At 55.2% G+C, this 57,671-nt stretch carries 51 protein-coding genes and 1 other annotated feature (2 of these 52 running past the window's edge); of the genes, 11 read left to right on the top strand and 40 right to left on the bottom strand.

Features of this window, described 5'->3' with window-relative positions; all coding sequences use genetic code 11:
* The 3 genes from BCV73_RS07400 to BCV73_RS07390 form a co-directional block, all read right to left on the bottom strand.
* Window positions 1–71 carry the 5' portion of an acyltransferase gene (locus BCV73_RS07400; protein ID WP_179231920.1) on the bottom strand. Its footprint begins 1,093 nt before the window's first position, so only the first 71 of its 1,164 coding nucleotides appear in the window; the start codon lies at window positions 69–71; the stop codon falls past the left edge of the window.
* Between the two features lie 166 nt (window positions 72–237).
* Window positions 238–1,020, bottom strand: coding sequence for a pirin family protein (locus tag BCV73_RS07395; RefSeq protein WP_412973950.1), 783 nt, complete (start codon window positions 1,018–1,020; stop codon window positions 238–240).
* 144 nt (window positions 1,021–1,164) lie between these two features.
* Window positions 1,165–1,554: a DoxX family protein gene (locus tag BCV73_RS07390; RefSeq protein WP_089546606.1), complete on the bottom strand. Its 390-nt coding sequence runs from the start codon at window positions 1,552–1,554 to the stop codon at window positions 1,165–1,167.
* 331 nt (window positions 1,555–1,885) lie between these two features.
* On the opposite strand from BCV73_RS07390, the gene BCV73_RS07385 reads away from it, so the two are divergent.
* Together BCV73_RS07385 and BCV73_RS07380 are read left to right on the top strand one after the other, a co-directional pair.
* Window positions 1,886–2,176, top strand: coding sequence for a hypothetical protein (locus BCV73_RS07385; protein ID WP_089546605.1), 291 nt, complete (start codon window positions 1,886–1,888; stop codon window positions 2,174–2,176).
* On the top strand, window positions 2,130–2,417 hold the full coding sequence (locus tag BCV73_RS07380) for a hypothetical protein (protein ID WP_076167850.1): 288 nt from the start codon (window positions 2,130–2,132) through the stop codon (window positions 2,415–2,417). Before BCV73_RS07385 ends, BCV73_RS07380 begins: the two co-directional genes overlap by 47 nt.
* 44 nt (window positions 2,418–2,461) lie before the next feature.
* Here BCV73_RS07380 and BCV73_RS07375 read toward each other — a convergent pair whose 3' ends face one another.
* Entirely contained in the window at window positions 2,462–3,028 is a 567-nt protein-coding gene (locus tag BCV73_RS07375) for a general stress protein (protein WP_076169521.1), read from the bottom strand.
* Between the two features lie 92 nt (window positions 3,029–3,120).
* Window positions 3,121–5,628, bottom strand: a complete 2,508-nt coding sequence (hrpB, locus tag BCV73_RS07370) for an ATP-dependent helicase HrpB (protein WP_089546604.1) — start codon at window positions 5,626–5,628, stop codon at window positions 3,121–3,123.
* A gap of 178 nt (window positions 5,629–5,806) precedes the next feature.
* Here hrpB and gluQRS point away from each other — a divergent pair, with 178 nt between their 5' ends.
* Window positions 5,807–6,787, top strand: coding sequence for a tRNA glutamyl-Q(34) synthetase GluQRS (gluQRS, locus tag BCV73_RS07365; protein WP_089546603.1), 981 nt, complete (start codon window positions 5,807–5,809; stop codon window positions 6,785–6,787).
* A 151-nt stretch (window positions 6,788–6,938) separates the two neighbouring features.
* Here gluQRS and BCV73_RS07360 read toward each other — a convergent pair whose 3' ends face one another.
* The 10 genes from BCV73_RS07360 to BCV73_RS07315 form a co-directional block, all read right to left on the bottom strand.
* The gene (locus BCV73_RS07360) at window positions 6,939–7,745 is read right to left on the bottom strand and encodes an SDR family oxidoreductase (RefSeq protein ID WP_076167858.1); all 807 of its coding nucleotides are present in this window, start codon (window positions 7,743–7,745) and stop codon (window positions 6,939–6,941) included.
* Between the two features lie 134 nt (window positions 7,746–7,879).
* Entirely contained in the window at window positions 7,880–8,689 is an 810-nt protein-coding gene (locus tag BCV73_RS07355; RefSeq protein WP_240913011.1) for a hypothetical protein, read from the bottom strand.
* A gap of 13 nt (window positions 8,690–8,702) precedes the next feature.
* Window positions 8,703–9,458, bottom strand: a complete 756-nt coding sequence (locus BCV73_RS07350; protein WP_076167860.1) for a vWA domain-containing protein — start codon at window positions 9,456–9,458, stop codon at window positions 8,703–8,705.
* A gap of 47 nt (window positions 9,459–9,505) precedes the next feature.
* Complete coding sequence (locus BCV73_RS07345; RefSeq protein WP_089546602.1) at window positions 9,506–11,647, bottom strand: hypothetical protein; 2,142 nt, start codon at window positions 11,645–11,647, stop codon at window positions 9,506–9,508.
* Between the two features lie 120 nt (window positions 11,648–11,767).
* Entirely contained in the window at window positions 11,768–12,043 is a 276-nt protein-coding gene (locus BCV73_RS07340) for a WXG100 family type VII secretion target (RefSeq protein ID WP_076167864.1), read from the bottom strand.
* An 83-nt stretch (window positions 12,044–12,126) separates the two neighbouring features.
* Complete coding sequence (locus BCV73_RS07335) at window positions 12,127–12,411, bottom strand: DUF4176 domain-containing protein (RefSeq protein WP_076167866.1); 285 nt, start codon at window positions 12,409–12,411, stop codon at window positions 12,127–12,129.
* A gap of 127 nt (window positions 12,412–12,538) precedes the next feature.
* Window positions 12,539–13,450 (bottom strand): hypothetical protein, encoded by a 912-nt coding sequence (locus BCV73_RS07330; RefSeq protein ID WP_089546601.1) that lies wholly within the window; start codon window positions 13,448–13,450, stop codon window positions 12,539–12,541.
* Between the two features lie 150 nt (window positions 13,451–13,600).
* Window positions 13,601–14,428, bottom strand: a complete 828-nt coding sequence (locus BCV73_RS07325) for a hypothetical protein (protein WP_089546600.1) — start codon at window positions 14,426–14,428, stop codon at window positions 13,601–13,603.
* Between the two features lie 16 nt (window positions 14,429–14,444).
* Window positions 14,445–18,434 carry a type VII secretion protein EssC gene (essC, locus tag BCV73_RS07320; RefSeq protein ID WP_089546599.1) on the bottom strand — a complete coding sequence of 1,330 codons (3,990 nt, stop codon included), beginning with the start codon at window positions 18,432–18,434 and terminating at the stop codon, window positions 14,445–14,447.
* A gap of 88 nt (window positions 18,435–18,522) precedes the next feature.
* Window positions 18,523–18,855 (bottom strand): hypothetical protein, encoded by a 333-nt coding sequence (locus BCV73_RS07315; protein WP_076167874.1) that lies wholly within the window; start codon window positions 18,853–18,855, stop codon window positions 18,523–18,525.
* Window positions 18,856–19,379: 524 nt separating this feature from the next.
* On the opposite strand from BCV73_RS07315, the gene BCV73_RS07310 reads away from it, so the two are divergent.
* Complete coding sequence (locus tag BCV73_RS07310) at window positions 19,380–19,619, top strand: hypothetical protein (protein ID WP_076167876.1); 240 nt, start codon at window positions 19,380–19,382, stop codon at window positions 19,617–19,619.
* Window positions 19,620–19,640: 21 nt separating this feature from the next.
* Here BCV73_RS07310 and BCV73_RS07305 read toward each other — a convergent pair whose 3' ends face one another.
* The 3 genes from BCV73_RS07305 to BCV73_RS07300 all read right to left on the bottom strand — a co-directional run bounded on the left by BCV73_RS07305 (window position 19,641) and on the right by BCV73_RS07300 (window position 21,285).
* The gene (locus tag BCV73_RS07305; protein WP_244879218.1) at window positions 19,641–20,306 is read right to left on the bottom strand and encodes an S-layer homology domain-containing protein; all 666 of its coding nucleotides are present in this window, start codon (window positions 20,304–20,306) and stop codon (window positions 19,641–19,643) included.
* A gap of 216 nt (window positions 20,307–20,522) precedes the next feature.
* Window positions 20,523–20,660: a hypothetical protein gene (locus BCV73_RS34970; RefSeq protein ID WP_163872756.1), complete on the bottom strand. Its 138-nt coding sequence runs from the start codon at window positions 20,658–20,660 to the stop codon at window positions 20,523–20,525.
* Between the two features lie 97 nt (window positions 20,661–20,757).
* Window positions 20,758–21,285: a hypothetical protein gene (locus BCV73_RS07300; RefSeq protein WP_076167878.1), complete on the bottom strand. Its 528-nt coding sequence runs from the start codon at window positions 21,283–21,285 to the stop codon at window positions 20,758–20,760.
* Between the two features lie 211 nt (window positions 21,286–21,496).
* Here BCV73_RS07300 and BCV73_RS07295 point away from each other — a divergent pair, with 211 nt between their 5' ends.
* Window positions 21,497–22,123: an FMN-dependent NADH-azoreductase gene (locus BCV73_RS07295; RefSeq protein ID WP_089546598.1), complete on the top strand. Its 627-nt coding sequence runs from the start codon at window positions 21,497–21,499 to the stop codon at window positions 22,121–22,123.
* 89 nt (window positions 22,124–22,212) lie between these two features.
* Here the strand turns inward: BCV73_RS07295 and rsgA are convergent, their stop codons facing one another.
* Both rsgA and BCV73_RS07280 read right to left on the bottom strand, forming a co-directional pair.
* Window positions 22,213–23,301 carry a ribosome small subunit-dependent GTPase A gene (gene rsgA / locus BCV73_RS07290; RefSeq protein WP_256992765.1) on the bottom strand — a complete coding sequence of 363 codons (1,089 nt, stop codon included), beginning with the start codon at window positions 23,299–23,301 and terminating at the stop codon, window positions 22,213–22,215.
* 436 nt (window positions 23,302–23,737) lie between these two features.
* Window positions 23,738–24,073, bottom strand: coding sequence for a DUF2087 domain-containing protein (locus tag BCV73_RS07280; protein ID WP_244867301.1), 336 nt, complete (start codon window positions 24,071–24,073; stop codon window positions 23,738–23,740).
* A gap of 388 nt (window positions 24,074–24,461) precedes the next feature.
* Here BCV73_RS07280 and BCV73_RS07275 point away from each other — a divergent pair, with 388 nt between their 5' ends.
* Both BCV73_RS07275 and BCV73_RS07270 read left to right on the top strand, forming a co-directional pair.
* A complete protein-coding gene (locus BCV73_RS07275) occupies window positions 24,462–25,451 on the top strand; it encodes a YpdA family putative bacillithiol disulfide reductase (RefSeq protein ID WP_076167886.1) in 990 nt (329 codons plus the stop codon).
* A 75-nt stretch (window positions 25,452–25,526) separates the two neighbouring features.
* Entirely contained in the window at window positions 25,527–25,979 is a 453-nt protein-coding gene (locus BCV73_RS07270) for a DUF441 domain-containing protein (RefSeq protein ID WP_076167888.1), read from the top strand.
* 82 nt (window positions 25,980–26,061) lie between these two features.
* Here the strand turns inward: BCV73_RS07270 and BCV73_RS07265 are convergent, their stop codons facing one another.
* On the bottom strand, window positions 26,062–27,810 hold the full coding sequence (locus BCV73_RS07265; RefSeq protein WP_089546596.1) for an ABC transporter ATP-binding protein: 1,749 nt from the start codon (window positions 27,808–27,810) through the stop codon (window positions 26,062–26,064).
* 89 nt (window positions 27,811–27,899) lie between these two features.
* Entirely contained in the window at window positions 27,900–28,058 is a 159-nt protein-coding gene (locus BCV73_RS34965) for a hypothetical protein (RefSeq protein ID WP_179231919.1), read from the bottom strand.
* Window positions 28,059–28,191: 133 nt separating this feature from the next.
* Here BCV73_RS34965 and BCV73_RS07260 point away from each other — a divergent pair, with 133 nt between their 5' ends.
* Window positions 28,192–28,707, top strand: a complete 516-nt coding sequence (locus BCV73_RS07260) for an ADP-heptose synthase (protein ID WP_076167894.1) — start codon at window positions 28,192–28,194, stop codon at window positions 28,705–28,707.
* 149 nt (window positions 28,708–28,856) lie between these two features.
* Here BCV73_RS07260 and BCV73_RS07255 read toward each other — a convergent pair whose 3' ends face one another.
* The 6 genes from BCV73_RS07255 to BCV73_RS07230 form a co-directional block, all read right to left on the bottom strand.
* Complete coding sequence (locus BCV73_RS07255; RefSeq protein ID WP_084203763.1) at window positions 28,857–29,591, bottom strand: DUF1961 family protein; 735 nt, start codon at window positions 29,589–29,591, stop codon at window positions 28,857–28,859.
* A 54-nt stretch (window positions 29,592–29,645) separates the two neighbouring features.
* Window positions 29,646–32,249, bottom strand: coding sequence for an exo-rhamnogalacturonan lyase family protein (locus BCV73_RS07250; protein ID WP_089550136.1), 2,604 nt, complete (start codon window positions 32,247–32,249; stop codon window positions 29,646–29,648).
* 289 nt (window positions 32,250–32,538) lie between these two features.
* Complete coding sequence (locus tag BCV73_RS07245; protein WP_256993126.1) at window positions 32,539–34,884, bottom strand: helix-turn-helix domain-containing protein; 2,346 nt, start codon at window positions 34,882–34,884, stop codon at window positions 32,539–32,541.
* 297 nt (window positions 34,885–35,181) lie between these two features.
* Window positions 35,182–36,780 carry an extracellular solute-binding protein gene (locus BCV73_RS07240; protein ID WP_256992764.1) on the bottom strand — a complete coding sequence of 533 codons (1,599 nt, stop codon included), beginning with the start codon at window positions 36,778–36,780 and terminating at the stop codon, window positions 35,182–35,184.
* Between the two features lie 132 nt (window positions 36,781–36,912).
* Window positions 36,913–37,797, bottom strand: a complete 885-nt coding sequence (locus BCV73_RS07235) for a carbohydrate ABC transporter permease (protein ID WP_076167901.1) — start codon at window positions 37,795–37,797, stop codon at window positions 36,913–36,915.
* 25 nt (window positions 37,798–37,822) lie between these two features.
* Window positions 37,823–38,785, bottom strand: coding sequence for an ABC transporter permease (locus tag BCV73_RS07230; protein WP_076167903.1), 963 nt, complete (start codon window positions 38,783–38,785; stop codon window positions 37,823–37,825).
* Window positions 38,786–38,998: 213 nt separating this feature from the next.
* On the opposite strand from BCV73_RS07230, the gene BCV73_RS07225 reads away from it, so the two are divergent.
* Window positions 38,999–39,586, top strand: coding sequence for a Beta-galactosidase C-terminal domain (locus tag BCV73_RS07225; RefSeq protein WP_089546595.1), 588 nt, complete (start codon window positions 38,999–39,001; stop codon window positions 39,584–39,586).
* Here BCV73_RS07225 and BCV73_RS07220 read toward each other — a convergent pair.
* The gene (locus BCV73_RS07220) at window positions 39,507–39,827 is read right to left on the bottom strand and encodes a HesB/YadR/YfhF family protein (RefSeq protein WP_089546594.1); all 321 of its coding nucleotides are present in this window, start codon (window positions 39,825–39,827) and stop codon (window positions 39,507–39,509) included. The genes BCV73_RS07225 and BCV73_RS07220 overlap by 80 nt on opposite strands.
* 525 nt (window positions 39,828–40,352) lie before the next feature.
* Between BCV73_RS07220 and BCV73_RS07210 the strand changes: the two genes are divergently transcribed.
* Window positions 40,353–42,098 carry an ABC transporter ATP-binding protein gene (locus BCV73_RS07210; RefSeq protein WP_089546593.1) on the top strand — a complete coding sequence of 582 codons (1,746 nt, stop codon included), beginning with the start codon at window positions 40,353–40,355 and terminating at the stop codon, window positions 42,096–42,098.
* Between the two features lie 17 nt (window positions 42,099–42,115).
* Window positions 42,116–44,200 carry an ABC transporter ATP-binding protein gene (locus BCV73_RS07205; RefSeq protein WP_179231918.1) on the top strand — a complete coding sequence of 695 codons (2,085 nt, stop codon included), beginning with the start codon at window positions 42,116–42,118 and terminating at the stop codon, window positions 44,198–44,200.
* Between the two features lie 256 nt (window positions 44,201–44,456).
* On the opposite strand, the gene BCV73_RS07200 is transcribed toward BCV73_RS07205, so the two are convergent.
* The 11 genes from BCV73_RS07200 to BCV73_RS07150 all read right to left on the bottom strand — a co-directional run.
* A complete protein-coding gene (locus tag BCV73_RS07200; protein ID WP_256992763.1) occupies window positions 44,457–46,325 on the bottom strand; it encodes a sensor histidine kinase in 1,869 nt (622 codons plus the stop codon).
* On the bottom strand, window positions 46,325–47,890 hold the full coding sequence (locus tag BCV73_RS07195) for a response regulator (RefSeq protein WP_089546591.1): 1,566 nt from the start codon (window positions 47,888–47,890) through the stop codon (window positions 46,325–46,327). Before BCV73_RS07195 ends, BCV73_RS07200 begins: the two co-directional genes overlap by 1 nt.
* A gap of 204 nt (window positions 47,891–48,094) precedes the next feature.
* On the bottom strand, window positions 48,095–49,774 hold the full coding sequence (locus BCV73_RS07190; protein WP_089546590.1) for an extracellular solute-binding protein: 1,680 nt from the start codon (window positions 49,772–49,774) through the stop codon (window positions 48,095–48,097).
* Between the two features lie 61 nt (window positions 49,775–49,835).
* The gene (locus BCV73_RS07185; RefSeq protein ID WP_089550132.1) at window positions 49,836–50,702 is read right to left on the bottom strand and encodes a carbohydrate ABC transporter permease; all 867 of its coding nucleotides are present in this window, start codon (window positions 50,700–50,702) and stop codon (window positions 49,836–49,838) included.
* 70 nt (window positions 50,703–50,772) lie between these two features.
* Window positions 50,773–51,663 carry an ABC transporter permease gene (locus BCV73_RS07180; protein WP_244169236.1) on the bottom strand — a complete coding sequence of 297 codons (891 nt, stop codon included), beginning with the start codon at window positions 51,661–51,663 and terminating at the stop codon, window positions 50,773–50,775.
* Between the two features lie 262 nt (window positions 51,664–51,925).
* Entirely contained in the window at window positions 51,926–52,882 is a 957-nt protein-coding gene (locus BCV73_RS07175; protein WP_089546589.1) for a protease complex subunit PrcB family protein, read from the bottom strand.
* 88 nt (window positions 52,883–52,970) lie between these two features.
* Window positions 52,971–53,453, bottom strand: a complete 483-nt coding sequence (locus tag BCV73_RS07170; RefSeq protein WP_089546588.1) for a hypothetical protein — start codon at window positions 53,451–53,453, stop codon at window positions 52,971–52,973.
* Window positions 53,454–53,615: 162 nt separating this feature from the next.
* On the bottom strand, window positions 53,616–54,326 hold the full coding sequence (locus BCV73_RS07165; RefSeq protein WP_089546587.1) for a hypothetical protein: 711 nt from the start codon (window positions 54,324–54,326) through the stop codon (window positions 53,616–53,618).
* Window positions 54,323–55,276 carry an ABC transporter ATP-binding protein gene (locus tag BCV73_RS07160; protein ID WP_089546586.1) on the bottom strand — a complete coding sequence of 318 codons (954 nt, stop codon included), beginning with the start codon at window positions 55,274–55,276 and terminating at the stop codon, window positions 54,323–54,325. The genes BCV73_RS07165 and BCV73_RS07160 overlap by 4 nt, the downstream gene beginning before the upstream one ends.
* 29 nt (window positions 55,277–55,305) lie before the next feature.
* Window positions 55,306–57,006 carry an arginine--tRNA ligase gene (gene argS / locus BCV73_RS07155; RefSeq protein ID WP_089546585.1) on the bottom strand — a complete coding sequence of 567 codons (1,701 nt, stop codon included), beginning with the start codon at window positions 57,004–57,006 and terminating at the stop codon, window positions 55,306–55,308.
* Between the two features lie 59 nt (window positions 57,007–57,065).
* Window positions 57,066–57,316 (bottom strand) — a binding site (T-box leader).
* Window positions 57,317–57,398: 82 nt separating this feature from the next.
* Window positions 57,399–57,671, bottom strand: partial view of a PqqD family protein gene (locus BCV73_RS07150; RefSeq protein ID WP_089546584.1) — the 3' portion only. The gene runs 126 nt beyond the window's last position; only the last 273 of its 399 coding nucleotides appear in the window; its start codon lies off the right edge, out of view; it ends in the stop codon at window positions 57,399–57,401.

Raw genomic sequence — 57,671 nt, 5'->3', positions numbered from 1 at the left:
TGCATGGCCACAGCCAAGAAGGCCAGCCCCCGCAGCAGTTCTATTTCCTGTATTCTCGCTTTCTTTGACATACTTTCCTCCTGGTGCTTAAAAAGATCACTTTCCTGACCACAACTCATTTTCTTTACTTTACCCTTTTCCATCCTAAACGAAAAAAAGAACGCCTGCCAGAAAGAATTGGCAAAGCGTTCTTTGGAACTTACAGCCTGGCTGATAATACGTACCGAGGCCGCATCGTTAATAGCGTTTAGGAAGCAGCGCGTAATCCACGCGTTCCGGAACTTCAATCAGCAGCATCCGAAGCGGGCCTTCCTGGGCCTGAACCGTGATTTCTTCGTCATGATCTGTGCTCAGCAGCATAAAGTCGCGCGGATCAAACGTTTCGTCATGTACGCCCGGAAGCTCACCGCTCCAGCGGCCGCCGCCCCGAAGCGCGAGCGCAGCCAGCGCCCGCCCCTTATGAAGGATCTGGCTGTAGGTGCCGCCGGCTTCCAGCTGAACGTCCCACATTCCGGCATCCACGCTGAGCTTAAGCGGAGCGTCTCCCCCTACGATCTGCTTCACGGTGCCGCCGGCGGTTTCCGTTACCGGAAACTGTTCGTGCTCCCATTGCTCGTAAGACGGTTCCCGCTTGTTCGATACTTTCAGATCCGGCTCAAACCAAATTTGAAAGCTCTCCATGTCCGGACCGATCAGACGCTCTTCATGGCTGACTCCGGACCCCGCCCGGATGAGCTGGGCTCCGCCGGAACCAACCGTGCTGCGGGTACCAAGGGAATCCCCGTGTTCAGCCTTCCCTTGGATGACGTACGTCATAATTTCAAATCCAAAATGGGGATGAAGAGGAATATGTCCTTCCTCCGGAGTGTGGGCCCATGCCCAATAAAACAGCGGGCCGATCCGGTTTATGACCGATCCCTCCCCAGAGAAACCGATTGGCTTCTGCTCTGTGATCTTTCCTCCGTCAAATGCTCCGCGTCCCTGCATCGAGGGCAAATAGCGCCGTACATGCATGCTCATCCCATCCTTTCCTACCTTGTGTTAAATTTACATCCATCACGATTCATCTAAATGATTGACTTGCATATCCGTTACTAACGAAACATCCAATTCAATGGAGTACACACCCGACCACCACACTTATATATTTTACGATAGCTGTCCTTACTGGAACAGGCTGTATGCACCCGGACCGATCAATGCCACGCCGATGACCGCGGCGATCAGGATCAGATTATACTCAAACCCGTTCGAGGTCGCCCAAAATCCGTTTTTGCCATGGACGGTGACGATGGCGCCGATCATCGTTACAGCAATCATGATCGCCGCAAGCGGAGTCCAGATCCCCGCAGCAAACAGCAATCCACCTGCAAATTCAAAGATCCCCGTAATCAGCGCCAGCAAGAAAGCCGGCTTCAAGTTCATCGATGCGAGCCACCCGGCTGTCCCTTTTAAGCCGCCTCCGCCAAACCAGCCGAACAGCTTCTGCGCGCCATGCCCGGCAAACGTAAGTCCAATCACCAAACGAATAATCAACAATCCCCATGCAACCATGTTTAACAGCCTCCATTTTTTAAATTTAATTTTCTTAATATTGAGATAATAGTTTAAAAAAAAGCATCGTCCTCTCCAAACAACCCTCCGCTGTATCTTCTAACAAACTTCCTTCATTCAACCCGCTAATATCGGCATAACCGCTGCATTAGATCAGCCTCATTTCTGTTTGGTAAATATCTTAAAATTAAGATAATTCATAATTCGTTTTTTGTCAACACCTGATTTACAAGTTTCTTTGCGCCTTAGAGTCTATACTAAGTGAACCTATCCGATGCATAGCATCTTAAGATCCAGACAACAATATTCCAAAAAGACAGGGGGTGTAATGATGGACAGCAGCCGTAAGATGGCCGGAAGTCCCACTCCGAACGCCTCCTTGCAAAAACTGATCAGGCATGAGACGCTGGGCATCATCAAGTCCGAGACCTTGGCGCAGCTCGTTTCCGACTCCGCTCTCATCGATCTGCTGAAAATCAGCGCCCAAATGCGCAAATCGGTGCTCGAACAACTTCACGACGTTTTTTACGGGCAATCCCAAGCGATTTCATCCTCATTCCAAGCAGGTGACGACCATGAATCCCCTCCTGGAGAGCCTGACCGGCCTAAAGGCGCTCAATGACCAATATATTGCAGCCGACCTGATGCAGGATACACAAGTCCGGATTTCTCTACTTGCCCAGTGCCTGTTGGAAAATCCGCCGCTTATTCAGGACAGTATAGCCAACGAGCTGCAAACGGCTATTGAATTTTTGCAGCGGCTTACGGAGTACTGCGTCCGTAAAGCCTGGATTCTGCCGGACGCTTCGGCACAGTGGGAGCAGGACCTGAAGTGGGCTTATAAGGCCGTTAAAATGGTCTGAACGTAAAAAAACGGCCCCCTGAAGGAGCCGTCTTTTTTATGCCATTACGGGCGAAGGTGATCGTTATCGGTCAAGGAAGCGGTATCGTCGGTCACGAGTCCGAGATCCCTATTATAGCGCTCGGCATTCAGCGAACGGTTTCGGTTGAATACATCGTAGATGTCACGGTCGCGGCCTCTGGCATCGACGATAACCAAAATTTTACCCTTATCCACATAAGTTTCATACTCTTTGGCCTCGTCCTCCGGAATACCAAGGCCGATCAAGCCGCCGACGAGTCCGCCGGCACCGGCACCTACTGCAGCACCGGCCAGCGTCGCGGCAATCGGGCCTGCCGCAAGAATCGGCCCGATTCCCGGGATGGCCAGTGCGCCGATCCCCGCCAGCAGCCCGGCCACGCCGCCAAGCATACCGCCCGTGGCTGCACCGGCGGCCACGCCTTCCGGCGCCTTCGTACCGGTATCTTCCGTAATCGTCTGCAAATCTTCCCGGTCCCTCGTTACGACGGAAATATCCTCAGGCGGGAAACCGAAATCCTGCAGTTCGGTGATCGCCCGGGACGCTTCCTGCTCACTCTCAAAAACACCAACAATTTTTTTGCCATGATCCATCATGTTCACCCTCCATTCATTGTTGTTATGCCTTCTATTACCCCTGCCCAGAGGTTTGCAAACAACAATGAACCGATTGTGAGACCATAACATTATTGGGGCCTGGTTCTCCTTGTCGGTACGGCCTCGAGCGGGTCGTCCGGCCAGTAATGCTTGGGATAGCGGCCCTTGAGATCCTTTTTGACGTCAAAATACCCCTGCTTCCAAAAGCTGGCCAGGTCCGAAGTCACCTGCACCGGCCGCTGAGCCGGGGACAGCAGGTGCAGGGTTAGTGGCGTCTTCCCTTTGCCGATGCGCGGCGTTTCATGCCATCCGAACATTTCCTGAAGCTTCACGGCAAGCACCGGCTTGGCCGGGTCGCTGTAGTCCACCGGGATTCGCGAACCGCTCGGTACGGTGATGTGCGTCGGCGCCTCCTCATCCAGCTGCTTCCGCTGCTCCCACGTCAGGCTCTGTTCAAGGACGGCGGACATATGCAGCCGCTGCAGATCGCTCTTTTTCTTCATCCCGTGCAGGTATGGCTGAAGCCACTCCCGCAGGGTCCCGGAGAGGGTCTCTCCGGAAAAATCCGGCCAGTCGGCATGCATCAGATGCATGAATTGCAGACGCTGCCGAAGCTGTGTTGACGACTTGTTCCACGGCAGGATATCCAGACCCTCGACGGCAATGCCGTCCAGGAGCGCTTCGGTCACGGCCTCTGACGGCGGCGCGGGGTCCGGCGATTCACGGAGGATGACTGCTCCCAGTCTCGTCACCTGCCTTGCTTTGACCCCCTGGATTTGCCGGTCCCAGGCGATCGCTCCTTCCCGGATGATGCCGTCCTGATGAAGAGCGAACAGCTCCGCCTCCGGAAGAGGTGCGGCCAGAAGCACCCGGGCCTCCGCCCCTTTGACGTCATCCACGCTGGCTGCCACAATATACGGCGCACGGCTCAGCAGTTGAACCTGCCCGATCTCTACACCCCTTCCCGAAGTCAGCAGAAACCTGCCGTTACCCCGGTTCTGTCCGATCCGGTCGGGATAGGCCAAGGAGAGCAGCGGACCCGCGTATTCTTCGTTGATCACCGCATCGGCATCCAGATCCATTGAAGCGCGGATACCGCGGATTTCCTGCTCAATACGGCGGATTCGCCCTTCGTCCGCAAGGCCGGACAGCGTACCCCGGCCGCCGCGCATCCACGCAGCTACGGCTTCGGCCCGCTTTCGGATATCGACGTCCCGGTCCATACTTTGTCCCTGGAACAGGTCCCGTTCCTGCAAAAGGGCTGCCAATATGGCCGCCAGCAACCCATGTCCCTGCGCGGCACCCAGCAGCACCATCCGCGACAGACGGGGATGCATCCCGGCTGCGGACATCTTTTTCCCCAGTCCGGTGATCCCGCCTCCGCTATCAAGAGCTCCCAGGCGCTTCAACAGCTCTACCGCCTGCCCATACGCCGCTGCGGGCGGCGGATCAAGCCACTGCAGGCTGAGCGGGTCTTTCACCCCCCAGGCTGCAAGCTCAAGCGCCAACGGGGCGAGATCGGTCAGCAGAATCTCCGGCGTACTCCGCTCTGGGAGAAAGTCCTGCTCTTCCCGGCTCCACAGCCGGTAGGCGATCCCCCGCATCGTGCGCCCGGCGCGGCCTCTCCGCTGATCCGCCGATGCCTTGGACACCTTGACCGTCGTGAGTCCGGACATGCCGGTCCGCGGAGAAAACATCTGCGTCCGCATCAGCCCGGCGTCGACCACGATCGTGACCCCTTGGATCGTCAAACTCGTTTCCGCGATCGAGGTGCTGAGGATGATCTTGCGGCGCCCCTGCCTGTCCGGAGCTACGGCTTCATCCTGCTCCTGCTGCGGGAGCTGGCCGTGCAGCGGACGGATCACACAGCCCGCGGGCAGCCCCCTCTGCTCGAGTTCCCTGCGAACCTGGCCGATCTCCCTTGCGCCGGGAAGGAACACGAGCATGTCCCCGTCATGGACGGACAAGGCCCTCGAAACGACCGCAGCCACGGCCTGATGAAGCGGGGTTCCCGCCGCCGGCGGGGCATAGACAGTCTCGACGGGATACTGCCTGCCTGCGCAGTGAACGACCGGCGCTCCGCCCAGCAGCGCGGCTACCGGCTCCGCTTCCAGCGTGGCCGACATGATCAGCAGGCGCAGGTCCTCCCGCAGGACCGACTGGGATTCCAGCGCAAGCGCCAGCCCCAGGTCGCCATGAATGTTTCGCTCATGGAACTCGTCAAAGATGATCATGCCGACACCGCCAAGCTCCGGATCGCGCTGCAGCATGCGCGTCAATATTCCTTCCGTCACGACTTCGATCCGTGTGGACGCGCTGGTCTTGCTGTCCATCCGGACCCGGTAGCCGACGGTCTGGCCGACCTTCTCCCCCAGCTGCGAGGCCATATAGGCAGCAGCCGACCGGGCCGCAAGCCTGCGCGGCTCCAGCATGACGATTTTTTGGCCGTCCAGCCAGCTTTCATGGAGGAAGGCGAGCGGGGTTTGGGTCGTTTTGCCTGCTCCCGGCTCGGCAATAAGCAGCGCCGACGTGCGGCGGTTCAATATTTCTTTCAGCTCCGGCATGACCTGAAGTACCGGCAGCTCCAATTCTGTCATAATTCCACCCGTTTTCTCTTTATGTAAGGTAAGGATCGGGCCCAGACGATCACCCGACTAACGCTGTATCCCTCTATTATAAAGCCTGCATGCGCTGGATATCTATTCAGGTTTGCTATAAAATGTATCCATTCGGATTGACCGACCTGACTGATGATTGGGAAAAGGAGACAGCATCATGAACCCAACCAACCCGAAGCTGCGCGGACGGTTTGCCCCGACCCCCTCCGGGGAAATGCATATCGGCAATGCCTGGACAGCCCTGCTGGCCTGGCTGCAAATCCGCTCCGGGCACGGAAGCTTCATCCTCCGCATGGAGGACATCGACAAGCCCCGGTCCAAGCCGCATTTGGCCCGGCAGATCCTGGACGATCTGCGCTGGCTTGGCATCGACTGGGACGAGGGCCCCGACGTAGGCGGTCCCTATGCTCCCTATACGCAAAGCGAACGGCTTCAGCAATACGAGGATGCCTTAGGCAAGCTGCAGAAGCAGGGCGCCTTGTACACCTGCTTCTGCAGCCGGGCCGATCTCCTGTCCGCGGCCAGCGCACCGCACGGACTCGCCGCGGAAGGGCCGGCCTATCCCGGCACCTGCCGGAATCTCAGCCCGGAAGAGAGGGAGGCCAAGGCCAAGCTGAAGCAGCCGTCCATCCGGTACCGGGTCGGGGAGGAGCCGGTGGCGTTCATCGACGGCGTCAGCGGACGGCACAGCTTTGATCCGGCAGCCACCGGCGACTTTATCGTTAAGCGGGCGGACGGCATGTTTTCCTACCAGCTGGCCGTCGTCGTGGACGACGCCATGATGCAGGTCACGCACGTTCTGCGGGGCGCCGACCTGCTGGATTCAACGCCGCGGCAGATCCAGCTCTACCAGGCGCTGGGCTGGGAGATTCCTGCCTTTGCCCACGTTCCCCTGTTTATGGGAACGGATGGCAAACGCCTGGCGAAGCGGCACGGGAACACGAGCCTGACGGCGCTTCGGGAGCAGGGGGTATCCCCGGCCAAGCTCACCGGCTGGCTGGCCTGGATCGGCGGACTCGTGCCCACCCCGGGCCCGGCCGCTCCCCAGGAGCTGATCGGCCGGTTTGATTTGAGCCTCATTCCAGCCGAGCCGATCGTCATTACGGAAGACCTCCTTGCCCGATTGTACGAAAGTTAAAGGGATGCCTGTCCTGTTAAGCAATGCTCCCCGCGGCCGCAGCGCCCGCTTGCTTTCGCTTTCGCACAGATCGCACGATACGGGCGCAACAAAAACGGCAGCTCAATGGCATTCACCGCTTGAGCTGCCGTTTTATATATCCGAAAAGCTGTTAAACCAACAGCGATTCCGCACCGTCGATAATGATTTGCGCCCCCGTAATATGCTTGGACTCGTCTGAAGCCAGGAAGGCCACCAGATCCGCCACGTCTTCCGGCTGACCCGGCCCGTCGGCGAGCGGTTGGCTTCCTTCCGGAAACTTGACCGGGATGACGATTTCCTTCAGCTCTTCCGTTTTCTCCGTGCTTTGATCGATGTTGGTCGAGATCGCACCGGGGCAAATAACGTTGACGCGGATTTTGAACTTGGCCAGCTCCAGCGCCGCCATTTTGGCGAATGCGACCTGCCCGGCTTTGGACGTGCTGTAAGCCGACATGCCGAAGTTGGAAAAGGTGCGGTTACCGTTAATCGAGCTGGTGATAATGACGCTTCCGCCATTTTTTTTCAGATGCGGAATCGCGTATTTTACCGTCAAAAACGTACCGTTCAGATTGACGCTCAGCGTCTGCTGCCAGTCTTCCAGCTGCATTTCCTCAATCGGGGCCAGCACGCCGTTGATGCCAGCGTTCGCGAACACCACATCCACGGAGCCGAACAGCTCGGCGGTTTCCAGCACCGCCTTCTCCACGCGTGCCGCATCCGAAGTATCTACGTCAAAAGCGCGGGCCGCTCCTTCGCGGATCGCGTTGATTTCCGCTTCCGTCTTGGAAGTCCGTTCATTAATCAGATCAAATAAGGCCACGTTAGCGCCTTCCTGCGCCAGTTTGATCGCTGCCGCTTTCCCGATGCCGGAGCCTGCGCCGGTAACAATCGCCGTTTTCCCTTCGAATCGCTGTCTGTTGTATTGCTGCTGACTCATCGCTATCTCTCCTTTTTCATCCTCATCAAATATAGTTATCTGTCTCAAGATTACCCATAAAGGAGGTCAGCTTAATCATCGCGCAGCAAACAAATTTTATACCCGCAAAGGGTCAACCGGCAGCAAGCCGTTCATTACGACCACTGCAATTCAAGAAAAGCGGCATCATCCTGAAGCCCTTCGGTGTGGGGCGCATCGAGCAAAATCTGGATCAGCTCGTCCGGCAGCACCTGATGGATCGGGTCCAGATCGGCGAGCCCGTCGGTATAAAGCTGCAGGCGCATCGGCATGCCGTAATCCAGACGGGTTTGGTACACATGCGGTTTGCCGCCGACCGGACCGGTTAGCGTGGACCACCGCTCATTGGTCCGAAAGGTGTCATCAAAGTGCTCGCTGACTTCCAGACCGTCCTTCCAAAAGCGCAGCCGCGAGTCTCCCTGCCACGCCATCCACAGTCTCCCCTGCTTCTTTCTGCTTATAGGCAGTTCAATCCGCCCGCAAATATACATGGATTGGCTGCCCATACGCTGCTTGTCCTCCAGCACCTCCCGCAGTAAGGAGGGGACCCCGCCCGGTGGAGCTAGCCGCCGAAGCTGCGCCGAAGCCGATTCGGTGATGGACGTCATGAAATCCGTAAATCCGGCCGAAGACCAGTCCCGCGTATGGTCCAGCCAATCCAGCAGCGTGTTGCCGAGAAAACGGGCGGCAAAATCACCTTGATAGCTCATACTGACGCCGTCACACAGCACAAAGTTGCACACGTCACCGTACGTCTGCACACCGACGAAATCCTGTCCGTTCTCTCCCTGCAGCAGCGTCTCCATCGCCCGTCCGTAAGCGTACCTGCACAGTACCCGTCCCGAATGAGAGGCGAGCGGCTGCTCCTGGGCCTGGGAGCTGATAAACGTAAACATGTCACCGGTTGCTGCCGAGTTTATTTTCACAGGCGGATCCCTCCTAAGCTCTTACCGGCGTGGCCGCCGACATTTGAAAACCGATGGATACCAGCTCCGCACAACTTCCCGGAAGCATCATCAGCGCCCCCGGGGCAAGCAGATAATCGGCTTCGACCAGCATGTCCCGATAGCTCTCCGGAAGCGGAGATGACATGTTTCTCAGCTTCACCGCATGCTCATCGTGAAGGAGGGTATCCGGCAGGATGCCTCTCCAGCGGCGCGGCTGGGCAATCGGCTGATCGAGCATGTGATCGGAAATGAAGATGTTCTCCACAAGCACGTTTCCGTCAGGCACGCTCATGCTCATGATGCGCCTTGCGATCGGCTCGGGATCCTCTCCGGTCGTCACCCCGTCCGTCATGTGGCAGACGAGTGGAGCTGGACAGTCCTGCATGCGCGGCAGCTCGGCCTGCAATATTTTCTCTGCCTGCTGAAAAGCTTTGGCCGAATCCGAAAACCGCTTCGGGGTCAAGTCCGGCAGGGAACCGACCGCTGCAATTTCGTCGATCCCTTTGATCCCGTTCAGCAGATCGTATACGTCGTCACTGTAAGCCAGGATGGCAATCCGGTACCGGGGCGTCAGCCGGTTCCCTTTCGTGGACCGGTACACCATTTGGCGGATTGCAAGCGACAGTGCTTCGTACACCACGTCGATGCGCCGTTTGCCGTCCATGAGCATATTCATGGATGCGCTGATGTCGATCAGATAGATGATCAGCGCCGGAGTCCGCTGGGAAGCCTGGATCGTATAGTTCATCAGTAAACAACTCCCCTTTGTAAATAATCCTTGGTCATTTTCTATGTCTAAACGTCAGGCAGCGAGTAAGAGCCATTGGACAGGAATTTGTAGATAGCCGACGCCCGGGTTCCCACCTTGCCGACGGACTTGAAATACGCCGCATCCTGTTCATACAGGCGGGCGAAATCCTTGGCATAGGAGCGCGCCCGTTCAATGTTGCCGCCCCGCTGGGCGTTAAAGGCCTGATTATAGTAAGCGATTAGCTGGACGACCTGGCCGGAGCGCTTCTGCTTCAGCTGCTGCGCCTTCGCCTCGGCTGCTTTACGGGCCGCTTCCGCTTCCGCCCTCGCCTTCGCTTCCTTCTGCTGCTGATAAGCAAGATAGGCTTCGTACTGAGCCTGCTTCTGGTACATTTCCTGCAGCTTTTTCCGCTCGGCAGCCTTTTTCTTTGCTTTTTCCTTCTGCTGCTGCAAATAGGCGTCATATTTCGCTTGGACCGCGTACTGATCCTGCAGTTTCTTGCGCTCTTCGGCTTTGCGCGCCTCCTCAAGCTTTTTCTGCTCGGCCTCGGCCAGCAGGCGCTGTGCTTCCGCCTGTTTCCGGGCTTCTTCCTGTTTTCGGGCTTCTTCCTCTTTCCGCGCGGCTTCCTGCTTCTGCAGCTCGGCCTGCCGGTCCGCTTCCTCCTGCTTTTGATCCGTTTGCGCTGTATCCGGGACCGCAGGAGCTTTCTCTCCGCCTGGCTTCGTGCCGGCTCCCGCCTCCATGTGCTTCCCTGGCGAATGGTCGGCAACGATTTGGTTAACGGCAAACGCCGTCCCGGCGAGAAGCAGGATAACAACCACCGCCGAAGTCAGCCATTTACGCGACTGGTAAAAAGGGACCTTGGCTTGTTTACGATCGGGGCCTGGCGGATTCAGCTCGGATTCCAGTCCGCGTATCGCAGCTTCCAGCTCGATCTCCATCGGTGAGCCATCGCTGACAAAATGGTGGGCGGATTTGTACACCTCCAGAGCACCGCTTAGATTTCCACTCGATTCGAGCTCTCTGGCCTGGTGAAACAGCCTGTTGACGACATCCTGATCACCGGACGCGGCTTCATCCCCCTTCGTCAGGGCAGCCGCCCGCTCAGCGGCCGCTGCCACGAATCTTCTCGCAGTGGGCGCCGCCGGCGGCCGCAAAGCTGGGGAGGAAGCGGAAACCAACGGCTCCGGAGACTGCGCCGGTTGAACCGCATCCTGTTTCTCCGTAACGCTTTCATCCGCATTTTCGCTGTTCTCCGTCATCGTCGACAGCAGCACCAGCCACTCGCCGAACGTCGGGCAGCTGCTCAAATCCTGGCTTTCCCAGGCCCGCGCAAACAGCTCCGCCGTCTTCGCTCCCCAGTTCCGTTCCAGGGAATTTTTCAGAATAAAGTACCGCTCGCACGGATTTTGCAGTTCAGGCTGATCAAAATAACTTTCCCCCCAGGCCTTCTCCACGACTTGGGGATCGCACCAACCCAGCATTTCCGCAATGATGACCGCACCGGCGAACCGGTCGGCATAACCGCTCCACAACCCGCTTTGCACCGTCCGGTGCGCGGCATACCCCGGTGAACCCGCCAGCAGCACATCAGGCCTGTCCAGCTTCGGGCTGTACATCTGCTCAATGTCCACCAGTTCGACCACGCTTCGCGGTTCCGGCAATTCCACTTCAGAAAAAAACGGAAGCATGACATTGGGTGCCGACAAATCGCAGTGCGCCAAGCCGCGCTGCTCCATCCCCGATCCGATGGCCGCCAGCCCTTTGGCCAGCGCGAGGCTCTCCCCGCGAAGCAGCCGGCGCTGGTCGGTCATAATATCGAACCAGGTATGCCCGTATATCCAGGGCATGAGCACCGCATACAGCAGGTCCGGATGCTCGGCAATCAGGCTTTCGTTTCTTTCGGGAGTGAGCACGTCTCGTCTGCAGACCTGCAAGCCCGGACTTTCGCTGTACATTTCCATCATTTCGGACTGGTACACCATCGCAGGAATACGATACTTCGGAAAAAACACTTTTAATGCTTTGGCTTCATGAAGCTGCCCGCTGGCAGGAATCAGCTGATAGACGATTCCCTGCCTTCCTGCCTGCGCATAAGCTAACCCGGGAGCGGCAGGATGCTGGCCAACGCGGTACAGCACCCCGTTAATAACCATCTCATCTCCCGCATTCGGTTGAAAAGACATGGACACCCCCCTTTCACTTAAACTTTGTGGACTGCAAGAAAACCGGGAGTAAATACACCCGGTTGATGATTCCTACGATCTCATTCTACTGTAAACGAACCGTAACTTGAATGGCTAAAATTATCTCGTTTCATCGATAGAGCGGAATTTCTGGGCAATGGCCCCAAGCTCATGGCTGATGCTGTTCAGAATCTGGACGAATGACTGCATCTGTCTGCCGGCTTCTTGAAACTCCTGGAAAAACCGCTGCTTCGTCAGGCCTTCCCATTGCCCCTCCATCCCCTGGATCGCTTGGGACAAGCTCGCTACGAGCTGCTGGCTCTGCTCTCCGCTCTGCTTAAATTGATTGGCGACCGCCTCCACCTGTTCCGGTGAAATCAAAATACGTCCTGACATGATGGTCCCTCCCCTTTTATCGGTTTCCTATGCTTTCCTCGGGTATCTTAAACTCTGGCTGCACATCACAAATGCCACTTGGCTTAGCTTGTCGCGGATACCTCCGAGAGTATTTTTTGAAACTTTTCCTCTTCGCTGTTAAAAAAGCCTTTGAATTCAATACTGTCGATATCTTCATGATTAAACAAAAATGTATAATTCGGATCAATATATCCTTCCGGGTATACGACCCCCAAATAATCATACATCTGATTGTTTTCCTGATGAATCTGCTTACGTCCATAAATCATCAGCTTCTTCTGTGCTCCTCTGAGAAGAACCACAGATCCGAGCGGAAGTAAAGCTTGTGAAGGAGTCCCATTATCCATCGCTTGTCCGTCCTCTCATTTAAGTATGTATTCTTCATGGGTAAGCAGCCGGTCATCACGATCCGGTGATAGAATCAGATGCAGATAGAAATCACTGGGTACTTCACGTCTACTGCTGGATCCGGTTTCAGGCAAAACGCATGCCCAGCGATTTCAGCTTATCCTTCACCTGGTCCGCCAGTTTGCTCGCCCCATGGGTAACCGCCTTGACGGAGTCGGACACCAAGTCCATCCCGCCTGAGGCATGCGTTCTCAGCGTTTTACCGGCGACTTCGATGTCGGTTACAGCCGAAATGACGAGACTCGAGGCCAGACCGACAAATGCCCCCACAGCAGTGCCGGCTGCCGGAACGACGGATCCGACCGCAGCCCCGATGGCCGTACTTCCAGCTATCGCACCCAGACCTATACCGTTATTGATCATGAGATGGCCGGGGGCCCTGTCCTCTTCCCCGCTCGCCTGCTGCAGCTCACGCTTTGTTCCGGTTCCCGGAGGGCCTTCATTTCCCGAATGGCCGCCCGGTCCTTGTCCCAGGGTTCGAATTTTGCCCGCTGCCTTGGGGTCGATGAACCTCCAGGCTGTAGGATTGTTAGCGGCCCGCTCCAGCAAAAACTTGGCACTCCCGGCGTGCTCATTTTTGTTTAAACCCAAGCGCGCGTCTTTAGCAGCAGGAAGTACAACTCCAGCCATCAAAGTCGCTAACCCAGCCGCCGCTCCGGCGGCAGCCGTCCCGTGGCTGTTCCAACCCGAGTAACTGCCCCCCGCTTCGGCATGGACGGCCTGAACAGCGGATAACGGATTGGAAGCCGTCCCGTCTGTCAGCCCATATCCAGGCAGAATCGGTTCTCTCCCGGAGACGGCCGCCGACTGGAACATGAGTGCGGGGCTTGAGTACATCAAGGTATCGTTCAGAATGGAATGATGCTGCTCGTCTGCGGTTTGAAATTCGGATGCCTTGGATTCGATCCATTTGCCGATATCCTTCAGCATGGCATAGATCTGTTCTCCCTGCCGGTGTGCGGACTGCCATTCGTCCATTACGGATTGCGGGAAAGCCGCTTCTCCCCTAAAGTTCCCAAGTGCCTGATTCAAGGCGAGCGTCATTTCCCGAATTTGTTCACTGCCTCTATCTAACTGACGGCTTAAAGACCGGAGTGACTCCGGTTCAACAGAAATACGCACGGACTCTCACCTTCCATTTAATTCTGCAGGCTGCTTCAGCCACTGAAGCAGCATTTCCTCAAATTGCTCCCTGCTCGCCGGAATGGCCGTCAGCCAGTCCTGATCCCCTTTGATGCTCATACGTACGAGCCAGTTCATCGTGTCATTTACCATAAACGCTGCATTTTGCGACTCCCAGCCGCTGCCGGTCCAAGTCGACAATTGCAGCTCACCTTCACCCGTGCGGTATTTCATGCATTTGGCAAGCGCGATAGAACCTTCCACATCGTTTGTTGCCTTTACCAGCTGGTCGCCGAGCTCTTCGAACGGAATTTCCGAGGTATGGCTGAAGAGATGGGCAAACTTCTTTTTAGAGAGAAGCAAAGCCGGCGCTTCCATCGGCGCGAAGTTTTTCAAGTCCATTTCCTCCACCAGCGTGCGGCAGGCCTCCTCGACGGTCCCGAGCTCATCCAGTTTGTACTGGCAGTCCTCTGCGGATTTGCATACTTGTACGACACGCTCGTTGGTCACATGAAGATAGCCTTCGAACGTTTCGTCGTTTTGAACATATTTAAGCCAGCAGGACCGCTGCGCCAAGCCGGCAATCGCCACTCTGGAAAAGATTTTGGGCGGCATAGACAATTCTATGCCGTTCTCTTCCTCAATGAGGTAACCCTTTTCCAGCAACGAGGCTTTCACAATATCCCATTCTTCCGAGATCTCTTCGGCCAGATATCCTTGAAATGGGTCTTCCACGCCGAGAAGCCGGTCCGAACCGAGAATCCCGGCAAGAAAAAAGAATTCTTTATTATCAAGTGTAATGGTGTCCTGTCTGGAAGCATGAATCGTCAACATTATGAGCCACCTCCCCTCAAACGACAACATGCCATCGGTCGCGAATTTCGGCAACCCAGCGATGGCTGTTCCAATAGTCATCAAACGGAATTGCGGCCTTAACCCTGAAATATTTCCGTTTAATATAGTACCCTTGTCCCGGCGGAAGGATTTTCAAGCTCCCCTGGGTATGACTCGCTTCCGAAAACGGAATACGAAAGAACGATAAATCGTTAGGGTCTAAAGTCCCGAACAAAAATCCGCTTTGGCAGGATTTAATATCGTTAAACCAGTCTGCTCCGAACGTCGGTAAATCAGCGGGCACGCCTGAAACGATCACATGCACATTTCGGTCGCGACCCTGGCGGACGATCGCCGTCAGCTGCTCTTTCACTGTAAAATCCTGGAGCTGTTTCGCCAACAGGTCCGCATCATCGATCACAAGCACGGCAGCCGGCGCTTCCTGGCCTGGACTCCGGGCTTGGACCTGTTCATACAGCCGCTGAATCAGCGGTCCAAGCTCTTCCTCGCGGCTGGCGCTAGCCTGAATATGCGGAAGTTCCGCCAATTGGCTCAGCCCGCGGTTCCCATAACGGGTATCGATGGTATACATCTGCAGCATTTCCGGCGGATAGCGGTGTGCGAGGGACAGCATCCAGCTCAGCAGGAAGGAGGTTTTTCCCCCTTCCATTGGGCTTGCTACGATAAAGTGCGGACCTTCCTGCAGGTCGACCCCGAAAGGGTCCAGGTCATCGGTTGCCAGCCCGAGCGGCACCTTGAGGCTGCCGCCGTTCAATAGATCCCGGTCGTAACCGGCTGCCGGCGGGAGCAGCTCCCTGAGCGTGACACGGTCAGGCAGCTTCCCGATCTCCGGAGCCTGCTGCTCGGGGTACAGGGAGCGGATCAGCTGGATCCGGTTTCGGAGCGCTTCCGTACGCTGTACCTCATCTTTTCCAACGGCCGGCAAAGCCGCCTGAAATTCCAGCGGCGGCTGGTACCCCTTCACCAAACCTCTTCCCGGCGGCAGACTGCCCGGTAAACGTCCCGGTCTGCCGACAGCATAATAATAATCGGCGGAGTCGGCCAGCTCGAAGGTCAAAGCGTTCGTCAGACTGCTCCGCACTTTCTCGAATATATCAGAAATCCGGTTGGCCGTAACGACAAATGTCATGCCTAGAGCCGCTCCTTCACGAAGAAGAAACTCCAGCGTTTCGTTTTCCTCAGGGTAGATGTTGCGGAAGTTCAAATAGCCGTCAATGACGATGACCAGTTGAGGCAGCAAACCAGGACGGAACGGTCTGTAAGCGGCTGCCGTCTTTACGCCTGCTTCGGCGAACAATTCTTTCCTATGGGCTGCCGTCTTCATCAGAAACCGGAAGAGCCTCTTGATCCGGTCCTCCTCTTCGGCCGTCATGACCGCCCCGATGTGGGGAAGCCCCGCAAAATCGCGCATGACCCGGCCCATGTCCACAACGTAACCGTTCCAATCCGCCGGCGAGTACAATGTTGCCAGCGACATCAGAAGGGACTGGACAACGGTCGATTTGCCGAGGCCCGGCATCCCGTACACAGCCCAATGTCCTTGCTGCATCGGGATGGTCAGAAGCCTCTGGCTTTGGTTCGGCAGATCGTCCATCAGGCCGGCTATGCCGGTGATGTCATCAATTTTGTCCGCATCCGTCCCTTGCATGACGGCGTCCAGCTCCAAATGCTCCGGAAGCGGCGGAAGCCACGGGCCCTGCAGGCGGATAATTCCCTCTTCTTCCGCAGTCCGGGTGAGCTGATCTATAAATACCTGCAGCTGTCGCTTCGGCTGCTGCATCAGCATTTCGGCCGCGTTCATGCCTCCGGACAACAGGCATTCCCGCTTGCCATTAAGCCCGACTTCGCTTACCGCCCGTTTCTCAAGGGAGGCCTCAGGGTCCAAATAAGGCGCCCCGCTCCATGCAAACTGCATTTCCTCGAACACTTCGTCACTGCCTACCTGAAGGTAGCCCCTGCCCGGTTTGGTGATCCAGGCGGCATTGGGAATTTTCAGCATATCCCGGCTGTCACTTTCATCCTGAACGCGGAGGCAGATGCGGAACCTCGCATTGCTCCATATTTTCTCGTCAACGACTCCCGCCGGCTTCTGGGTGGCCAGAATCAGGTGAACGCCCAGCGTGCGGCCGATTGCCGCTATGCTGATCAATTCATCCATAAACTCGGGCTGGTCCCGCTTCAGCTCGGCGAATTCATCTATAATAATGACCAGATGCGGTAGGGGTTGTCCCTGCCGCTGTCTAAGCAGCTTATAATATTCATCGATATGCTGCAGATTGCCCGATTCGTTAAGTATTTTCTGGCGTCTGACCAGCTCGGCCTTCAGCGAGACCTTGGCTCTTTCGATCAGGCTGCTGTTCAAATTCGTGATCGTTCCGACAACATGCGGAAGATGATTAAACGTGTTGGACATGCCGCCGCCCTTATAGTCGATCAGCATGAAAGCCAGGTCATGCGGGTGGTATTCCGAAGCCAGGGAAGCGACGATCGATTGAATCACTTCGCTTTTGCCGGATCCCGTCGTGCCTGCGATCAGGCCGTGAGGGCCGTGACCGTTCCGTTCGATCTTATCGTGAATGTTGAGCATGACTTTTTTGCCTCCGGCCCGGACGCCGATCGGAACGGGAAAGCTCTCCGGATAACGGTTGTGCCTCCACCTGCTGCGTACATCCCACGCCCGGATGTCTTCCAGGCCAAGCATGTCGAACAAGGACAGCAGGGATGGAATCTCCGAAGCCGACGAACGCTTAAGCCGGATCGGGGCCATATAGCGGGCGAGCGCGTCCGCCTTTTCCAGCGTAATCGTATCGGCTTCAAAGCTTTGCAATTCAAAAGAACCGTCTTCCCGTTTCAGCGAATACTGGCCGCTCCCCTGGGACATATCAACGATCAGCTGGCACTGCATCGGCAGCTTCTCCTTGCGGTCCGATATAATGATCGTGCAGGCATCGACGTCGGCAGCGTCCTCCAGCAGCAGCGGCAGGAGCGGTTCTTCTTCGATCAGCCCGCCCCCCGCCAGAACGACAACGTAGGCCGGCAGCTGGGCTGCGGTCTTCCGGCTGGAAAAAGCACGGGACGTCTTGCGCCTTACCAGCCGCTGAAACAATTCATCCGCCAGCTGGTGGGCGCTGCTGCGGCGATCCGCCATATAACGCGATGATCTGTCCTCATCCCAAACATGGGGCAGCCATCTCATCCAATCCCAGTCTCCGGCATCCTTTTCCTCATAAAACGCCGCCAGTTTCACCTCATCCGGCGAATGCCGTACGGCCAGCTGGACGGCGACCACCCGAAGCGCGTTCATGACGGACTCGCGATCGCCGACGATCCCGACGACTTTAGCCTGAAACAGCGGCAATACGATAGAGGATCCCGGCACAGTCTGAAACTCTTCTTCGAGCGACTGCGCCGCTTCGAGAAGCGGATCCTTGACGTAGCCTTCGGGCTTCGGCGCCTTTACCTTTGTATGAAACGGCAGGCTGCCGGTACCAATCCGCGTATGCAGAAAGTCGTCATCTTCCGGTGAACGTTCCCACAAGGAACTGTTCCGGTTTTTTACGATATGAAAGCAGACATCGGGGTCTCCATGGATATCGTACAGCACGTCCACTTGTTCCTTCTGCCCTGCGGCAAGCTCCTTCCTGAGCTTGTCCAGTTCCGCATAATACATGCTGATGCGTTCGTTCAGCTGTTCTTTATATTTCCTTTTGTTTCCCAGATAAGCGATGAAAGGGATCGTATATGATGTAAGCATCATAACAACAGAAACCATTTGAAACATGACATACGTGTTGTTCGCTATATTCCCTGTAAGGTTCATGTAGATAAACAAACCGATGCTGAAGATGGTCATCACTGCCGGGAGGATGATCGAAACCAAAGAAAATGATGGTTTACTCGGCTCGCCCGGCGGCCTCAGGATGTCCAGCCGCTGTTCCTTGATCGTCGGTTTGATTCTGGGCGAACGTTGATATAACACATTCATAATGCGTCAACCCCTCTTTTGGCATCCAAAATCCTTCAGGTTACCCATGCAATAAGTACTAGTGTTCAGGAATCCAAAAAAAACATTTTTAACTTTCCATTACCCGATTCCATTCATATTGAAACAAATTTCTTCTGCCGAAGCTCGGCGCCTCTTCCGTCGTGGTCGAAAAGGCCCGCTGGATTCGGACCATACAGCCTTCCCTAAGTCCTGCTTCAGCTACATCCTGGGCATCCTTTACCGGGAACCAGAGCCCCTCGGGAAATTTGCCTTCTAATATATATTGCGAGCCTTCAGGCGGAGCCTCCCCATAGATTCGAACGCCCAGCATGTCCTTTAGGTGGGCCGCCGGGCAGTCATCCGGCACTTCGACATCAAACCAGTCTCTTTCCTGGCCGCTGATCATCACGGTTAGAATCAAAGGTGTCCACTCCTTCTTGCCATAGTAGAAATAGCTTATTTATTGTAGTTGAAGTAACATTCAGCAGACCCAAGCGAAAATATGAAAACTTTGTAACCTTATGATAATGTAACATCAGTGCATAATCCTGTCAATTTGTGACATTTTAACTAGTTTAATTCTCGGTGTTCCATAGTTTTATAGTTCTTATGTACTATTTCTAGATGGATTTATCTGTATGTAACTGATTTTATATCCATTTTTAAGGAGATACTGGTCCTATTTTATCACTCCGAAAATAATACCTGATACCCAGTTTCACAGGCAGATGCAAGAAAGGCAAGTTCCCTCTTAAAAGATTTATAGCCTTAGGCGTATTTTTAGGGCCGCAGGTTTTGAAAACACACAAAAAATCGGAAGCCTCTAATTATATTCACTTCCGAAAAATTGTGTGCAATTTAACTATTTATAAGTTTTCTTTAAGGTTTTTTTAATATTTGGCAGGTAGAATACAGGTATGGAATAACACGAATGAGGTGATTTCTATGAGAATACTAATTAACTTCCAAAACAAAGTAGTTCCCGTATACTTTACAACCGACTGCAAACAACCTGTTTCGAAAATAATGAAGCTGCTGAGTGGCACCTTGGAAAATAAAATTCAAAACGGAAAAAGAGCACTTCAGAAATGCTTGAATTCGCTGATCAGCATTGAAATTGAAGGTTCCGAAGCCATTCTTCACAGCAAGAGCGAAAATGACACCCTAGCACTGTCCCTCTATTAAGAGGGATGGTGTTTTTTTATATTAAGGCTGGGACTTCACCTGCTGATGGGACTCCACAAAAGCAACCGCCTCGTAGATCATGGCTGCCGCCTCGGCACGGGTTATCGTTGTCTTCGGATGGATGTTTCCCTCGGGATCCAAAGCCGCAACCTTATACACCAGGGCCCGCTCGATCGTCCCCTGATAAGCTCCGGTAATGCTCGCCTCGTCTTTAATTTGAATGTATATTTTCGGCAAAGGATATGCCCCGGTGCGCTCGATGCCCTGAACCAGATAGTGAATAAACTCTTCACGGGTCAGCGTCCGGCCGGGTTCGATGCTAGTCGGGATATCCAGTTCATTATAATGGGCGACGATAAAAGGCTGCGCGTACCAGGCGTCATTGGCGACGCGGGTGAACACGTCTTTTGCCTCCGGCTTCTTAATAAATGCGATGCCATCCAGATTCAGCTTCAGCGACTTGACGATCATCGTCACACCTTGCGACGCGGTCAGACCGGCTTGCGGCTGGAATTCGTCGCCAGTCATCCCCTGTACCAATCCACGGGCATGAAGGCTCTCAATTTTTTCTTTCTCCTGGACTCCGGTTAAATCCTTAAAGGAATCGTCCGCGTAGGTTTGCGACGGTGAAGCGGCCAGGCCGATCAGCGCCGCGATCACAACGGCTCCCTGCAGCAATTTGTTCACGATGCATCCACTCCATGCGTAATATTTTCCAATCTGATCTGTTTGACGGCTTGGTGGATAGAAAGGTTGCATAGACGGGTAAAAGGGCACAAAATAACCCCACAACGTGGGGCTCCTTCATTAAAGGTATTTCGGCATTTTCGGGGGACCTTGCAAAAGGATAAAGATCGATATCGTAAACCAGTATTCCGTGAAGGCTCCCCTGATCGTCATGAACTAGTGTCTGCCCATATGGAAACCGGTTGCTCTTTCTGCTTTCTGGATGCGGATTTTGAACAGCTGCACTAGATTGGCGCGCGTATGTTCTTCTTGGCAGGAGTCCAATTTTTTTAAAATAAAGCGGTCAATGGACATGCCCATCCTCTCCTTGTCATTGAATTTTCCTTATAAACCCAGGAAGTTTCTTCCTGTTTTGAATATATACCCAGCCGTTTCCGCATTTAATCAGCGCCTAGCGGCGCAGGTGATGCTCGGCTTCCCTCATCAGCAGCATCATTAGAACATTTATGACAAAAGACGCCACAATCAGCACGAGCCCGAGAATGAGCGCCGCAGCAGGCAGCAGGGCAGCGATGAGCAGGACGACGAACATCGCGGGCACGAGCAGCAAATACCACCGCCAGCGCTGGAGAGCCATGCTTTGAAACTGATACAGACCTCTCCTTCCAGCCAAAGCGCCGATTCCCTGACAAATATGAAACACCATGTACAAATTCAGAAGGAGGATGACCAGGCCCAGCGGAATTCCGATCGCAGCGGAAGCCCGGGGCAAGACCGACAAAACAAGGGCAAGAGCGGACACACCAAGCAGGACAGCCGCCGTGTTCCCGGCTTTGCGAAAATGCTCGGAGCGCCGGTTCAGCTTGGCCAGCCCGACATAGAACAGCAGATAGCCGATCACGTCGGGTAAAATGTCAAAACCGTTGATTTGGAAATCAAACAAAAACAAAAATCCCCAAAACAGATGATAAAAGCCCATCCTTCCCCCACCTCCCTGTTCCTTACTATTATATATTGGAATGACTAGTCCCATTATAACCAGGAAAGAAAGCGCTTTTACATAAAAATATTTTCGTCATCATTCGACATCTGTTTCTGCTCAAAAAAATATTTTTTTGACTTTTTAAACATTTTGATCTACTATATTTATCATAGTTAGTGACTATTTTATACTTAAAGGAGTTTACATCATGTCTACTGTACTTTTTATCAAAGCAAATAACCGTCCCATTGACCAGGCGATCAGCGTGAAGCTGTATCATGCTTTCAAGGATTCCTACACGGCAGCTCATCCGGAGGACGAAATCGTGGAGCTGGACCTGTTCGCCGAGCAGCCGCGCTATTACGACCATACGACGATTACCGGCCTGTATAACACCGCTAACGGCATCGAAACGACACCGGAGGAACGTGAAGCGGCAGCGATCGCCGACCGCTACCTCGATCAGTTCCTAGCCGCCGACAAAATCGTCTTCGGCTTCCCGCTGTGGAACATGACCGTTCCGGCTGTGCTTCATTCGTACCTGGACTACCTGAACCGTGCAGGCAAAACCTTTAAATATACGCCGGAAGGCCCTGTAGGTCTGGCTGGCGACAAGAAGGTCGCTATCCTCAATGCGAGAGGCGGTATCTATTCCGAAGGCCCTGCCGCTGCCAGCGAAATGGCCGTCAACTTCGTTTCGCGCAGCATGGGCCTGTTCGGGGTCAAAGATGTAACGACCATTATCGTTGAAGGCCATAACCAACTTCCGGATCAGGCTGCCGCATTGGTTGAAGCCGGTGTAGCCAAAGCTGCCGAAGCCGCCAAGAACTTCTAATCCTGCTTATAAAATGATTTGCACTGAAGCTGGACAACGATCTCCAGCCCAAAAAACCACGATGGTATCCATCGTGGTTTTTTGCTGACTTATTCATCCATCAACTGCTTCGTCCAATAGGATGAGGATTTGCGCGGGGCCCCACTTTTGGATCCCCGCCCCTTCGGATCAGCCTTGCGCCTGCTTCGTGCTTCTTTTACCGCTTGAAACTTCAGCTCCCGCTGCGTCTTGTGGTAATTGGACAGCCGCCGCTCCTCCAGTACGCCTGCTTCCACCGCTTCCCGGACGGCGCATCCCGCCTCGCCTTCATGCTTGCAGTCCGCAAAGCGGCACCGGCCGCCGATCTCCTCGATGTCGGAAAACGCTTGGGCCAGGCCTCCTTCGTCTTCGAACAGCCGCAGTTCCCGCATGCCGGGCGTATCGGCCATGATGCCCCCTTGGGGCAGCAGGAACAGCTGGCGGTGCGTCGTCGTATGGCGCCCGCGGCTGTCATCTTCGCGGATCCCTTGAGTCTTCTGCACGCCGGCCTCGGACAACCAGTTGACGATGGTCGATTTCCCGCAGCCGGACGAGCCGGTCAGCGCCACGGTGATCCCTTCGCCCAAGTAAGCGGAGACGATGTCCCGTCCCATATCTTCCAGCGCGCTGATGGCGTGAACCGGCACCCCCGGCGCCGCCCCTTCCATCTCAGCGACCTTCAGCTCCGCGTCCGGGCATAGATCGGCCTTGCTGAGCAGTATAACCGGGGTCACGCCGCTGTTCCAGGCCATGATCAAATACCTTTCCATGCGCCTGACGTTAAAATCGTCATTGAGCGAGCTGACCAGGAACAGCGTATCGACGTTGGAGGCGATGACCTGCTCATTCACGGTGGCGACTCCTGCGGCCTGCCTAGAGATACAGGTTTTACGTTCCAAGACGCTGTGAATGATCACCCGCTCCTCCTGCTCCAGCACCTGAATTTCCACCCAGTCGCCCACAGCCGGCAGCTCACTCCGGTCCTGATGCTCATGCTTCAGCTTACCCGATACTTCTCCCCATACTTCCCCGGCTGAGGTCCAGACCCGGTACATTTGACCGAAGTCGCTGACGATGCGGCCGGGAACGTGCTGTTTGCGATCTCGCTGCAGCCATTTCTGCTGCCAATCCGTATTCCATCCATAATGCTCTAAATTCAAGTAAAAATCCCTCCAATTTGTGAATGAATGACAAAAAGCCCCCGAAGCTTTGGCTCCGGGGGCATGACTTCTGAATCAATCAGAGAGCATTTCCCTTTGATGCGCAAACCGAAACGTCCGGAAAAAGGCATACCAAATCTGTGATGCCATACCGAAACGTTACCGAGCGCAAAAAAGCCGCGGCAACCCATGTAGGTCTCCGCGGCTTATTCGGCAAACATGAAACCATGCCTGCTGATGAAATGCCGTATGATCAGACGTGAGTCCTCAAATCTGATCGATTATCCAGCCGTCAAAGGAGACCATATATAAAATGTTAAAGGGGTCCAGTTCCATACAATGCTCTTCATCATTTTATATCGTCTCCTTTCCTGTCATTTGCTGCCATCATATACGGAATGCTTGTTTCATGTCAAGCCTTAATTTCCGGACGGGATCAAACCTGCTCCCACTTCGTCCATTGGTCCCGGGGGTTCATTTCATAAATGTCGTTATCCCGAGACATGTACCGGTGAATGATAAACTCGCGACGGATCGTTGCGTAATCATCATGAAACTGCTGTATAAACGCGTTGATTTCTTTCTCAGTGTAACGGCGCCCCGGCTCAAGCTTCTCCACCAGATGCTGCATGGCGATCAATTTCTTCTTGTACTGGGCTGGAATTTGCGCCAGCCTCCCGTCCGCCGCAAAAAAGTTTCTCAACACCGCCGCCTTCATGGCCTCGTTCACCGGATCGGAGGTTCCCTTCTGCATTTCGTCTGCTTTACTCATATACATGTCATCTCCCTTCATTGCTCATTCGATGTTCGGCCGGACCTCCTTTGATAAATCCCGTGAAAGGTTGGGTAAAATATACCGAGCGCTTTCCGGAAGGAACCGGGCTGCAAATGATCTCCTCCTATCTAGCCGGATAGCCCGCCGAAATACCGAAATTATAATTTTAATAAACATCTAATTTAATATGTATCTAATATTATGTCGCTCAAACGAATTTGTCAACGGCACATGTAAAAAACACTATCTTTGCAGCATGTTCACGTAAAAAGATCAGCCATGTGCCGCCTTTTGCGGATCTCTATTGGCTGTCCATGGTGGTTTTTACCGAAAATTTGCGATACGATTAAACGTGAGTGGTTTATAGACAGAGGAGGAGAAATTCATGCAAGACGTCATTATTATCGGAGCCGGTCCATGCGGACTATCGGCCGCCATCGAATGCGGACGCCGCGGACTATCGACACATATTATTGAAAAGCACTGCTTGGTCCACTCCATTTACCTGTATCCGACCCACATGCAGTTTTTCAGTACGGCGGAGCTGCTGGAGATCGGTGATGTGCCGTTCCCTTCCCCGAACGAGAAGCCTTTTCGGTACGAGGCCCTGTCCTACTACCGCAAGGTAGCGGATCATTATGACTTGTCCATCTCCCAGTACGAAGAAGCGCTGTCCGTGGAGCGGCAGCCGGATCATTCCTTTGTGGTACATACCGTTGACCGCAGCGGACAAAAACATCAATATGAAGCCAGAAACGTCGTGATTTCCACCGGTTATTTCGACCACCCGAATTATATTGGCATACCGGGGGAAGATCTGGATAAAGTTACGCATTACTTCCGTGAAGCCCATCCCTATACCGGGATGAACGTGGCGATCATCGGCGGCAGCAACTCGGCGGTTGACGCAGCCATGGAACTGATTCGCGTTGGGGCGAACATCCATATGGTCTACCGGGGCGAGGAGGTTTCCGAGAACATCAAGCCGTGGGTGCGCCCGGTGTTTGAAGCGATGGTGAAAAAGGGAAAAATAGAGGTCCACGTGCAATCCAAGGTCACCGAAATTCGGGAGTCGTCCATCACTATCCAGGATAAAGACGGGCATACGACCGAAATCGATAACGATTTTGTGCTTGCCTTAACCGGATTCCGGCCGGACCGGAAGCTGCTTGCTTCCTGCGGCGTCGAGCTGGACGGGGATATGGAGAAGCCGCTGTTTAACCCGGAAACGATGGAGAGCAATGTGCCCGGACTCTACGTGGCAGGCGTCATCGCGTCCGGCCGCAATGCGAACGAGGTCTTTATTGAAACCGGCCGAAAGCACGGCGGGCTGATTGCCGAGCATATCGCCGCTGTTCGGGCTTCTCATCAATAACAATTTTCACAGCAGACAGTCCGCGTCGTCATATACATCAAAAAAAGGCGTACTTTCGGCTGCCAATGAAAGGAGATGTTCCGTACGGATTTTACATCACTGATCCTGCTGATTCTCGCTGCCCTCGGCATAATCAGCAGCAACACGACCATTACCGTGGCGATGACCATCCTGCTGCTGTTGCGGGTGCTGCATTTACAGCAGGCGTTTCCCTGGCTGGAGAAGTACGGGCTGACACTGGGCATCATTATCCTGACCATCGGCGTCATGACTCCGGTGGCCAGCGGAAAAATGAGCCTGCAAATGCTCGGAAGCTCCTTTCTGAACTGGAAGTCCCTGCTGGCGATCGCCATCGGGATGCTGGTCGCTTATCTTGGCGGCCGCGGTGCCTCCCTGATGTCGGCCAATCCGACCATCGTCGCCGGCCTGCTCGTCGGAACGGTACTTGGCGTCGCCTTGTTCAAGGGTGTTCCGGTAGGGCCTTTGATTGCGGCCGGGCTGCTGTCCCTGCTGATCGGCAAAAGTTAAAAAAGAGGCGCCCGCTATGGACGCCTCTTCCGAATGTTAAGAGACCCGGTCTTTTGAAGACATGGGTTTCTTCTTTTTTTGTTTACACCTCCAGGTGCTGCACATTATACAGCCGTGCATAACTTCCGTCCAAAGCCATCAGTTCGGCATGCGTTCCCTGCTCCGTAATCATCCCGTGCTCCATCACGACAATTTGGTCCGCGTGGGTGATCGTGGAGAGCCGGTGGGCGACGATCAGCGTCGTCCGGTTTGAAGCCAGCGATTGCAGCGCCTGCTGAATGAGATGCTCGGACTCCAGGTCCAGTGCGGAGGTTGCCTCGTCCAGCACTAGAATTTCCGGATTTTTCAAAAAAACGCGGGCGATGGCCAGGCGCTGCTTCTGCCCCCCGGACAGCTTGACGCCCCGTTCCCCGACTTCCGTCTCATACCCATCCGGCAGATTCATGATAAAGTCATGGGCGTTGGCCGAAACCGCAGCCGCTTGAATCTCGTCCATGCTCGCCTCGGGGTTGCCGATCAGAATGTTGTCCTTTACCGACCCGCTGAACAGGAAGTTATCCTGCAGCACCATACCGATTGAACCCCGCAGGCTTTCAAGGGTCAGCTTCCGGATATCCTGCCCGTTAATGGACACGCTGCCCTGCTGAATGTCATAAAATCTCGGGATCAGCGAAATGAGGCTCGATTTGCCGCCTCCGCTCATACCGACGAAAGCGACGGTCTGCCCGTGCTTGATATCGAGGCTGATATCCTTGAGCACCCAGTCGCTGCCCTCATTGTATTTAAACCACACCTCGTCAAACGAAATATGCTGAACCGGCCCCTGAAGGGTTTTCGCGTCCGGCGCATCGACAATGTCGTACGGCTCCTTCAGCAATTCCATCACTCTTTCCAGCGAGGCGGAGGCCTGCGTCAGCACCGAGGAGGAGTTGATCAAGCGCTTGAGAGGCGCATACAGCCTGTCCAGATAGCCGAAAAAGGCGACAAACGTGCCCAGGGTCAAATCATGATGGATCACCCGGTAGCCGCCGTACCCGATCACAAGCAGCGGGGCGATATCCGTCAGTGTGTTGATGATCGAGAACGTCAGCGCGTTCCATCTCGTCTGCGCCAGCGCTTTGTTCAGGAAATTCTGGTTGATGCCCGTAAACTGCTTATGATCGAAGCGCTCAAGGGTAAAGCTGCGGATTACGGAAATCCCCTGAATCCGTTCATGCAAATACGCCTGAATGCCGGCAAGCGCCTGAGAACGGTCCTTGGTGAGCTTCTTGAGACGCTTATACAGCACATTGACCGCGATCCCGTAAAGCGGAAGAATGGCGATGGACACCAGGGTCAGCACCGGGTTCAGGTACAGCATCACCCCCAGCACAATCAGCAGCGTGAACATGTCCAGCCAAATGTTCATCATGCCGACCTCAACGATATTTTTCGTCTGCTCCACGTCGTTGATAAAACGAGAGATGGCCTCGCCTACCTTTGTATTTTGGTAGTAGCGGAGCGACAGGCGCTGCAGGTGCGCATACAGGCGGTTCCGCATGTCGAACAAAATCCGGCTCGTGATCAGTTGGGCAAAATACTGCCGTAAATATTCGACCGGCCCCCGCACGATAATAAACAGGACGAGTGCGCCCCCTAAAATGAGAAACAACCGGGTAACTTGCTCCGATACCGTCATTTTCGGGTTAAGCAGCAGGTCATCCACTACATATTTGAGAATCATCGGCAGCGTCAAAGGGATGCCGAATTTGATCATGCCGATGATCAGCGTACAAATAATCCATTTTGTATAAGGTTTAACAAACCGGTAATAAGCTTTCCAGTATTCCAAAAAACATTCCCTCTCCTTTCTGGCTGTCAATCAGGCTAAATGGCGTGGGTAGAGGCGAATATGCGCCGGCAATCCGGACGCCTCTTATATCATACCTTGTTCAGGTCAGCCGCATCCGCTGCTTGGCACCAGGACCCCATCCGCCCGGCCGCGGCATGCGGCAAACCGAAGCGCTCCTCTCCCTCGGCGGGAAAGCAGCGGCCATAATCGGTCCGATCCGGGCTGAATTGCCTTTTCCTGACGCTCATGAGTTGACATTTCCCCCCTTCAATGATTAGATATCCTTAAATGTAAGATCGGACTTTGTTCCTGTATCGATCATTATACATTATCCCGGCAAGGTCAGCTTGGGTTAGATACTTAGGATTCAGGAGGTTCTTGATGTCTAGACAATTCGTTACAGAAGCGGTCATGGTGGCGATCTATGGAGAATTGCTCCAGACGAGCGTCCCGGTTGAATATATCGTGCCTTATACCAGCCTGCTGGAGCTGTATGAGCTTCAGGACAGCGACGAGCCGCTGATGAGCTCTGCGGAGGATGACAGGTACGTAAAGGCCAGAATCAAGGAGCTGACCGCCTATTTCGAGGAACCGCTGAACAAGAAAAAAATTCAGAAAGCGCTCCATATGCCTTGGGCCAAGAGTCCTTCGATCCTCCTTGGCGAATCGGCGCGGATTACGGTCATCAACGCGATGGACACCGCTCCCTATGGCGAGCTGTTCGACCCGGTTGAGACGGAGCTGCTGCTGTCCTCGCAGCGGGAGGAAGCCCCGGTGCTCACCGATCAGATCGAGCTGATCCAGCGGATCGTCGAGGCTGCTGTGCCTGTGCATGTTTTTGATATCGAGGATTTTCAGTTTGCGGTGGAAACCGATAACTATACGCAGCACATTTAATAAAGTCTCGATCAGCAGCAAAAACTCCTTTCCAGGCGGAAAGGAGTTTTTGTTTTGTTTGGATTTGCGCCGCTCCATTTTTTACGGACAGCCCTCCACAAAGCCGAATCCATAGGCATCCAGCGGCCTGATCTATCAGGAAGCGCCGGTTAAGGATCGCTTTTGGCATATACGGTTAAATTGGCATACTCGGCAATCAGCGGCGCCATCTGGCGGAAGCCAAGCTTGCCTCCTCCAAGCGGCGGTCCGTAGGACACTCCGTCGTCTTCCCACACGAACAAGGGGAGATCGTTGACGGCAAAGGTAATGCGCCTCCCCTCCTTGACGATCAGCATCCGGTAAGGGCCGGCCGCATCCATCACGCCTGGAATGGGGTCGGCCCCTTGCGCGACTAGATGAAAGCCGTAGCTTTTGCGCAAATTGCATGTCTGAAACCTTCGCTCCTCCGTCCATTTCCTCCGGAAGTAAGACACGTGAAAGGCGTTCAGATCGCCATGATGATACTGATCGTATTCTCCCGTTCGCGGCTTGAACGAAGGGTCGAACAAATCCATGCCCTCCCTGCCGCTTGCGCTGAAAAACATGATCGCGAGGCCCGGCTCGCGCACCGGCCAAAAATCCCAGGACATGGCGGCCTCTGCCGGAAAATCCTCCGGGCACCACAGCACAAAATTGGCGCGCTGCCCCTCGGCCTCGTCCAGCACACTCTCGAGCCGCATCCGGCCCAACGGAAACGTGACGGCAGCCTCTCCCTCCATGCGAAACCCGGCAGCATGCTCTGGCTTCGCGAGCGGATTGTTGTAAATCCTGTCCCACCCTTCAGGAATAAGCGGGCTGCGGGTGTCCTGTGTGTTCCCGCTCCCGGTCGATGGATCCGTATGCATCGAATGTGCTTACCTCCTTCCAAGGGAGGCCGGAGTGGCCTCCTCATTGAGCCGTCATACCTGCGCTTTCTGCCCGGCCGATACCGCCTCCTCCGGGAGAGCGTCAGGGATCAGCGCCAGGCTGATGATCGTATTCAGCGACCACTGCGACGCCTCGTTTGTGTTCATCCAGTCAAACTCGCGCAGCTCGTAAACGTAAGTGACGGCAGCGGCGTCTTTCTCAAGGTCCGTACAGGCAAACCGGTGCGCCAAGAGCGTCGACCAGGCAAAATCAGCCGTCCGTTGATCCTTCCGGTACCAAGCCCCATACGCAACGAGCGCCAATGTCAGCACCGGATGCTCAAACCGCTGCGTGCTGATGGCCCCGCCTGTGATCTGGTCCTTTTCATCCTGTGAGAGATTATAAAAAATGCCGAAATCGGCCATCATTTCGTTCCACTCTTCATCCTTCAGCATGGCGGACAGTTCGAACCACACCTGCGGCGCTCCCATGCAGAGGGCCAGATGACGGCCCCAGTTGTCGTCGCCCATCGGCGTCAGCACGCCGGTTTGCGGATCGTAGCCGTAGGTCGGGCCGGAAATCAGGCCGTAATTGGCCTGCTTGATGCATGCAATGCCGGTCAGCAGCTTATCGCGGTAGAATGAATCCTCCTGCCGCTCCCAGCGGGTCATCCAGTTTGAACTGAAGGCAGCCCAGTCCGGGCCGACCCGGATATGCGTCTTGTGCTCGTCTTTCGGAAAATAGGCCCGCATCGGGTCGATGTTAACGGTCGTATAATCGGCGTCCCTCGCCTCGTCCATCATGTCTCCGATCCGCTCGTCCCCCGTCAAATAATAGTAGTACCTGTGAAGGCCGGCCATGCCGATCCGGGCTTCCTTGCAGCCGCAGCCCCAATGGACGACGTTGTGCCGGGAGCCGAGCCCGGCGTATTCGCCAAAATGGTATACGTCGACCTCGCTCGTATGCCGCGTCATCGCTTCCGCCATCCGGAAAATATCTTCGCGTCCCGATCGTAAAAACATCAGCCACAGCCACATGTTCGGAACCAGCTCCGTATTCTGCCACGCGCAGCCGCCCAGGTCGTAGTTCCAGACGTGGCGGGCCGGATCGTAGCTGTGCATGAAATCGCCGTAATCCCAGAATCCGTACCAGCGCCGCTGTTCCACCTCCCTTTGGTAGAAAGCGATGATGCCGTCCAGCCTCTCTTCAAGACGTGCTTTGACCGGTGTCCCCCGGTCCGGCAGGCTCCAGATGCCGAATGCACCCTGGCTGTGCAGGTAGTCGGGATCGCACGCAAGCTGCGGAGGTGATTCGTTATACGCTGCGTAAGCCTCCAGTTCCGCCGGCGAAGGAGTCGATTCGCGGCACCAGATCGTCAGCTCACTCGTGTTCGCGACGCCGTAAGGGGTCGCCCTCATCTCCTCCGCGCCTTCGTACGACGATTCGACATGCGTCTTCGTATCGTAATGGCGCATGTCCATGGAGGGAGCTTCCGGCGACCAGAACCAGGCGGTCAGCTGCGCCTCGTCTCCCGTCAGCCCGTGCGCTTCCATGCCGGCGGGGTGCTTTTGCCAAAAATGGCGCATGGCCAGCGCCAGCCCCCCGCCTGGACCGCCGACGTAGGCGACGCCTCGCGCTCTGCGGCCTTCCGCGGCTTTGACCCAGCTGCAGCCGGGCTGCGTCCGCTTGGCCATCCGGTAATGATCGACCGAGAGCTGTGCCAGCTTAAAGCCGTCCCAGCAAGCCGATTCGTCCAGCAGGTTCATAAAATAATCGTCGTCCATTTGTTCACCGGTCAGCGGATGGCCATCCAGCTGTCGCTTGAACAGCTCCATGTATTTGCCTTTCGTCCGGCGCGTATGCAGCGTCTTCGGCGATTCGCTCAAAAAGCCGGTATCGCCGGCGAACCGGACATGGCGGTTATAGAGCTTCTCCCGCATCGGCAGCGCGAAACGGATGCCGAGCCCCTTCACGAAGTCTTCGTTCGGATTGCCGTCGTAAAAAAACGTGTGCACGATCCGGATGGACTCCAGCCCCGCGTAAGCGTATAGCCGCAGCGAAAACGGCAGCCACTCCCCGGTCCCGTTGACGGCGCGGTGCCGGCCCGTCAGCTTGACGACCGCTCTCACCGGACCAGCCTGCTCTACCTTGGCTGAATAAATCCGGGATTGATACCGCTCCTCCCGGATCGTGCGAACGCCGGTCAGCTCGCTCACGCTTTCCTTGATGGCGACCAGTTCGCCGCCGGAGCAGACGAGAATCCCACCCCGGTGTATGCTGCCTATAATCCGGCTGCCGCTCTTCGGAATATGAAAAGAAAACGCCACCGTGTCCACATGGATGCCTTCATCCGTCTCGCTAACGGACAACGAAGGTGCTAATGCCGCTTGTCCGGCTCCCCCTTTCACGACGGCATAGCTAGAGCGTACTCCCGCGGGAAAAACGGCCGCATGCGCCGTCCATTTGACACTGCCGTCCGGCCAATACGCGGCCGGCCAGCTCTGCAGGGTGGGAGCTTCACCACCCTCTTGAGCCTGCAGCGCCAGCGGCTCGTCTCTCTGCAGCTGTCCTTCCTTCCACGGCATCCCCCAGGTTACCCCGGCCGGAACCGTCGGGCTGTCCTTCAGCCAACGTACGTTTACTCGGGTTTCGTTCATGGACTCATCTCCTTTTGGCAATTCGTTTGCTTCCGCTTTTGTCATCACGCCTTCAGTGTAGAGAACGGCCGTTTTCCCGGCAATGACACTTTCTTGGCGGGCCCGATGCGGCAGCATTGCACGTTTTCACCCGGCTTGCACATTCTTGCAGGAAGGCGGGCAACCGGGGAATACATCCTGAATAGTGTGCTTGGCGGGGTTCCGCGAACTGTCAGCAGCAGCATAAAAAGCCGGCAGCGGTTTCCTGTTGAACCGCTGCCGGCTTCTTCCCGTACTGCATCGCTGACGCCTATTCCGCCCGGCTCAGCTCACGGTAGCGGGTTGGCGTCATCCCTTCTAGCTTTTTAAAGATCCGATTAAAATAGCTGTGCTGGTAGCCGACCTGCTCGGCGACGGTGTTGATCTTCAGCTCCGATTCCCGCAGCAGCTCCTTCGCTTTTTCCAGGCGCAGCTCGGTCAGATAATCGATAAAGTTTTTGCCGGTAACCCGCTTAAACGACTTGCTCAGAAAAAAAGGATTCGTGCCGATATGGTCGGCGCAGTTATCGAGCGAAATATCGAGCATGTAGTTCTGCTGCATGTAGATCATCGCCTGCTCCATCAGCTGTTTGACCTGGCAGTCCGACCGGTTCGTCAACTCCTGCATGAACGGAGCGATGACCTTCGCCTCGAACCAGTCCCGGAAGGCGGCCGGCTCTTTCATCTGTGAGAGCTGCTCATACAAGTTGGCGCCTTTGAACAGCCGGTTCGGCTGGATGCCGGATACAAGGATCGCGTGCTGTACGGATCCAAGCAGATGGAGCATTCCCTGCTGGACATCGATCGCCTTCGCTCCTTGTACGGACAGCGCACCCTGAAAGTCGGCGAGCAGAGCCCGTGCATCCGCTTCCTGTCCGGTGCGAAGCGCCTGCAGGAACTCCCGCTCCAGCGTAAATGGATACGGAGGCTCGGCCCCGTCTTCGTAGTTCAGCCGTTCCATCTCGATGATCTGATTGTCATGCTCGAAGTTGCGGAAGCTTGCGGCATGCTTCACCCCTTCAAAGGCGAGCGGAATGTCGCTGATGCGGTTCATGGTCCGGCTGACGGCGATGGTGACGCGCATGTTGAGCAGCCGGTTGACCGCTTGCGTCAGCTCCTCGCTGAACACCTTGATCGGCTCTGTACACGGCTCGCCTTCCGGCAGGATCAGCAGCACGCCCGATCCGAGATCGTGGAAATTGATCGTACTGCTCTGCTCGAAATGCGCGGCTGCCAGCTCTTCAATCATGTTGACTGACGCAAAAGTGACCAGTCCCTCGTCCCCGAACTTGAATTTCCCCTCCATGGCAGCAATGCCCGTCAAATGAACGTACAGCACGACGAACTGCTTGCCGTGCACCTGCCATCTGTATCGTTCCATACGCGAGCGCAGATCCTCCTCCGAATAGGCGTACAAATACCCCTGCAGCAGCTGATGGAGAAAGCTTTCCTTCACGTGGGGCAGCTGCTCCAGCAGCTTGGCGTTCAGCTCCCGGCTCTCCCGGCTTAAGTGCTGCCACTGCCGCTCGATGATGGCAAATTCGTCGACGCCGCCCATTCCCGCTAAGGAAGCGTGCGGCTGCAAATTCGCCATCAGCCGTTTGACCGGCGAATACATCCGCTTCGAGGCGAGCCACGCCAGCAGCACCGCCAACAGGAGAGCACTTGCGCTGACGGCCAGAATGACTTTGGATATCAGCACGACCGGGGCCGTAATGTTCGTAATCGGCGAGGCCGACACATACAGCCAGTTGTCCATGATGCGTGCGAAATAACCGTACGTGACCGCATAGGTTTTGCCGTTCCATTCAAAGAGAAAGGACCCCCGGGCCTTCCCCTCGGATTCCACTTCACCGCGGACCGCCTTGACAAAAGGCGAATCCATCCGGTTGCCGTTAGCGGAAACGTAGAGGCCGCCGCCCGCTTCCATCAGAAAGTTCTCCCCGTCAGCATAAGGAGTCAACGTCCTCAGCACCTCCGCCACTTGATCGTTGTCCAGCCTGACGATCAAAGCCCCGAGCGGATTTGAGCTGCCCCCCGGGATGAGATGCACAAACGTCAATTCCCGCTTTTCCTGCTGATCAGGGTCAAGCGCCTGCTGTGTCCAATACGTCGTCTTTCCTGCGTCCATCAGACGTTCGTACCGGGAGATGAGCTTCCGGTCATTCAAGGCGGAGTATTCCGGATAAAACAATATCGGCTGGTCTCCGCGCAAATAAAGGCTGACGTTATGGATCATCGTATTGGAGCCCTGCATCACCAGCAGCGTGTTCGTGATGTCCCGCGTTTTTTCAAAGTCTCGCACGAAGTCGTGGCCCCTCAGCGATTCATCAAAGCGCGAGTCGAACGCCCAGTGCGCCAGCATCATCTCCAGGTTGGACAGCTGCTTATCCATGTTCAGCGACCGCTGCTCGATCTGGTCATTATGGAGCTTCAGCAGTTCCTTCTCCAGCCTCCCGCCAGCCATGGAGTACACAAGAATCCCGGTGATGATCCCGGGGATGCCAGCCACAACCAAGAACATAATCAGGCTCCTTCTGTAAAAGCTGCCCGATCCGCCGCCAGATAAGCGGGCCATTAGCGACTTCCATCCAATCATCGTCAGCTCACCAACCATATCCAAAATTTGTTGTCCCCGCCTTTATGGCGAGCCTTATGCCCTTCAAATATGTAAGCGTATACAATTAACCATACATAAAAACCCTTTAGAAAACAGTACCCTCTGCACCACGGGTATGTCCAGCATGAAATCCGAGAAATTCGTTCAAATAACCGGGGATACGGAAATAACCCCACGACGTGGGGCTTTCTGCTTGTTGCTGTGAAATCAGCCTCCGCCGACCACTGCTCGACCTATGTATCCCAGGCGGCCGTCTCTTAGGACAGCCGCACTGGTCTCTTACGCTGGGGCCGGTCAGGACTTCGAGGCGGCGTACAGCTCGTTGATTTCCTTCACATAATCGTCGCCGCCCGATTTTTTCCACAGCTCGATCGCATCGCGCCAGCCCTTCTCGTCGATCTGGCCGACGATAAATTTGATCCGGGCATCGTTAATGATGTTGCCAAGCTGCTGCCCTTTTTGCGCGTACACTTCGGAAATGAACGGCTCCGCCGGATTGGCGACGATCGTGTCCCGGTTTTTCAATTGAACCTCCGTCTGCTTTAAGCGAAGCGGCGTTTGGGCCACCTGGAGCCCTTTGCCTTCCGGAATGTACGGCACCATCTGATTCAGCCCTTCGACTTCCGACTCGAGCAGCACCGAGTCCGAGCTTCTCTCCAGCGTCTTGTCGTCGATCTTCTTGTAATGTTTGCCTTCAAGCCCGAAGCTGGTCAGCGTCTGCAGGTCCGGTTCGTTCAGCTGGTCGAGAAACTTCAGGATGCGGTCGACCTCTTCTTCGCTCTTAACGCTCGATTTCGGGATGGCCAGCAGGCCGGCAAAACCGGAAGTCGGCAGCGTATGAATTTGTCCGTCCGGACCGGTGACGGCCCCGAACACATCCACGTACTGCTCCCTGGAATCCTCTTTGCCCGCGTCTTTAAGCGTGGCATGAATCTTGTCGTCGGCGCGGGCCGCTCCGTCCACGACGTCGATAATGGCGCCGGCTTGGCCATTCACCAGCGGATCCGTCCACTTGGCCGAATCCATCACGGCGAAATCCTGATTGACGAGCTTCTCGTCGTACAGCTTCTTCATAAACTTGAGCGCTTCGAAATATTCGTCGTATTCGAATTCCGGCACCAGCTTGCCGTCCTTTTCGCCCCACACGTTTGGCGCGCCGAACCACAGCTTGATCTGGTCGAAACCGGCTCCCCAGCCTGCCGTCCATTTGACCATCACCAGACCGTACGTGTCGTCCTTGCCGTTGCCGTCCGGATCTTTCTCCTTAAACGCCTTCAGCATGTTATAGAAATCGTCAATCGTTTTCGGCTGCTGCAGGCCCACCTTCTCCAGCCAATCCTGGCGGTAATATACGCCGTTGCGGCCAAGCTCACGCCCGCGGTAAATACCGTACGTTTTGCCGTTAATCGAGGAGTTATTCAGAATGACTTCATTGGCCTGACTGAGGTTCGGATAATTTTTCAGCTTGTCGGTCAGGTCCCAAAAAGCCCCTGATTTCACGGCGCTCACGAAGCTCGGACCTTTCGAATCGGGCACGTAAATGATTTTCGGCAGATTTCCGGAAGCAAGCGTAATGTTGAATTTATCGCCGTATGAAGCGTTCGGAACCCATTCGAAATGGATGTCCGTGTTCGTCAGCTTCTCGAGCTCTGCGGCGACGGGGCTGTCATCCTTCGGATAATTCGTTTTAAAAATCGGGAGCATAATGTTCAGCTTAAGCGGCTTCTCCGCCTCCGCGGAAGCGTTTGCAGAAGGAGCTGCGGACGAGCCGCCCGAGGCGCCCTCGCTGCTGGTGCCGCTGCCGGATGAGCAGCCTGCGAGCGCTGCGGCGCAAACCGTGCTTAAAATGAGAAATGTGGACATGCGTTTCGCTTGCTTTTTCTTTTTCTTCACGAAAATAGCCTCCCTTTAACGTTAGATCATATTGCAAAACCGCCCGGGCTCCAAGCGAAAAATCAGTGCTGATGTGTATAAATTCCGGAGCATTTCGGCGGGATCACACGGTGGACAGCCTGACTTTTACCTTTAACCTTTGACCGAGCCCAGCAGAACCCCTTTGGCGAAGTGCTTTTGCAGGAACGGATACACGCACAGAATCGGAATCGTGCCAACAACGATGACGGCCATTTTGATCGATTGGTCCGGCGGTTTCACAAAATTCGGGTCCATCGAGTTCAAATCGCCCGCAGCCGCCTGTGACAGCAGAACGATCTGGCGCAGCATGACCTGCAGCGGCCATTTTTCCGGATCGTTAATATACAGCAGCGCTGCAAAGAAATCGTTCCAATGCCCCACGGCGTAAAACAGGGTGAAGGTGGCGAGAACGGGCATCGAAAGCGGCAGTACGATCCGCCATAACAGGCCCAGCTCGGAGCAGCCGTCGATGCGGCCCGCTTCCTCAATTTCCTTCGGAATTTCCTGAAAAAAGTTTTTGACGATGATCAGGTTAAACGCGCTGATTGCACCAGGCAGCATGAGCGCCCACAGCGAATCGAGCAGGTGCAGCTCCTTGACGACCAGGTACGTCGGAATCATCCCTCCGCCGAACAGCATGGAGAAGATGACAAGATTCAGCACCAGATTGCGGCCGTAAAGTCCTCTCTTGGCCAAGGAATAGGCCATCGTGACCGTAAAAAACAGATTGACGAGCGTACCGATGACGGTAACGTAAATGGAAACGCCGATGCTCTTGACGATCGTGCCCGTCGAAAAAATAAACTCATACGCTGCTAAGGTGAAGGTTTTCGGGATAAAAAACACCGCCCTCTGCGTCAGCTCCGCATCCGAGGCGAAGGAACCCGCGATCACATAAACGAAAGGAAGCACGGCGGCCAGCCCGAACAGCGTCAGGACGATATAGTTAGCCACGTCGAACGTGACGCCGGCCGCGGTCCTGTATTGCTTGGCCATGGATGGATTTCCCCTTTCTGAATGGTTAGTACAGTCCGGACTCGCCGAATTTTTTTGCCAGCCAGTTTGTGCCGAGTACGAGCGTGACGCCGACGATCGATTTGAACAGTCCGACGGCCGTACTGTAGCTGAACGCGCCCTGCGTAATGCCCATCGCGTACACGTAAGTGTCGAACACTTCGCCCACCGTGCGGTTGAGCGGATTCAGCATCAAATAGATTTGCTCAAAGCCGTTATCCAGCACGCTGCCCATCCGCAGGATCAGCAGGATCACGATCGTGCTGCGGATCGCCGGCAGCGTCACATGCCAAATTTGCCGCCAGCGGTTCGCTCCGTCGATCGTCGCGGCCTCATACTGCTCCACGTCGACGGCCGCCAGCGCCGCCAGGAAAATAATCGTTCCCCAGCCGCATTCCTTCCAGATCGTTTGCAGGATGATCATCGGCCTGAACCATGACGGATCGGACAGAAACTGGATTTTGTTGCCCGTATATTGGAAGAGCAGCTCATTGACGGTGCCGCCCTCCGTCGTCAGAAACACGTAAGTCAAGCTCGCCACGATAACCATCGAAATAAAATGCGGAACGTAGATCATCGTTTGAATGGTCCGCTTGAAGAACGCAAGCCTGACTTCGTTCAGCAGGAGCGCCAATATGATCGGAGCCGGGAAGAAGAAAACCAGATTGTAAAACGACAGCAGCAGTGTATTGCGCAGCAGCATAAAAAACTCGGGGTTTTCAAAGAAAAGGCGGAAATGCTCGAAGCCCACCCATTCGCTTTTCCAGAACCCGGTGAATGGCTGATAGTTTTGAAAGGCCAGCAGCACGCCCCACATGGGCACATATTTGAAAATCAAAAAATAAAGCAAGCCGGGGAGCATTAACAGGTATAACCATTTGTCCCTGCGCAGCCTGGCCGCGATGCTCGTGCGGTAAACCGCCGGCTTGGACGCTTGCGGAAGATTCCCTTGAGCCGTCGCCTGCTCCATCGCTTTCCACCTCCATAAGTGTTCATCGCCTCGCGAGCGTTGTGGCCTAATTATGAGTCGGCACTTTCTTTTCCGGCAATGAGACATTTTTGAAGACTCCCGGAGCGCGGGTTTACGGCATGTTTTAAAAAAGTGCAAAGCCGGCAAAAGAGTGTTATACCGCCATATTCGCGCTTCAAAAATATCCGATTGCCTTCACTCAGGCCCCCTTCTATGTGGAGCTCCGTATATGCGCCGGCGGAGGCGAAAAGCGTCGGTACGCTCATCGGCGGTCCATCGCCGGGCTTGTCCTTCCTGACGGAAATGAAGCGGGGGCAAGGCAGAATCGTGCTGCTTGGCACGCTGCCTGCAGGAGACGAAGGCAGCGAGATGCTGGAGCGGATGCTGATCCATTACGGGAAAGAAACCAACGTAACGCGGATGGCGGAAGTGACGACCGGCACGATCGTGGCGCCGCGCGAATCGGAGACGGAGGAGTTATGGGTCATCGTCAACATGAACGGAGAAGGCGGGAGCGTGACGCTGCCTCGCGAAGGATTTGACAAGCTGAGCGGCGAGCGTGTCGCCGCAGGCCGGATGGAAGTGGGCCGCTATGAATACCGCATGATCGCCTTCCCTCCGGCTTCACCAAGAAGTGACGTAAATGGCCCCATGCCTTGCAGCCTTCAAATAGAAAAAGCCGCATTCGCTTGGTTTAGCGGATGCGGCCGGTTCAGCATCATTATGAAGTGGCGGAAGTGTTATGTTCCCGCTCCGCTTCATATACATATTCAATGTCATCGTAAGCTGCCAAATAATTGACGACCAGATCGTATCCTTGCAGATACCAGGTGTCCTGTTCCTCTATAAAAAAGGCGACGCCCTCAAGCTCTTCCTTCAGCACCGGATGCTCCGGGTTCTCCACGGAAATGCCGAGCGAAAATCCGGGATGCAGTCCGCCGCCCGAGCTGTAGCGGGGAAAAAAGCGAAGCGCCGCGCCCTCTGCCAAATTCAATTCTCGTTTGTACCAGCGTGCAGCGTCTGGGCTGATCCGCAGTTCCATCTGGTTTCACTCCCTCTCTCTAATCTGTATGTTCATAAGTACATCATAACATTTTTTTGCTGATTCCTGAAAATATAAATTGACAGCTCTCTTGACGCGATGATAAAATTTTCTGCATACGAGATCCGTTTTCAATTTATTCCCAAATGAACCCGGCAAGGTCGTGTCCTTGATACGCAAGTGCTCCCTGTTCGGGCTCAAGACCAACATCAACAAGAAAGGGTGAGTTCTGTGTTCAATATGATAAATTTTCATCCACGCAACCATCATCAAGATCTTTATCAATTGAATACTGGAGCAGCCCTGCTGGTGAGGCCTTCTTAAGGAGCGCGATGAAGTCGTGCCTCTTGGAGCCATTGAATATTAACCTTCCGCGGTACGGCTGCTCACACTCAACCGTACGCATGATAAATGTAGGATTGCAAGGCATATCGTCCGTTTACGGATGGTATGCCTTTTTTAATTTTCCATGAACTCCGCAAGCAAGAACTGCCGGCATTTTAGACATGAGAGGAAGTGAAAGTTTTGTTTTCCGTACTTAAAAACCTGGGCTGGTTTTTCCGCCAGGAAAAGAAGCGTTACCTGATCGGTTTGATCATGCTGATCCTCTGCGGAATCGGCGAGCTGTTTCCCCCGCGTTTTCTCGGAAACGCCATCGACGAAATCGTCCGCGGCTCGATTACCTGGACTTCGCTGACACGGTATATTGTGCTGATTCTCGGTACGCTCACCGTGATTTACATCATCACCTACATATGGATGCACAAGCTGTTCGGCGGCGCTAACCTCGTGGAGCGCATCCTGCGTTCCCGCTACATGAACCAGCTGCTGCGCATGGTCCCTCCGTTCTTCGAACGGAACCGGACGGGTGATTTGATGGCCAGAGCCACCAACGACCTTCGTTCCGTCGCCAACACGGCGGGCTTCGGCATGCTTGTGATGACAGACTCGACGGTGTACCTTAGCGTCGTGCTGCTGGCGATGGGCTTTCTCATCAGCTGGAAGCTGACGCTCGCCGCCATCCTGCCGCTGCCGTTTATCGCCTTGGCCATGAAAATTTACGGCAAGGTCATCCACGAGCGGTATACGGCCGCTCAGGACGCGTTCGGCGATATGAATGACCAGGTTCTGGAGTCGGTCGCCGGAGTGCGTGTCATCCGGGCGTACGTTCAGGAGCGTGAGGACCAGCGCCGATTCAAGGAAATTACGGACGATGTGTACCGCAAAAATATGCGGGTCGCCAAGCTGGATGCCCTGTTCGAGCCGACCATCCGCTTATGCGTAGGCGCAAGCTACGTGATCGGCCTGGCTTTCGGCATTTATCTCGTTTTTAAAAATCAAATTACCTTGGGGGATCTCGTATCGTTCAATATGTACCTTGGGATGATGATCTGGCCGATGTTTGCGATCGGTGAGCTGATCAATGTCATGCAGCGGGGCAGCGCCTCCCTCGACCGGGTCAATGAGACGTTATCGGTCGTGCCGGACGTTCAGGATGCGCCCGATCCGGTTCAGGTAGAGCGTCCCGACACGATTGAGCTGCGGGATGTCACGTTCCGGTATCCGACCTCATCGGTCGACAATCTGAAGCACATTAACCTGACCTTGCATAAGGGCCAGACGCTCGGCGTCGTGGGACGCACCGGCAGCGGTAAGTCGACGCTCTTGAAGCAGCTGCTGCACGAGTATCCGACGGGAACAGGCGATATTCTGATCTCGGAGGTTCCGATCGAGCGCATTACCCAAAACCAGCTTCACAGCTGGATCGGCTATGTTCCGCAGGAACAAATTCTGTTCTCTAAATCGGTCCGGCAAAATATCCAGTTCGGCAAATTCCAGGCCGAAGACGACATCATTATGGAAGCAATCGCGACAGCTGCGTTTGACAACGACCTGCACACGCTTGCAGCCGGACTTGACACCCTCGTCGGCGAGAAAGGCGTATCCCTTTCCGGCGGCCAGAAGCAGCGCGTATCGCTGGCCAGAGCGTTCATCTCCGATCCGGAGATCCTGATTCTCGATGACGCCCTCTCCGCGGTCGACGCCCGGACCGAGGCGCGGATCATCGAAAATATCCGCAAGCAGCGCTCCGGCAAAACGACGCTGATCTCCACGCACCGCCTGTCCGCCATCGAACATGCGGACTGGATCGTGGTGCTGGATGAAGGAGCCATCGTCGAACAAGGAACCCACGCGCAGCTGCTCTCCAAAGGCGGCTGGTACCGCGAGCAGTTTGAACGGCAGCAGGTCGAAAACAATTTGTCCACTTAAAAATGAGGTGTAAACCTATGAATTCCAAAGCTAGCGTAGGCAAGCGGCTGTTCCAGTACGCCCTATGCGCCAAAGGCATCTTTATCGCGGCCATCATCGCTCTTGCGATCGGCGTCGGCGCCGAGCTTGCCGGCCCGTTCATCGCCAAGACGATGATCGACGATCATATGCTGGGTATTGAAAAGCCATATTTTGAAACGACATCATCTGAAAACGCCGTATCCTACAACGGCCATTATTACAAGCGCGGCGACCGGTTCGGGGAAGGAGAGGCCAAAGGCCAGGAAGTCCGGCTGCTGCAAACCGGACGGGACTTTTATTTTGTCAACCAGCCCGTAGCCAATCCGGACGGAGAGCGCAAATTCGAGAACGGACAGCTGACGATCAGCCGCGGCGGCGCTGTGGAAACCTATCCGGCCGCCAAGCTGTCCGCGAGTGAGCTGTATTCCTTCTACAAGCTGGAAATTCCGGGTATTTTGAAGCTCGTCGGACTGTACTGCATTTTCCTGGTGATCAGCATCTTTACGGAATTCGGCAAAACGTACTGGCTGCAGTCTTCCGCCAACAAAGTCATCCAGAAGCTGCGGACCGACGTCTATGCGCACATGCAGCGGCTTCCGGTGTATTTCTTCGATACACTGCCGGCCGGCAAGGTCGTCTCCCGCATCACCAATGACACCGAAGCGGTCAAGGACCTGTTTGTGGCGGTGCTGTCGAACTTCAGCTCGGGGATCATCTACATTACCGGGGTGTATATCGCCTTGTTCCTGCTGGACGTCCGGCTCGGCCTCGTCTGCTTGTTCGTCGTCCCGCTGCTGATCGTATGGATCGTGCTCTACCGGAAATTCGCGACCAAGTACAACACGATCATCCGATCGCGCTTAAGCGAAATTAACGCCATCATCAATGAGTCCATTCAAGGGATGTCCATTATCCGCGTATTCCGCCGGCAAAAGCAGACGTCCGAAGAGTTTGAAGCCTTGAACGATGACTATATGAAGCATCAGAACAAAATGCTCAATTTGAACGCATTAACGACACACAATCTGGTCAACGTGCTGCGCAGCTTTTCCTTTGCCGTGATCCTCTGGTACTTCGGCTTTGGCACGCTGACCGGGGGCAGCGCCGTGTCGCTCGGCGTGCTGTACGCCTTCGTCGACGTGCTGGGGCGCCTGTTCCAGCCAATCACCGGGATGGTCAATCAGCTCGCCGCCCTGGACTCTTCCATGGTCTCGGCCGGCCGCGTATTTACGCTGATGGATGAGCCGGGCGAAGACGTGACAGACGGAAGTATGCCGCGTTACAAAGGCAACGTCGAGTTCAAGAACGTCTCCTTTGCCTACAAGGATGACCATTACGTCTTGAAAAACATCAATTTTGAAGCGAAGCAGGGGCAGACGGTCGCTTTGGTCGGCCATACCGGTTCCGGCAAAAGCTCGATCATCAACCTGCTGTTCCGGTTCTATGATCCGCAAAAAGGGACGATCACCATCGACGGCCAGGATGTGACCGCACTGCCGAAGCAGTGGCTGCGCCATCATATGGGCATCGTCCTCCAGGATCCGTACCTCTTCACAGGTACGATCGCCTCGAACGTCAGCCTGGGCGACGCCAAAATTTCGCGCGAGCAAATTGAAAAGGCGCTGCGCGACGTCGGCGCCGAGCGGATCCTTGCGCATCTGCCGCAGGGCTTCGATGAGCCTGTCGTCGAGAAGGGCAGCACGCTCTCGGCGGGGCAGCGCCAGCTGATCTCGTTTGCGCGCGCGCTCGCCTTCGATCCGGCGATCCTCATCCTCGATGAGGCCACGGCCAACATCGATACCGAGACGGAGAGCCTGATCCAATCCGCGCTGGAGGTGTTGAAGAAGGGCCGTACGACGTTCATCATCGCGCACCGTCTCTCAACCATCCGCAGCGCCGATCAGATTCTGGTGCTGCACCGCGGCGAGATTGTCGAGAAGGGCAGCCATGACGAGCTGATGAAGCTCGGCGGCAGATACTATCAAATGTATCAGCTTCAGCAGGGCTCGGGTGCAGCCGCACCTGCCCCGGACAGCGGAATCAAGGCACAGCCGCCGGCTCAGGCGCCTTCACCGGTGTAATTCTCTGGGCGACACCATGCAAACTGTATTCTGCTACTCTCAACCCGTGGTCATCCTGCCGCCATGTGACCAGCATGGGGTTGCCGTGAAAAGAACGTAAACGAAAAACACTAAAAGGGAGCGAATCCGTGATCGGATCGCTCCCTTTTTAATGCCATGAGCCTGCATCAAGTAACCAGTCTATTACGACTTCCTGTTCGGCGGATTACGGACGCATATGATGTTGGGCCAGCTGCATCTCCCGTTTCTCTCCTGCTCATCCGGTCCTCCCGATATGGTCATGACCGTTCTGCCGTTGTTCCCCCCGGCTGCGCGGCTGCACCGGAATCCGGATCGTCACGCAAGTTCCGATCCCCGGCCGGCTGTACAGGGAGACGCCGTAATCGCTGCCGAAATACAGCTTGATCCGGTCGTTTACGTTCCGGATGCCGTAACCTTTGCGCTGCTGCGAGGTGCCTGCCCCGGCCGTGCCCGCACCCGAGCCTGAACCTGAGCCGGACAGCTCCTCCACCCGCTCCCGCGTCATCCCGCTGCCGTCGTCGATGATGTGGAAGACGATCGAGCCGGTCCCGGCATCCATCCGCCCGACAACCCGGATATAAATCCGGTCCCCGCGCCAGGCATGCTGCAACGCGTTCTCGATGAACGGCTGAAGAATCAGCTTGACCGTCATAAACTTGACGATCTGCGGGTCGATGTCAAAATGAACCTCCATCCGCTCACCGTACTTGACCTGCTGGATATCGATGTATGCCTGCGCCTGCTCGATTTCGTGATAAATCGAAATGACGGTCTGCCCTTCATTCAGCGACAGCCGGTAAAACTTCGCCAGATTCATCACCATCTGGTGCTGCTTATCCACTTGCCCGAACTTGGCCAGCCGGCTGATCGATGAGAGCGTATTGTACAGGAAGTGCGGGTTGATCTGGGCCTGCAGCGTCTCCAGCTCCGCTTCCTTTTTCTTCAGATTCGTGACGTACACTTCCTGGATCAAATGCTCCGTCTGCTCTCCCAGCTTGTTCAGCGAGCCGGCGATGATCGTAAACTCGTCGTTCCCCCGGTAATGGATCCGCTTGTGGAAATCGCCCTGCTGAAACCGCTGCAGCACCGATACGACCTTGGACACCCGCCTGGAAAAGAAGCGGGACACCCCGTAGGCGACGATCGAGATCAGACCGACGCTGAGCAGACAGATAATTAGCGTCAGTAGATTCACCTTGCGCGTGTCCTTCTCTATCACGCTGTTCGGTACGTAGGCAGCCAAGTTCCAGCCGAGCTCCGGCAGCGTTTCCTCCAGCATCGTATAGCGGCCTAGATCGAATTCCGCCTTGCTCCCGGGTTCAGAAGCCAGCAGCAGACCGCTTTCGCCGGAAGCGAACATTCGCCGGCCGCCCTCCCCGCTGACCGACAGCATGCTGCCGCTGCCGATTTTGCCCGCATCGACACTCCGGAAAATTTCGGACAAATAAACGCTGATCCGGATAAACCCGATCGTCTCCAGCTTCATTGGATCGCGGGTATCGACCAGCCGCCGCAGCAGCGAGATCCGCCCAAACATGCCGTCGTCTTCCACCTGACGCCATACGACGGTTTTGCCGTATTCCTCCGGAGGAAAGTCAGCGTACCACGGTTTGTTCTGAATCCGGTTCAAGTGGTACAAATCCCAATGATTCCCCCTGGTCAATGGGTCCGTCCCCTGCGGGTCGGCGTTATAGATTTCGGGCAGCGTTTCGTTTTTTAAATAAATGCTCATCCAGATCCGCAGGTTGCTCGAATCCGTGACCTGGCGGAACTTTGGAATCAGGAGCTTTTTTGTCGTCTGGTAGCTGACCCAGCCCTCCTCGTATCGCATCAGCTCCAAGGGCAGGCTTTCGTCAAAGTACAGCAAGTCCGACAGCCGCTGCGTGTCCTCCATTTTATAGGCGATGTTGTCGCGGATCTGCTTCAGCGTCCCGGTCAAATTCGTGTTCATTTGCTCGCGGTAGGAGTTGACGAGGATTGTATTGGCGATATAACCGAACATAAAAATCGGCACGATGATCAGCACCAAATAGGAGATAAACAGTTTGACGCCAAAAGGCAGGAACAGCTTCCCGCCTGGCGGCCTCATTGCCGCGCGCCTCATTATACGTTTCTCCTGAACTGGCCCGGCGTCATGCCGAACACTTCTTTAAATTGCCGGCTGAAATAGGGCATATACCGGTACCCGACCCGGTCGGCCACTTCGTAGACCTTCACTCTGGGATCCCTGAGGAGTTCGCCTGCTTTCTCCATCCGCAGGTGAATGACGTATTCGCTGAAATTCGTGCCCATCACTTCCTTGAAGAGCGTTCCCAAATAGTTTGGGGAAAAGCACAGGTGATCGGCGACCTCCTTCAGCGTCACATTTTCGTGCAGCTGCTCTTTTACGTACCGGATCATTTCGTCAACGAGCTTCGAGCTTTTCTTCTGCTTACGGCGCTGAATAACCTCTGCGGCGGCAAAGAGCCGTTTTCGCAGCCAGGAACGGATATCGTCGATCGTCTCGAGCTGGAGCATCACATCCGGACTGCCTCCCGTTTCCTCTTGAAGGGCGTTCGCAAGGCTCTCGTTGATCGCCCGGAGGTGATGCTCGAGCCCAAGCAGGATGTGCATGACGAAATATTGGATTTTCAGCTTCGACCTCATCCCGGCCGCAGCGGCAAACAGCCGATCGATTTCGTCGCTGACCGTGACGAGATCGAAGTTCACTACAGCGGTATACAGCGGCTCGAGCGGCAGAGCGGTTTGGGAAGGCTGCTCAAGGGCATCGTCCCATTTCAGTTCCCCATGGCGGATGACCCGGCCCTTGCCGGCAATCAGCTTGCACGACAGCGCCTCCAGAGCCTCACCGTAAGAACGGCGCAGCCCGGTCAGATTTACCGCTTCTTCTCCTACACCAACCGTGACGGAGAAGGGATGCAGCTCTTGAATCCGATCCGCCAGAGCCGACAGCGCTTGTAAATCCACCCCGTCCTCGATCAGCACGAAAATCCGCCGTCGCGAAGTTTTGCACACATGCCGGATCCCGGCCTCGGTGAGCAGCGGAACCAGCGAATCGTAAAATCGGTTGAACCATTCCTGCTGGCGGTGTTCCGGCATCGGGTCGAGCTTCCAGCTGAGGTCGTCCAGCTCGACGGCGGCCGCACGCACAGGCCATCCTACACGGTCAAACCCGTAGCTTTCCTGCAGCACCCCGGCAGCCTCTTCGGCTTCCGCGCCTTCGAGAAGCTTCAATAGATAGTCGTTTTTGGCGATTTCCCGGTAAGCCCGTTCGTTCTGCTGCCGCCGTTTCTCCTGATCAAGCTGCTGCACGACGGTGCGCAGCGCATCGGTCAGCTCCTTATCGTCCATCGGCTTAAGCACGTAGCTGAACGCATTCAGGGCAATCGCCTCTTTGACATAGTGAAAATCCTGGTAACCGCTCACGAAAATAACCCGAAGTCGGCCCGCGAACCCCCGTGCCTTTCTGGCCAGCTCCAGGCCTGTCATGCTAGGCATATGTACGTCTGTTACTAAAATATCGACCGGCTGGCGTTCCAGCAGTGCCAAGGCGTCAAACCCATTGTTCACCGCGCCTGTCACTTCCAGCCCCAGTTCTGCCCAAGGAATAAAAGAGCGCATACCCTCCAGATCAAGAATCTCGTCATCCACGATCAACACCTTGTACATGAGCTCATCTCCTGATCATTAAAATGAATACTATGGTCAGATCCCGGCTTCAGACAAACAGCCGTTCATCCGTCCCACACGATCATGCCGTCTACCCTGAATACGCCCCGGACGCTGGAGAAGCGAGCAGCCGCCCCGGGTCGGGACGGCATCCTCGCGATTAGAAGAATTAGTATCATTATACTAGAACATGCTAGATTTAGATTATTGACCGCCGATTTTTTTCAGGTTCTCCTGCCATTTCTGCGTCTTGTATTCGAGCAGTTTGTCGTATCCGACCGCCAATGCGTCCTTCTGCGCCTGGTCCAGAATCGCCAGCACCTCGTCGTCGCTCTTCGCGTACAAAGCCTTGGCGCGGGATTCGGAGAAGATTTCGTCCACGCTCTGCTGAATGATACCTTCCTCGGTATCCGGCATCGGGCTCAGGTTGACGAAGGCGGTGGCGTTATACTGCGTTTTCCACGTAATTTCGGATTGGTAGCGGCTCTCCCAATTCTGTTTTTCCGGCGGGAGCGTCTTCTCGAATTTCATCTTCGACTTGTCGATATAGACGGTATTGCCGTTCCACTGGAGATTCACCGTCGCATCCATAATATCGCTGCGCTTTTGGATGTCGTTAGTGTATGTGTCGGTAAAGACCGGATATCCTTCTTCATCCGTGCCCTGCCACAGCGTTCCCTCAGGTCCCCACATGATGACCCGGCTTCCTTCCTCTCCGGTCAGCCAGTCAAGGAATGCAAAGATCTTCTCAGGATCCTTGGCGGACTTCGTAATGACGGCCACGTTCCAGCCCAGCTGATTGTAGGTTCCCGTCCAAATCTTGTTTTTGTCCAGCCCTTCCTTATGCACAGGCCAGATCATTTCGTAGCCGGAGGTCGGGTCCTTTTTCTTGAGCTCCACGTCGCCCTTGCTGCCGTATTCCGTCGGGCTCGCTCCTGCTGCGATGGCAAAACGGCCGTTGTACGCCTTTTCAAGAATCTGGTCTTTCGTTTGGGTTAATGCGTCCTGGGCCATCAGCTTTTCGCGGAACAGCTTGGAAGCAAACTGCATGGACTCGCGGTAGACCGGATCCTGGAAAATGGACGTCAGCTTATTGTCCACCGGTACGGCTCTCTCTTTCAAATACACCGGCGGATGGTCTTCCCCGAACGCCCCGTACAGAATATCAAGCCCCTGCCCGTCCTTGGCCAAATCCGGCTCAAACGGCACCATATTCGGATACTTGGCCTTCACGCTCTTCAGGTAGTTATACAGATCGTCAGTTGTCTCCAGCTTTGGCGAGCCAAGCTCTTTGTACACCTTGCTGTTCATCAGGTATCCGGCATTGCCCGCAGGCTGCGAGGTATACCAGTTCGGGAATTGGTACAGCTTGCCGTCACTTGAGCGGAGCATGTTGAGCGTCGAGTCACCGGCCCATTTTTTCAAATTCGGATATTTGTCCAGATAGTCGTCATAAGGCACCAGCATGCCTGCCGCGCGCAGCCGCTCCACATCGGCGCCGCGCTCCATCCAGATCACGTCAGGCAGCTCTTTGGACGCGATCATCGTGTTGAGCTTTTGGGCCGCATTGCCGCCGGAGTTGATGGCCGTGACATTGACCTTTTTGTTATCCTGAATCCATTTGCTCGCAACGTCCCCGCCCCAGGTCGGCATCGTATACCAGTCATAGTGGCCGTAGAACGTAAAGTCGACGGGCGCGCTGCCGAGCTGGAAGGGCTCCGAAGCGCTGCCGCTTCCTTCTTTCGTTTCGGTTTTGTTCTCCGCCTTCGGTGCAGCGCTGTCGGCCGTTTTCTCTCCGCCGCCGCCTGAACAGCCCGCCAGTGCCGTGGCTGTCGTGCACAGGAACACCAAGGCCACGAGCAGCGATCTTCTCCAACTTTTCATGCGTGATAACCCCTTTTCCCTATTGTCAAATTTATGTTCAAAGCAGCAATCGCTCCAAACCCTACTCCTTCAGCGATCCCACCATGACGCCCTTCACGAAATACTTCTGCACAAACGGGTACACGGCGATAATCGGCAGCGTCGCCACCATCATCGTCGCCATTGAAAGCGACTTGGTCGTCACGCTTTTCATCGTTTCGAGCCTGCTCTGGGCAGCCGAGTCCAGCTTGGACATCTGTTCGGTCATAATATTCGTGCTCAAGATCTGCTGAAGCATGGATTGGATCGGCAGCAGCTTCTCGTTGGTGATGTAAATGCTGGGCAGAAACCACTCATTCCAATGAGCGACTGCGGTGAACAGCCCGAGCGTGGCGATGACCGGACCCGACAGCGGCAGGATAATCCGGAAAAAAGTAGCCCAGTTGCCGCAGCCGTCGATTTTGGCCGATTCCTCCAGGCCTCCGGGAAGCCCCATGAAAAACGTCCGGAAGATGATCATGTTCCATACGCTGATCAGACCCGGGATGATAAACACCCAGAACGAATTCATCAAGCCCAGACCTCGGACGACGAGAAACGTCGGAATGAGCCCGCCGCCGAAATACATCGTCACGACGCACATCAGCATGTAAAACTTGCGGCCGATCAGCTCCTTCTTCGTCATGCCGTAGGCGAAGATGGCGGTGCACAGCACGGACAGAATGGTGCCGACGACTGTCCGGAGCACGCTGATCAAAAACGCGTTGGCAATCCGGTCATCCTGAAAGACGACCCGGTAATTTTCCAGCGACCATACCCGCGGCCAGAACGTGATTCCGCCGAGTGCCGTGTCCATGCCGTTGTTCAGCGAAATGACCAGTCCGTTCCAGAACGGGTAGAATGTGCTGAATCCCAGTAAAATAAGCAGCAAATAAATGAAGACCATCATGATCTTGTCACCAGTACTTGTATATTTCACAATACTGCAGCCTCCCTGTTTCCTGCGGTGTCTCCCGCGCTTACCATAAGCTGTTTCCCGACCTGCGGGCAAAGTAGTTGGCAAAGGTCAGCAGGCCGACGCTGATCACAGCCTTGAACAAGCCAACCGCCGTGGCGTACGAGTAGCGCTGGTTGGTGATGCCCACCCGGTACACATAGGTATCGATGACGCTGGCCACATCCCGCAGCACCGGATTTGCCCCGAGCAGGAGAATGTCTTCAAAGCCGGCGCTCAGCAGATTGCCAATCGCCAGGATCATAAAGATGACGACCACCGGCATAATGGAAGGGATTGTGATCATGAATACCTGCTTGACCCTTCCCGCTCCGTCGATGGACGCCGCCTCATACAGGCTGGGGTTGATCCCTGCGATCGCCGCCAGATACACGATCGAATTGAATCCGATCTCCTTCCAAACGCTGGTCGAGACGATAATGCCCCAGAAATATTCCGCCCGTCCCAAAAAGCCGATCGGCTCCTTAATCAAATGCAGCTTCTGCAGCAGGATGTTCAGGCTGCCGTTATCCGTGGACAGGATCGACATGGCAAACCCGGCTACGATCACCCAGGACAGAAAGTGCGGGAGGTAGCTGATCGTCTGAACCACCCTTTTGAAGAACATTTGCCTGACTTCGTTCAGCATCAGGGCCAGAATGATCGGCGCGGGAAACCCGATACCAAACTTCAGCAGGCTGATGATGATCGTATTGCGCAGAATCGTCCAAAACTCGGGTGCATGAAAAAACATGCTGAAATGCTTGAATCCCACCCACGGACTGTTCCAAAACCCGTTAAAAATGTTATAGTCCTGAAAAGCCATCAGTACGCCGTACATCGGTATGTATGAAAAAATAAAAATCAAAATGAGCGCCGGTATGACCATCAGCTGAATATCCCACTGCCTGAGCATCCGGTAAGCCAATCCCCGCTTTTTCCTCCTCTCGGTGATGGGCACGCTATTCGCAAGCTGCGACATTCTCTTCCCCCCTTGCCAACATTGTAAACGGGATGGGTGCCGCGATACTATTTGCCTCGTCAACGAAAAATGATACTTTTAACCGGAATACTCCTATTCTTGATTCAGCCGCAAAAAAATCCCCCTGTCTCCGGTAGTCCGGAAAGCAGGGGGATCCAGAGTATCACCGCGATGTGCGGACGATACGATTCGTTGTTTATTGGGTAACGGAAGGCATCTCTTCGAGCGATCCCTTCAGGGAAATGCCTGTACCGAGGCCGCCGCCGGTTTGTTTGACGCTGACCTGAATTTTGCTGTCCATGTAAAAGGAAGCCTTAGCCGTGGAAATGACCTGCGGATACATCATGCCGGGGGCGGGTTTCGTGACGGTGTAATAGGCGACCGCCTTTCCTTCCGAGACGAATTCGATCCGGTCGATCTTGAGGCCGTATCCCGGATTCGGCATGTCCTCTTTGGTAAGGACGATCCGGTTCACCTGGTCGTTCACCTTCTCTACACTGACAGCGACCTGGTCATCGTTCTCCGGCTGATTTACCGGCTGATGCGAAGCAACGAAATTCATGGCGTGATAGACCATCTCCGCCGCCTCCATCCGGGTGATGTTGTCCCTTGGATGGAATTTCTGCTGCGCATCTAGTTCGGCTATGTGGGTAAGGAGCAGAAACTGGACGGCTTCCCGCGATCCGGAAGCCATGTCGTTCTCGTCCTGGACCGTGACGTACATTTTGATCAGCGGGTAGTCACCAGTAGCGGTGACGGCTTTGTAGAGCATCTGCGCAAACTCTTCCTTTGTGACCTTGTCGTTCCAGCTGCCGATGGTTGATGCCACAAGCCCGTGATCCAGCGCCGTTTCGGCTGCTTGAGCATACCAGGCTGTGGATGGAACCGCCAGCGTCCCGGCGTTCGCTGCACCTGCATCCGGCTGAAGCTTCATGGCTTTCACCAGCATCTGCACGCTTTGGGCTGCCGTCAACGGCTCGGCAGGACCGAACCGGTCCGCGGAAATGCCGTGAATGACCCCTTGCGTTTGCAACGCTTTGGCGATACCCTCCTGCTGCTTATTCGGCAGATCCGAGAACGCATACGCGGAAGACGCCGACACCAGACAGCCTGCCGCCACCATGAACGCAGCCCATTTCTTTGTGATTTTCATCCAAATCACCTCCTCAGCCTCTCTGACGGGGAACCTCCCGCAAATGTTTCAATATGCCCGTAGGCCGGAATGCCTATTTTATGACGAGTCAGTGCGGATTGGAAACTCCCGGCTGATCATTCTCCAGCCCCAGCTTGACATATAATTCATTCGTATACCCCTGCAGCTTCTGCTCGAGCTCCTGGGCTTGATCCCGAAAAGCGGTCAGCTCGCTGATCATCCGTGCGCGCCCGTTCGGCGTGAACGTCTCCTTGATCCGTTCCTTGAAATAATCGTGAACGATATAATTCCGCTGCTTCCATACCTCTTTTAATAGAAGCGTCTCTTCTTCCGTAAAAGGAAAGTGATGCCGGATTTCGTTGACGAGCTGGCCCAGGGAACTGCTGAGCTTGCGGCGGTACAGCTCGGTCAGTTCCTCTTCGGAGGGAACCTCCCCCTTCGACAGCTTCATCAGCATCAGCAGATTGGTCAGCTGCTGCTCCAATGCCTGCGAATAGTATACGGCCAAGCCGAAATACGCGAACAGTTCCTTCGATTGCTGCTCGATACCTTGTAGACCGACTGATTTCATGCTTTTCCTCCTGACTCCTGCTGCCGAGGTTCAACCTCTTATGTAAAAATTCCTGATCGGACAGACCTATCTCCATGTTACCGTGCTTACGGCCCAATCACAACCCGGGGGTAGAAGGAAATCAACGGTTCCAATGTTCTGAGAAAAGCCCAATGTATCAGCCTATGTTCTGGCATCACGGTATGCGGAGAATATCCAATAGGCTGCGGCCAGAGCAAAAGCATACAGGTACGTATACCCGATTACTCCCCATACGCCTATAAGAAGAGCGGTATCACTTCGCATCAGGGTGTCGATCATTTCAGCCACCGGAGGGAAGGCCCAGCGGATCCAGGATAACCCTTCGGGCAGCTTGGCCGCAATCTGCCTCGCCCCAATCGATAAAATGACGATGATCAGCAGAATCGCCGTCGCGCGGCTGATATTGCGGATGTAAGCGGCTTGAAAGAAATAGCTGACGCCTGCGCCCAGCATGCCCAATGCCAAATGCCCGGAAGAAGCGATAAGCCACTGCCGTGCGCTGACCGTTTCGGCGAACATGTTCATCACCACAGGATACAGCAGGAAAAAGGCGCTTAAAAAGACGATGACGGCGAGCAGAGCCAGCATTTGGCTTGCGGCATATTTTCGCATGCTCCCTGCGTGAATCACGCTGAGCTGTTCCAATACGGCGCCCGCATGATTCAGGAAGCTGAATGACAACCATGCCCCGCCGACAAACAGAAATGCGGAAGTGACCGCATAGCTGTCCATCACCGGGTTCGGCTTGTAGGAGTACAAAAGCATCATCGCAATCAGCATGCTCCCCACAGGAGCAAAGTATCGGTAAGACCGGATGTAACTGGCAAGTAAAAAAGTAGCGAGACGGATCATAGCGCTCCTCCTTCTGAGGCAGCCGCCGCAGTTTTGAGCAGCTCGCCTAGATCCACTTCGGACGGTTCGTGCTGCGAAACAGATACGATATGACCGCCGCCGTTAAGGATCCGCTGCAGCACATGATCGCTTAAGTCCGTTCTTACATGAATCACGGATTCCGCCCCCTCTTTTACCCAAGCCACTTCCCTATCGCCGGTCCCCTCTAAAGACTGGCGGACGCGCAGCGGATCACCATGAAAAAGAATCGTCGCATACCGGACCGTTTCTATGCGGAACCCGCGTTCCTCCTTCACGATCTTTCCGTTCTCAAGCAGTACGATGCGATCGGCTATTTGGTTGATCAGCTCCGGCTCATGGACGGACATGACCATCGCGGTCCCCATCCCCTTGATGTCCATCAGCAGGCGGACCACCTCTTTCTGCGAGGGGGTGTCGATCCCGGACAAAGGCTCATCCAGCAGCAGAAGCCTTGGCTTCCCCATCACCGCCTGAACCAGATTGATCTTCTGCAGCATGCCTTTCGAAAAATGGCTCATTCGAACATCCCTGTACGAATCCATCCCCAGTCGCTTGAGCCATTCGGATATTTCCGACTGGACGGTCCGCTTGTCCATCCCTCGCGTAATGCCCATGCTCATCAAAAACTCGCCCGGCGTAAACGGCAGCGCCGGAAACTTCTCGGCGACAAGTCCAATCGTGGGGCTTCGGACGTCCTCCACCCGCCGTCTTCCCTCGGTAGGACGGGATAATCCGGCCAGCAAGCGCAGCAGCGTGCTTTTGCCCGAGCCGTTTTTCCCGACCAGCGCCGTGCACTCCCCTTTGGCGATCTCGAGTGTCATATGCTCAATCACTACCCGGCGGTCGTAGCGTTTGCTGACATCCTCCAGCCGGAGGATGATCTCCGCCGGCGTGTTCCGCCGGCCGGTTCCTTGCTGATGTACAGCCAACCAACTCTCCTCCCGTTCAACAAATGGCGTCACATCCGCTGCGGCGTTTTTAATCCGAGCAGATGCATCGTTCTCGCTAATGAAGCGCCCGTCAGCTCCGTCAGCTTCAGTCTCGTTTCCCTCAGGCTGCTGTCATCGGTGACAATCCGTTCCTTGTTGTAAAAATGGTTGAACGCTTGAGCTACATCCAGCGCATACCGCGCCATCACCGACGGCTCGTTGTTCTGGATACCGCGCTTCAGCTGGTCCGGGAAGCGGGTCAGCAGCTTCAGCAGCTCCCATCCGGAATCTCCGAGCTGGCCGTTTACCGCTTGGTCAGGCCCGGCCGTGCCACTCTCTGGTTCCCCGGCCGCGCGTCCTTTGGACAGCACGCTTTGGGTACGCGCATACGTGTACTGAAGATACGGCCCTGTCTCCCCGTCGAAATTCAGCGCTTCCTCCAGGGAAAAATCCACTTCGTTCAGGCGGTTGTTTTTCAAATCCCCGAAAATAATCGCCCCGATGCCGACCGCCTCCGCGACCTCCTCCTTATGTTCGAGGCTGCTGTTTTTCTCTTCGATGATTTGCAATGCCCGGGCAACCGCCTCATCCAGCACTTCCTCAAGATAAACGATCTTGCCGCGGCGGGTCGACATTTTCTTTCCTTCAAAGCGCATCAGGCCGAACGGCACATGCTCACATTGATCCACCCAGTCTGCTCCCATGCGGCGCAGCACGGCAAATACCTGCTGGAAGTGCAGCCTCTGCTCGCCGCCCACGACATACAGCAGCTTGTCGCCTTTCAAGACATCGTGCCGGTAAAGGGCGGTTGCCAGGTCACGCGTCGGGTAGATGGTCGTTCCGTCCGTTTTGATGATCAGGCAAGGCGGTATCCCCTCTTCATCCAGGCGCACGACCAGCGCACCCTCGCTCTCTTCGAGCAGATGCTGGTCGCGCAGCTGATCCACGACGGCATCCATTTTGTCGTTGTAAAAGCTTTCCCCGAGCGTATAGTCGAAGCTGACGCCCAAGCGGTCGTACATCCGCTGAAACTCCTTCAAGCTGACGTCCACGAAATATTTCCAGAGCCGGTAAGCTTCATCGTCACCGGACTCCAGCTTCCGGAACCAGTCCCTGGCCTCCGGCTCCAGCGTCTCATCATGGGGTGCTTCCTCATGAAACTGAACGTAAAGCTTCAGCGATTCTTTGATCGGATTGGCCGCAATGGCTTCATCGTTCCCCCAGCGTTTGTATGCGGCGATTTGCTTGCCGAACTGCGTGCCCCAGTCTCCCAGATGGTTGATGCTGGCCACGTCGTACCCCGCCAGTTTGTACATATTGTACAGGGCGGCACCGATCATGGTGGAGCGCAGATGCCCGATGCCCATCGGCTTCGCGATGTTCGGCGAGGACATGTCGATGAGCACTTTTTCTCCTTTTCCCAGGTTCGACCTGTGATCCGACACTGTTAACTCGTCCATGATTTGCTGCTCGTAGTGCTTCCGGTCCAGCCTGAAGTTGACATAAGGGCCGGCGGCCTCCGCCTGTATTCCGTTTCGCCCGTCAAATTGGGCTGCCAGCTCTTTGGCGATGTCCGCAGGCGATTTTTTAAACGTTTTGGCCAGCGTAAAGCATGGGAAAGCGACATCCCCCATCTGCGGCTGCGGCGGGATTTCCAGCAGGTCTACCATTTGATGCTTCGTCCACGGCACATGCGGCTCGAGAGCCGACGCGATCCATTCCTGTAACATAACAATCATCCTTTCCATATCGTGACGCCTATCAAAAATTAAAAAGCCCCCGTCTCTAATATAGAGACGAGAGCTGAATTCCCGCGGTACCACTCTAAGTAAACGGCCCATGCGCCAGCACGGCATCCGTTTCCCTTGAAGCCTGTAACGGCGGCTAACCGGACCTCTCTACTCCGCACCCATCTTGCGGTTATCGTTCAAAAGGCCGTCTCCCGGGTGCGCTTCATGAAGACGCGGCATACCGGCTTCCACCATCCCCGGCTCGCTTGATGCCCTGACGCTTCACTACTCTCCCGTTCCATGACGTTCAATTTTCAATAGTATACACGGAGGACAGCAAAGAAAGCAACACCCCAATTTCCTGCTGCAGGATTGCCTGTTCATGTTACCTCTTATGCATCCTGTGCCCGTTGGCAGGAATCACCGGGTCGGCATTCGGCCAAATCGTTCATTTCCAGCAGCTCGATAAACTTGGCCAGCCTTGGCAGCAGCGGCTCCGCCTGCTCGCCGAACCGGGCATGGAGCTTGCCTGCGATATCCGCCACCGAGTGGGAACCGTCGCAGCAGGCGGCCACTTCACTGCCCAGCGCATCCAGCCGGATTTGGACGATCGCCGGCTGTTTCAGCCATTTGACCGACTGGCGGGCCAGCCACCCCTCCCGCGG

Origin of the sequence: Paenibacillus sp. SSG-1 (assembly GCF_002224835.1) — a bacterium.
GTDB lineage: Bacteria > Bacillota > Bacilli > Paenibacillales > Paenibacillaceae > Paenibacillus_AQ > Paenibacillus_AQ favisporus.
This window is presented reverse-complemented; position numbering and strand designations above follow the sequence as displayed.

Excerpts from the sequence above, each read along its gene's own strand:
- BCV73_RS07230 (WP_076167903.1), bottom strand. The coding sequence starts at position 38,785 with ATGGAGCAGGCGACGGCTCAAGGGAATCTTCCGCAAGCGTCCAAGCCG.
- BCV73_RS07255 (WP_084203763.1), bottom strand. The coding sequence starts at position 29,591 with ATGCATACGGATCCATCGACCGGGAGCGGGAACACACAGGACACCCGC.
- BCV73_RS07345 (WP_089546602.1), bottom strand. The coding sequence starts at position 11,647 with ATGTCTTTTCAACCGAATGCGGGAGATGAGATGGTTATTAACGGGGTG.
- BCV73_RS07310 (WP_076167876.1), top strand. The coding sequence starts at position 19,380 with ATGAGAATACTAATTAACTTCCAAAACAAAGTAGTTCCCGTATACTTT.
- BCV73_RS07250 (WP_089550136.1), bottom strand. The coding sequence starts at position 32,249 with ATGAACGAAACCCGAGTAAACGTACGTTGGCTGAAGGACAGCCCGACG.
- BCV73_RS07390 (WP_089546606.1), bottom strand. The coding sequence starts at position 1,554 with ATGGTTGCATGGGGATTGTTGATTATTCGTTTGGTGATTGGACTTACG.
- BCV73_RS07200 (WP_256992763.1), bottom strand. The coding sequence starts at position 46,325 with ATGAGGCGCGCGGCAATGAGGCCGCCAGGCGGGAAGCTGTTCCTGCCT.
- BCV73_RS07175 (WP_089546589.1), bottom strand. The coding sequence starts at position 52,882 with ATGAAAATCACAAAGAAATGGGCTGCGTTCATGGTGGCGGCAGGCTGT.
- BCV73_RS07385 (WP_089546605.1), top strand. The coding sequence starts at position 1,886 with ATGGACAGCAGCCGTAAGATGGCCGGAAGTCCCACTCCGAACGCCTCC.
- BCV73_RS07260 (WP_076167894.1), top strand. The coding sequence starts at position 28,192 with ATGTCTAGACAATTCGTTACAGAAGCGGTCATGGTGGCGATCTATGGA.
- essC (WP_089546599.1), bottom strand. The coding sequence starts at position 18,434 with ATGAATGTGTTATATCAACGTTCGCCCAGAATCAAACCGACGATCAAG.
- BCV73_RS07205 (WP_179231918.1), top strand. The coding sequence starts at position 42,116 with ATGAATTCCAAAGCTAGCGTAGGCAAGCGGCTGTTCCAGTACGCCCTA.
- BCV73_RS07280 (WP_244867301.1), bottom strand. The coding sequence starts at position 24,073 with ATGAGTAAAGCAGACGAAATGCAGAAGGGAACCTCCGATCCGGTGAAC.
- BCV73_RS07340 (WP_076167864.1), bottom strand. The coding sequence starts at position 12,043 with ATGTCAGGACGTATTTTGATTTCACCGGAACAGGTGGAGGCGGTCGCC.
- BCV73_RS34970 (WP_163872756.1), bottom strand. The coding sequence starts at position 20,660 with ATGTCCATTGACCGCTTTATTTTAAAAAAATTGGACTCCTGCCAAGAA.
- BCV73_RS07300 (WP_076167878.1), bottom strand. The coding sequence starts at position 21,285 with ATGGGCTTTTATCATCTGTTTTGGGGATTTTTGTTTTTGTTTGATTTC.
- BCV73_RS07235 (WP_076167901.1), bottom strand. The coding sequence starts at position 37,797 with ATGGCCAAGCAATACAGGACCGCGGCCGGCGTCACGTTCGACGTGGCT.
- argS (WP_089546585.1), bottom strand. The coding sequence starts at position 57,006 with ATGTTACAGGAATGGATCGCGTCGGCTCTCGAGCCGCATGTGCCGTGG.
- BCV73_RS07225 (WP_089546595.1), top strand. The coding sequence starts at position 38,999 with ATGTGGAGCTCCGTATATGCGCCGGCGGAGGCGAAAAGCGTCGGTACG.
- BCV73_RS34965 (WP_179231919.1), bottom strand. The coding sequence starts at position 28,058 with ATGAGCGTCAGGAAAAGGCAATTCAGCCCGGATCGGACCGATTATGGC.
- BCV73_RS07380 (WP_076167850.1), top strand. The coding sequence starts at position 2,130 with ATGAATCCCCTCCTGGAGAGCCTGACCGGCCTAAAGGCGCTCAATGAC.
- BCV73_RS07295 (WP_089546598.1), top strand. The coding sequence starts at position 21,497 with ATGTCTACTGTACTTTTTATCAAAGCAAATAACCGTCCCATTGACCAG.
- BCV73_RS07220 (WP_089546594.1), bottom strand. The coding sequence starts at position 39,827 with ATGGAACTGCGGATCAGCCCAGACGCTGCACGCTGGTACAAACGAGAA.
- BCV73_RS07395 (WP_412973950.1), bottom strand. The coding sequence starts at position 1,020 with ATGAGCATGCATGTACGGCGCTATTTGCCCTCGATGCAGGGACGCGGA.
- BCV73_RS07360 (WP_076167858.1), bottom strand. The coding sequence starts at position 7,745 with ATGAGTCAGCAGCAATACAACAGACAGCGATTCGAAGGGAAAACGGCG.
- BCV73_RS07375 (WP_076169521.1), bottom strand. The coding sequence starts at position 3,028 with ATGGATCATGGCAAAAAAATTGTTGGTGTTTTTGAGAGTGAGCAGGAA.
- BCV73_RS07325 (WP_089546600.1), bottom strand. The coding sequence starts at position 14,428 with ATGTTGACGATTCATGCTTCCAGACAGGACACCATTACACTTGATAAT.
- BCV73_RS07245 (WP_256993126.1), bottom strand. The coding sequence starts at position 34,884 with ATGGTTGGTGAGCTGACGATGATTGGATGGAAGTCGCTAATGGCCCGC.
- BCV73_RS07195 (WP_089546591.1), bottom strand. The coding sequence starts at position 47,890 with ATGTACAAGGTGTTGATCGTGGATGACGAGATTCTTGATCTGGAGGGT.
- gluQRS (WP_089546603.1), top strand. The coding sequence starts at position 5,807 with ATGAACCCAACCAACCCGAAGCTGCGCGGACGGTTTGCCCCGACCCCC.
- BCV73_RS07275 (WP_076167886.1), top strand. The coding sequence starts at position 24,462 with ATGCAAGACGTCATTATTATCGGAGCCGGTCCATGCGGACTATCGGCC.
- BCV73_RS07185 (WP_089550132.1), bottom strand. The coding sequence starts at position 50,702 with ATGATGGTCTTCATTTATTTGCTGCTTATTTTACTGGGATTCAGCACA.
- hrpB (WP_089546604.1), bottom strand. The coding sequence starts at position 5,628 with ATGACAGAATTGGAGCTGCCGGTACTTCAGGTCATGCCGGAGCTGAAA.
- BCV73_RS07270 (WP_076167888.1), top strand. The coding sequence starts at position 25,527 with ATGTTCCGTACGGATTTTACATCACTGATCCTGCTGATTCTCGCTGCC.
- BCV73_RS07170 (WP_089546588.1), bottom strand. The coding sequence starts at position 53,453 with ATGAAATCAGTCGGTCTACAAGGTATCGAGCAGCAATCGAAGGAACTG.
- BCV73_RS07330 (WP_089546601.1), bottom strand. The coding sequence starts at position 13,450 with ATGGACGAATGGCAGTCCGCACACCGGCAGGGAGAACAGATCTATGCC.
- BCV73_RS07165 (WP_089546587.1), bottom strand. The coding sequence starts at position 54,326 with ATGATCCGTCTCGCTACTTTTTTACTTGCCAGTTACATCCGGTCTTAC.
- BCV73_RS07335 (WP_076167866.1), bottom strand. The coding sequence starts at position 12,411 with ATGGATAATGGGACTCCTTCACAAGCTTTACTTCCGCTCGGATCTGTG.
- BCV73_RS07350 (WP_076167860.1), bottom strand. The coding sequence starts at position 9,458 with ATGAACTATACGATCCAGGCTTCCCAGCGGACTCCGGCGCTGATCATC.
- BCV73_RS07190 (WP_089546590.1), bottom strand. The coding sequence starts at position 49,774 with ATGAAAAGTTGGAGAAGATCGCTGCTCGTGGCCTTGGTGTTCCTGTGC.
- BCV73_RS07180 (WP_244169236.1), bottom strand. The coding sequence starts at position 51,663 with ATGCTCAGGCAGTGGGATATTCAGCTGATGGTCATACCGGCGCTCATT.